This is a genomic window from Kribbella sp. NPDC051587 (genome assembly GCF_044453945.1).
Taxonomy (GTDB): Bacteria; Actinomycetota; Actinomycetes; order Propionibacteriales; family Kribbellaceae; genus Kribbella.
Map to the genome: position 1 here is coordinate 361,622 of NZ_JBITDE010000005.1, position 57,671 is coordinate 419,292.

Below are 57,671 nucleotides of genomic sequence, written 5' to 3' on the forward strand. Positions count from 1 at the left end.
CTGCTGGCGTTCTTGTGAGCCAGTAGCGCATAGGCATTCGGCAAGCGACCGGACCACGCAGCAGCCGTGGTCCCGTCGCTCGGCCGCCAGAACGGCTCGGCGTACTCCTCCAGTACGTCGAGCTGTAGTCCCGCGCGCGCGATCGCGGTGACGAGCTGACCGAGTGTCCACTGCCATTCCCGAGCGCCGTTGCCGGGGAACGTGTCGTTCACATGCGATTCGGCGAAGTAGCTGCGGTCCGGACGGATTCGCGGCTCGTCCTCGTCCCATGTCCATAACGGCACCGCGGGATGCGCGTCGTACACGAAGAGACTGCCGCCCGGCCGCAACACCCGCGCCACATCCCGCGCCCACGCGTCGATGTCGCGCATCCAGATCACCGCGCCCTTGCCGGTGTACACCAGATCCGCACACCCGTCCCGCACCGGTACGCCGGACACCTCCGCCGCAACGTATCGGCACGGTACGCCGACCTCCACAGCCCGCCGCTGGGAAGCCCCCGCCGCCACCACGCTGTAGCCAACCCCCACCACCAGCCGAGCCCCCGCCCGCACCAACGCCGGATCGTCCACCCCATGCCCGCTCTGAAAATGCACCACCGTCGGCCCACCCGCGAGCACCGTCCCCAACAACTCCAGCTCCCGCGGAAACAGCCCCACCCCACCCCGAGCCTGCTCCAGCAACTCGTCGTACTCCCGAACATGCTTCGTCGAAGCCTGCTCCCAAACCACCCGATTACCCCGCACCACCTCGTCCATCCCCCGACCTTGTCAGCGCATCTGACCGGTCGCTACCGAATTTTGACTACCCAGTGTCAGTGTAACCGTGCGTGACGTGACGATTTTTGGAAGATGGTGGGTATTGGGGGAAATCGTTCGGGGAAACGGCGAAAAAACCGTACGGGAGGTGTAACGGACGGCTGACCGTGACGATAAACGGGTGAGCGTGCCGGTTGGGGGGCCAGCGGGACGCTCCGGTGCTTCTTCGGGATCACCGAACGTTGGGGGGAAACGAACAGGTGCTCACCCGGGGCGGGGTGAGCACCTGTTTCTTTTGTCGGCGCCGGTCAGCCCTTGATGCCGACGTTGGCCATGCCTTCGACGAAGCGCTTCTGGGCGAAGACGAAGAGGATGATCATCGGCAGGGTGGCGAGCGCCGTACCGGCCATCAGGTAGGGCCATTGGATCTCGGCCGGGTTCTGGGAGAAGATCGCCAGCCCCAGTTGGAGTGGGCGCATCTCGTCCGAGGTGGTGATCATCAGTGGCCAGAGGAATCCGTTCCAGGCGGCTTCGATCTGGAAGACGGCGATGGTGATCAGGGCCGGCTTGATCAGCGGGGTCATGATCCGCCAGAAGATGCCGAACTCACCGAGGCCGTCGACGCGGGCCGCCTGGGCCAGTTCGTCCGGGAGCGAGACGAAGAACTGCCGGGCCAGGAAGGTGAAGAACGGCGCGGCGCCGAGCGGGATGATGAGGCCCCACCAGGAGTTCAGCCAACCGATCCCGCCCTGGCCGACGATGTTGTTGCCGCCGAACAGCGGGATCGACTTCACGATCATGAACAGCGGCACCAGGATGATCTGGAACGGCACCAGCAGCAGCACGATGAAGTAGCCGAGCAGCGCCTTGCCGCCCCGCAGCGGGCTCTTGGCCAGCGCGTACCCGGCCGTCGTACAGACCACCAGCGTGAACGCCGTCTCGCCGATCGCGATCAGTGCGCTGTTGCGGAAGTAGCGCAGGAACGGCGCGGTCTGCATCGCCTCGCTGAAGTTGCTCCAGCGCAGCTCACCAGGCAACCACGAGAACTTGAGGATCTCGGACTCGCTCTTGAACGCGGTCAGCACCATCCACAGGAACGGTGTGACCATCAACAGCGCGCCGATCACCAGGACGACGTACAGCAGGATCCGGCCGGGCCGGACCGCCGACGGCTTGGTCGAGGCCTGAGCGACCGCCGGCAACGTGGCGCTAGTCATTGGTATCCGCCCTCTGGAGCAGGCGCCCGACACCGATGAAGACGGCGATCACGATCATCATGATCACGGTCTCGGCGGACGCGTAGCCGAGTTTCAGGTCCTGGAACGCGTTCTGGTAGATGTCGAGCACCAGCACACGGGTCTCACTGCCGGGCCCGCCGCGCGTCATCACATAGACCAGGTCGAAGACCTGGAACGTGCCGACGATCGACGTGATCAGCACGAAGAACTGCACCGGGCCGAGCGCCGGCAGCGTGACGTTGCGGAACTTCTGCCACCGCGAGGCGCCGTCGATGTCGGCCGACTCGAGCAGGTCGCGGGACACGCCCTGCAACGCGGCCAGGTAGATGATGATCTTGGTGCCGAGGCCCTGCCAGATACCGACCACCATCAGCGAGCCCAGCGCCGTACCGGGGTCTGCCAGCCAGCGGTTCGGCGCGAAGCCGAACAGGCTGAGGAACCCGTTCGCCAGGCCGGAACCCGGGTTGTAGATCCACAGCCAGATCGTCGCGACCGCGACCGTCGCGGTGACGGTCGGGACGTAGAACGCCGTCCGGAAGAAGCCGATCCCGCGGATCTTCTGGTTCAGGCCGAGCGCGACGGCGAGCGAGATCGCCATCGAGATCGGGATCACGATCAGCGCGTACAGCACCGTGTGCCACAGCGCCGCGAGGAAGTCGACGTCCCGGAAAAGCTCGCTGTAGTTGCCGAAACCGACCCAGGACCAGGTGTCACCGAAGCTGTAGTCGGTCAGGCTCAGCACCAGGACCGAGATGACCGGGATGACGATGAAGATGCCCGAATGCAGCAGAGCGGGGGCCAGCAGCGCCCAGCCGGTCCGGACCTGACTGCGGGTCAGCGTGCCTTTGTCCTTGGCGGCCTCGGACTTGCGCGAGGCCGCGAGCGCCGGGCGCTCGAGTGTTGTGCTCATCGGCTTTGTCCTGCCAGGTTGTGCAGCACCTTCGCGGGATCCTTCTGTCCGAGGACCGCCTGGGTGAGCTGGATGTCGAAGTTGCCCCGCATCTCGAGCCAGTTCGGCGGGACCTCGTTCTCGTTCGCGGCCTTGTCCAGACCCTCGGCGACGAACTTGCTCAGCGGGTTCGATTTCGCCTGCGGCGAGTTGGCCGCGTCCTTGTACGCCGGGAGCTTCTTGTTCAGCTTGGCCATCGCGTCGAGCGTGCTCGGCTGCGTCATCGACTGGATGAACGACCAGGCCGCTTCCTTGTGCCGGCTGCGGGACCCGATCGAGGCGAGGTCGCCACCCATGTACTCGATCTCCTTGCCGCTGTTGAAGCGGAAGAACTTCAAGTCGTCACAGGTCTTCTGGCCGATCCCCTTGCCACCGGTCGAGCAGTCGACCGCGCCGCCGACGATCCCCATCGCGGCCTCGCCCGAGTAGACGAGCGGCTGCTGGGCGGCGTTCACCTGACCGTACGGCTGGACGTTGTTGATCATCGACTTGATCCACAGCAGGGTGTCGAGGCCCTCTTTGTTGTCGAAGTTCGGCTCGCCGCCGATGTAGAGCGGCTTGCCGGTCGAGGCGAGGAACGTCGTGAACGACTGCCGGAAACCGGTGGCCGACGCGAGGTCGAACCCGCTCCGGGTGATGTTGCCGCTCTTGTCCCGCTTGGTCAGCTTCTCGGCCGCGACCTTGATCTCGGCCAGCGACGTCGGCGGCTTCTCCGGATCCAGCCCGGCCTCGATGAACGCGCTCTTGCGCAGCGCCACCGCCCGGGTGTCCGCGAGCAGCGGATAGCCGTACATCTTGCCGTCGTAGGTGACCGCGGGGATCAGCGCCTCAAGGCTCTTCTCCTTGATCACGTCCGGCGTCAGCCCGAACTCGCCGAGGTCGGCGAAGATCCGCTTCGACGCGAACGGCTGGATCCAGCCGACGCCGGTCACCATCACGTCGTACGGGATGCCGGCCGCGATCGAGGTCGACATCTTCTCGTTCAGGTTGTTGTACGTCGCGAAGTCCGGCTCGACCTTCATCTTCGGATAGGCCTTGTGGAAGTCGTCGACGACCTTCTGGAACTGTTGCCGCCCCTCGTTGCTGGGCGGGAACGACGGGAGCAGCACCCGCAGCGTCCCGGTGGCCTCGGCCGGCGGCACGCCGTCCGTGCTCTTGTCGATCACCCCGCTACCACAACTGCTGACCACAACGGCAAGGGCCGCGGCCAGCAACGTCAGTCCCACGGAACGTCTCACAGGGGAACTCCTTCGCATCAAGTGCAGCGAAAGTATGGGAAAGGGCTTTCCTCGTCAAGACCTCAACGCTCGAATGATCACTTTCGATCAGTTCCGGAACTCGAGTGATCAGAGTTCCGCGCAGCGGTCAGCGCTGCAGCTCAGGCCCACGCTCAGGAGACGCCTGAGTCCCCGACCGCCGAGACCCCATCCGGTCCTCGCCCAACCGGCTGGCCGAGCTCAGCGGCTCCGACCCAGACCGACTCGCATGTACGGCGGTCGCCAGGTCGGCGGGCAGCTCCGGCGGCGTCGCGCCATCGGTCGCCTGCGGTCCGGCCTCCTGCGGAGCCTGCCCGTTCTCCCGCCCCTGCTCAGCCGCCACCGCCCGCTCTACCCGAGCCTCCGGCGCCGGCTGCCCCCACTCCTTGCTCAGCTTGTCGACCTCGGCCAGGCCTGCCTCGGCCGACGCCGCACCCGCCTTGGCCGAGGTCCGGCGCTTCTTGTCCGGATCAGGCTCTTCCTTCAGAGCCTTCAGGCCGGACATCGACGGCTTCATCGACTCTTCGATCCGCCGGATCGCCGCGTCGCGCTCCTGCTCGGGTACCTTGCCGGGCAGATCGCTGCTCTCGTAGAGCATCTCCGCCGCCACCCGGAACTTCTGCTCCGCGTTGACGACCGCGAGCCGCCGGACCACCTCGGACGGTTCGACGCCTGCCTCACGCCCGATGACTTCGCTGAAGCGGCGCGCGGCGGGGGTGTAGTGGTCGTAGGACGTGCGCGCCTCCACCGACTTGATCCCGGGCGCGATCTCCTCGAGCCCGAGCTCGTCGATGTACTGGTTCAGCGTGTCGTAACTGTGGACCTCGGTGATGCCCTCTTCGAGTGCCTGCTCCGGAAGGTTCTGGAACGCGGCCTTGCCGTCGCCGGGCTCGGTGCCGTCCTCGGCGAGCAGGTGGGTGTTCTCGTGGTGAACGGTCTTGATCGCCGAACGATAGGACCGCAGCGTCTCCGGAGTCTGGTGGTGGACCCTGGCGTTGGCGAACATCTCCTTGAGCGGAGCGGTCACCGTACGATCGGAGTAGTTGATCGTGTGGTCCCACTCGGCGACGCCGTGCACCTTGCGGTCCGGATTTGTGGCACCGACCTTGCCGTTCCACGAGGAGTGGTGGGCACCGGAGGTTTTGACGGCGGCCCGGGCCTGCTCCGCCATCAGTTGGTCGTAGGTTGTGACCTTCACCCGGCGTCAGGATCGAGCGCCGTCATGAGCATGTGGAGCGACTCGTTCATCTCGACGATCGCATACGCCTCGTCCGGCGGGGCGGTGTCGGCGATGCGGCCGATCGCCACCATGGCCGCGTCGAGGCGCGCGACGCGCTCGGCCACGGTTCCGCTCTCGTCCGTGGTCGCCTCGAGGTGTACGCGGATCGCCTCGTTCATCGCATCCGACCAGGGCTCCTGCTTCCCTTGCTCGCCCTCCCGCAGGATGCCCTCGATGCTCTCGATGCGACCTTCTGCGCGCCAGCGCTCCTTGGGATCTTCGATGGTGGCGGCGAGTTCTTTCAGGCGGGCGATGTCGTCCGGAAGGGTCGGCGGGAGGACCTTCTCGTCGAGGACGTCCCAGACCTTTTCGCTCTCAACCTTGAACTGCTCGTAGTCCATGCAGCGAATCTACCGTTCGGGCTCCGCAGGAGGAGCGGAGATTGAGCGTCGGGAGCAGTGACAAATGCTGCACTGGGCCGGGCTTGGATTGGAGGTTGCGGAGGAGGAGGTCGCAGGCGGTCTCGCCCAACGCGAACTTTGGTGGGCAGACGGCGGTGAGGGGCACGACGGCGAGGGCGGCGGTGACGTCGTTGTAGACGACCACGGCCAAGTCTTCGGGGACGCGGAGGCCGCGTTCCATCGCGCGTTCGACCAGGCGCGCCGCCTGCTCGTCGGAGTGGATCAATGCGGCGCGGGAACCGAAGGCTTCGCACTCGGTCAGGAAGGCGTCGAGCTGAGCCAGCGAGGCGGGATCGTCGCCGGTCTGCGGGAGCTCCAGTGGGGAGATGTAGGTCTCGACACCGAGCGTGCCGGCTGCCTCTTCGATGCCGCGGCGGAGCCAGTACGCCGTGACGGTGGGTTGCAGGCTGATGGCGATCCGGCGGTGACCGAGGTTCGTGAAGTGGCGCAGGGCGAGCATGGCGCCGTACGCGTGGTCGGTGCGGACGTGGTCGTACTCGCGACCGATGTCGGGGAAGCCGAAGGCGCGCTCCATCAGGACCAGCGGTACGTCGATGTCCTCGAGGCGGGTGCCGATCCGGTGCGCCTCGCCGTCGCCGTACGCGGTGCTGAGGAGGAGGCCGGCGACGCCGACGCCGAGGACCTTCTCGATCCGCTCCAGCTCGGTGGTCGCGTCGTACCCGGAGACGCCGAGGACGAGGCGGGCGCCGTACCGGGCGGCCGTTGCCTCGGCACCGCGGATGACGTCGGTGTAGTAGGTCGACGCGCTCGGGACCACGATGCCGATCGTCAGCCGGCTGCCCGGCGCGCTCTGGTCGGCCGGGCTGGTGCCGATCGCGCCGCCGTGCACGCGGCGGAGCAGCCCGGCACCGTCCAGCTCGGCCAGATCCCGGCGTACTGTGATCGCGGAAACGCCGAGCTCGGCGACCAGCTCGTTCACCCGGAGCCGGCCGTGGCGGCGCAGGCTCCGCAGGATCAGCTCGTGGCGCTCCGGTGCAAGCATTCGCGTTCCCCTGTGGTTTCTGATGATTGTTTGTGATCATACGATCAACCCAGGCCCATCCGGAATGCGCACGACCTCAGGAGGCGAACCAGTGGAACAGGCCGGCGGCCGGACCAACGCGGTGTTGGCGAAACTGACAGTGGTCGGCGATCTGCTCCTGCTGCAGTTGACCTTCCTCGTGCTGAGCGCCGGGATCATCACGCTGTTCCCGGCGGCGTTCGCGCTGCAGCGGGTACTGCCGGACGCGATCAGCCAGGAGCGGACCGGCCTGATGCGGATGTTCTTCCGCGAGTTCGGCTGGGCGTTCAAGCGGTTCTGGCTGTCCGGCTTCGGCCTCTATCTCGGCGGCGTCATGCTCGCGTTCGGGCTGACGTTCTGGGCGCACGCCAGCGGGCCGGCGCGGATCTTCGCCCTCGTGATCCTCGTTCCGCTGACCGGAATGATCATCGGGCTCTATCTGAGCGGCCTGGCGGTCATGCGCGATGCCGGCGACGACGCATCGATGAAATCGGTGTTCCGGCAGGCGAATCTGTTCCTGCTGCGGCGATCGCTGCCGGTGGCGGGCGGAGTGGTCATTCTGCTGACGTGGTTCGCGCTGGCGTCGCAGGTACCGACACTGCTCGTGATCGGGTCCGGTCTGGTTCCGGCGCTCATCGCCTACTGGCTGGGCGGCGGCCGACGCCGTACCGAGGCTGAAGAAAAAGATTCGGGGGACGTGTCAATCTGAGGCACTCCGGTTCGACGTAAGGGTAGAGACGCTGTTACGAAGGAGATCCAGATGTACGCGACGACGACCGACACCCTGGCGACCACGCCGGCCACGCAGGGCGGCCGCGCGCGTTGGCTGGCTCTGTACACACTGTGCGCAGGCATGTTGATGATCGTGCTCGACGTCACCGTCGTGAACGTGGCGCTGCCGGCGATTCAGGACGACCTCGGTTTCACCAGCTCTTCACTGGCGTGGGTGGTGAACGCCTATCTGATCGCCTTCGGTGGGCTGCTGCTCCTGGCCGGTCGACTCGGTGACCTCCTCGGTCGCCGCAACATCTTCATCGCCGGGCTGGTCGTCTTCACGATCGCCTCGGTGCTGTGTGGACTGGCGACCTCGCAGGAGGTGCTGGTGATCGCCCGGTTCATCCAGGGCGTCGGCGGTGCGCTCACGTCAGCAGTGATCCTGGGCATGATCGTCACGCTGTTCCCCGAGCCGCGTGAGCAGGCCAAGGCGATCGGGATGTACGCCTTCGTCGCCTCAGCCGGTGGATCGATCGGCCTGCTCGCGGGCGGCGTACTGACCCAGGCGATCAGCTGGCACTGGATTTTCTTCGTCAATCTGCCCATCGGCATTCTGACCGTCGCACTGGCCGTGAAGCTGATCGAGAAGGACAAGGGCCTCGGGATGGGCCGCGGCACCGACGTACCGGGTGCAGTGCTGATCACTGCGGCCCTCATGCTCGGTGTGTTCACCATCGTGAAGCCGGCTGCTGAGCTGGGCTGGACTGCGGGCCGGACCATCGCCCTGACGCTGCTGACGATCACACTGCTGCTCTGCTTCGTGGTCCGCGAGGCGACTGCCGCCAACCCGCTGGTACCGCTGCGCATCTTCCGCTCCCGCAACCTGTCCGGCGCGAACCTGGTGCAGGCGCTCTCCAGTTCGGGCATGTTCGGCATCTTCTTCCTCGGCTCGCTCTACCTGCAGCGAGTGCTCGGGTACGACGCTCTCGAGATCGGACTGGCCTTCCTGCCGACCACTGTGGTCATGGGGCTGCTGTCCGTGAAGTACTCCGAGAAGCTGGTCACCCGCTTCGGCCCCCGACGCCCCCTGATCGCCGGATTGCTCCTCGTGACCGCCGGACTCGCCCTGTTCACCCAGGCCCCGGTCGGCGGCAGCTACGTCGTACACGTCCTGCCCGTCCTGACCCTGCTCGGCCTGGGCGGCGGCATCGCCTTCCCCGCTCTGATGGGCCTGTCCATGGCCGACGTACAGCCCGAAGACGCCGGCCTGGCCTCTGGCCTCATCGGCACCATGGGCGAGGTGGGCGCCGCCCTCGGCCTGGCCATCCTCGCCACCCTCTCCGCCACCCACACCACCGGCCCCAACCAGCTACAGGCCCTCACCAACGGCTACCACTTCTCCTTCGCCGTAGCCGCCGGCATCGTCGCCGCCTCCGTAGCCATCGCCTACCACTTCATGCGCCCCACCAAAAACAGCTAGTACGCCGACTCCCCGCGACCCACGTGGTCACGGGGAGTTTCGCGTCCCCGCGGCGTACCACTTCCACCAGGGCAGTCCGCGCCGACGAGCCGACTGCGACAGCATCACCGGCGCCCACACGACCCCACCGGCGCCGACAACTAACAGCGCGAATCCGTACCGCGGTGTGTTCGCATCCGCAGCCCACTTCTCCGCGTCGACCGTGGCCAGCACCACCGACGGGTCGGACTGCCGGTAGACCACCCGGAGTGGCGCCGCATACCTGGTGCCGGCCGCCGGCGGATGCACACCCTCCGCCATATCCTGCGAGTCGCTGTCGTAGTCGGACACGTTGACCTGCAGCTGCCGCCCGTCGCCGGTGGTGTAGCCGACCTGCAGTCGCTCGATCAGCGCCCCGCGCCGGCCTACCACCTCCACCTGCACTGATGAGGCCACCGCCGCACCACCGCCCCTCAGCAACTCACGACTGAGCTGCTGACGGTCGTGTGAAGTCGTGAAGAGCGCGAGTCCGATGAGCACCGCGACAACCGCGGGGACGCCGAGCCAGGTGCCGCCGCGGCCGGGCCAGTCGACGTCTTCGCTCACGCTGTCCGACGGCGGCGGCCGAGGGCGGCGGCGATGACGGCGATCAGGGCCAGGGCGGCGGCGATGAGGGCGCTCGGGGTGCGGTCCAGGAAGGAGCGGAGTAGGAGGAAGGCTCCGCAGCCGACGATGAGGACGACCGCCAGATTGCCGACGAGCGGGTGGTTGTGCTCGACGGAACTGATCCAGGGGCGGTATCGCGTGGGGGCGATGACGTCGGGGAGCAGCAGCCCGGCGAACAGGACTGCGGTCAGGATGCTCTCCAGATCGGGGCGCACGACGGCGCGCACGACGAAGAGCGTGATAATGCACAGCGGGAAGCCGCGCATCACCACGGTCGGTGGTCGGAGGGTGCGCTGGAGCTGGCTGTCGAACTGGCCCACGAGCTGATGATGGCACGGGAGTTGTCCACAGGGTGAGGGATCGGGTTTCGGGGTGGGGGGTGGGATGGGGAAGGATGGGGGTGAGCTGTTGGGTGGCTCGGTGGACAGTTGTCGTTGAAGGGGAAGCAACGTGGTGGTGCAGTCGGTCGAGCAGCGGATCGCCTTGGAGCTGGAGGTCGGCGAGAACCAGGTGCGGGCAGCGGTGACGCTGCTGGACGAGGGGTCGACGGTTCCGTTCATCGCGCGGTACCGGAAAGAGGTGACCGGGGAGCTCGACGACGCGCAGCTGCGCACGCTCGAGGAGCGGTTGCGGTACCTGCGCGAGCTGGACGAGCGGCGGAACGCCGTACTGGAGTCGATCGAGAGCCAGGGCAAGCTGGACGACGCGCTGAAGGCGTCGATCCTGGCCGCGGACACGAAGGCACGGCTCGAGGACATCTACCTGCCGTTCAAGCCGAAGCGCCGGACCAAGGCGATGATCGCCCGCGAGAACGGTCTGGAGCCGCTCGCCGACGGGCTGATGGCCGACCCGACCGTGGAGCCGCTGGCGGCCGCGGCGGTGTTCGTGACGGCCGACGTACCGGATGCGCAGGCGGCGCTGGACGGCGCGCGGGCGATCCTGGTCGAGCGGTTCGCCGAGGACGCCGACCTGATCGGCGCGCTACGCGAGCGGCTGTGGACGCAGGGCCGGCTGGCCTCGGTCGTCCGCGAGGGCAAGGAGACCGACGGCGCGAAGTTCTCCGACTACTTCGAGTTCGACGAGCCGTTCACCAAGATGCCGTCGCACCGGATCCTCGCCATGTTCCGCGGCGAGAAGGAGGACGTGCTGACGCTGAACATCGAGCCGCTGCCGGCCGGTGTCGAGGCGGACGGCCCGACCGAGTACGAGACCACCATCGCCCGCAAGGTCGGCGTCGAGAACGCGGGCCGCGCGGCCGACAAGTGGCTGGTCGAGACGGTTCGCTGGGCCTGGCGGACGAAGATCCTGGTGCACCTCGGCATCGACCTGCGGATGCGGTTGCGTCAGGTCGCCGAGGAAGAAGCGATCCGCGTCTTCGCGTCCAACCTGCGCGACCTGCTGCTGGCCGCCCCGGCCGGTACCCGCGCGACGATGGGCCTCGACCCGGGCTTCCGGACCGGCGTGAAGGTCGCCGTCGTGGACGCGACCGGCAAGGTCGTCAACACCGGCGTCATCTACCCGCACGTCCCGCAGAACCAGTGGGACAAGTCGATCGCCACGCTGGCCCAGCTGGCCGCCGCGCACAACGTCGAGTTGATTGCCATCGGCAACGGTACGGCGTCGCGCGAGACCGACAAGCTGGCGGCCGAGCTGATCGCCAAGCACCCGGAGCTCAAGCTCACCAAGGCCGTCGTCTCCGAGGCCGGCGCGTCGGTCTACTCGGCGTCGGCGTTCGCCTCGGCGGAGCTGCCCGGGATGGACGTCTCGCTGCGGGGCGCGGTCTCGATCGCGCGCCGCCTGCAGGACCCGCTGGCCGAGCTGGTGAAGATCGACCCGAAGTCGATCGGCGTCGGTCAGTACCAGCACGACCTGGCCGAGAACGCGTTGTCCCGCTCACTGGACGCGGTCGTCGAAGACTGTGTGAACGCGGTCGGCGTCGACCTGAACACGGCCTCCGCCCCGCTGCTGACCCGGGTCTCCGGCATCACCCAGGGCCTGGCCGACAACATCGTTCAGCACCGCGACGTGAACGGGCCGTTCGCCTCCCGCTCGGCGCTGAAGGACGTGGCGCGGCTCGGCCCGAAGGCCTTCGAGCAGGCGGCCGGCTTCCTCCGGATCCCCGGTGGCGACGACCCGCTGGACTCCTCCAGCGTGCACCCCGAGGCCTACCCCGTCGTACGGCGAATCCTGGACGCGACCGGATCGGACGTGAAGTCGCTGATCGGCTCGGCCGAGCTGAAGCGGCTGAAGGCGGCCGACTTCGTCGACGACATGTTCGGTCTGCCGACGGTCACCGACATCCTCGCCGAGCTGGAGAAGCCGGGCCGCGACCCGCGCCCGGCCTTCAAGACCGCGGTCTTCGCCGAGGGCGTCGACAAGATCGCCGACCTGAAGCCCGGCATGAAGCTGGAAGGCCAGGTCACCAACGTCGCCGCCTTCGGCGCGTTCATCGACATCGGTGTCCACCAGGACGGCCTGGCCCACGTCTCGGCCCTGTCGAAGAACTTCGTCAAGGACCCGAGCGAGGTCGTGAAGGTCGGCGACATCGTCACCGTCAAGGTGCTCGAGGTCGACATCCCCCGCCAGCGCATCTCCCTCACCCTCCGCCTCGACGACGAGGTCGGCGGCGGCAAGCCCTCCGGCGGCGGCCAGCGCGAGAACCGCGGCGGCGGTCAGGGCGGCAACCGTGGCGGCCAAGGCGGTCGCGGCAACCAAGGCAGTCGCCCCGGCGGCGGCAACCGTGGCGGCCGCCCAGCCCAAGCCGCCCCGAAGGCCGACACCCCCATGGACGAAGGTTCCCTGGCCGACGCCTTCCGCAAAGCCGGCTTCACCGTCCGCTAGCCCCACCCGCAGGCCCCGGCTCACCAAGCCGGGGCCTTTGCCTTGCCCAACCCGCTTAACGTCCGAAGGACCCGCGCGCGCGGTCGGCGTGCTTTCGGACGTTAACGACGCCGGGCCGCGACCAGCCGCCCGTCAGGGGCTGCTCGGTCACTGGGCGGGGATGGTTTGGGTGGGTGGGTTCGAGGTGCGGCGGGCCCAGGGGAGGTAGATGGCGGTGGTCACCAGCAGGCCGACGATCCAGGAGATGTCGGCGCCGCCCAACGCGTCGGTGACTGGGCCGGTGTAGAGCTTCTGGGCGAGAAAGGGGATCTGGGCAACGATCCCCACGCCGTACGAGACCAGGGCCGTGAGGTTCCAACCGCCGTACCGGCCGGAAGCGTCATACAGGGCTGGGATGTCGACGCGTTCGCGCGAGACCAGGTAGTAGTCGGTCAGGTTGATCGCGCTCCATGGGGTGAAGACCATCAGCAGGACCAGGACGAAGTTCTTGAAGTTGTCCAGGAAGTCCTTCGAGGCGAAGAGGGCGATCAGGACCGACACCAACAGAAAACCGATCGTGTACGCCGATCGCGCGGCGGGGCCGATGCGGGTGGCTCGGTTGAAGGCGGTGACGGTGGTGAGGAGCGTCATCGAGCCGCCGTACGCGTTCAGGCAGTTGACCGCGAGCTTGCCGATCACGATCACCAGGTAGATCAGGATCGCGATCGGGCCGGCCAGCGTGCCGAGGTAGCCGACCTGGTTGGCCAGGAAGCCGGCACCGCCGGCCGCGACCAGGGCGCCGAGCGTCATCGACCACTGGGAGCCGATCACGCTGCCCAGGAAGGTCGCGAGGAAGGTGTGTCGTTCGGGGGTGTCCGCGGGCAGGTAGCGGGAGTAGTCCGCGACGTACGGGCCGAAGGTGAGCTGCCAGCCGGCGCCGAGCGAGATCGCCAACAGGAACGACACCCAGTCGAACGGCTTCGCACCGAACAACGCGCCGACGTCCGAGACGACCAACAGCCGGATTCCCAAGTAGGTAAAGCCAAGCACGCCACAGACGGTCGCCAGCCGACCGAGCAGATGAATCCAGCGATATCCGAGCGTCGCAACGACCGCAGTCAGGGCCCCGAAGAGCACGATCCCAACAGCGGCCGGGCCGACGTGCAGGATCTTGTTCACCGCCTGGCCGGCGAGCACGGTCCCGGTGGCGGCGAAGCCGAGGTACATGACGACGACCAGGACGAGCGGTACGACGGCGCCGTACACACCGAACTGGGCGCGGCTCGAGATCATCTGGGGCAATCCAAGCCGCGGACCCTGTGCGGAGTGCAGCGCCATCACGATGCCGCCGAGGACGTTGCCGAGCAGCAGACCGACGATGGCCCACAGTGCGTCGGCTCCGAACACCACCGCCAGCGCACCGTCGACAACCGCCGTGACCTGCATGTTCGCGCCGAACCACAACGTGAACTGGCTGACCGGAGTCCCGTGCCGCTCAGCAGCCGGGACGACGTCGATACTCCGCTGCTCGACCACTGAAGTCATGCCCGCGATGTTGCCACGAGCCCCGATCGGTGGCGAGCGGAATCAGTCAGCGCATGTCGGCCAGATGGCCGCCTGGATCACCGAGATGTACAGCGGTCGCCTGCGGCGTGTAACCGACCCGGCGGTAGACCCGGTCGGCCCCGTCGTCACCCGGGGTGAGCCAGGCGAGTGTGGCTCCGGCCTGCTCGAAGGCGGCCTGCGTCGCGTATGCCGTGGCGATCCCGGCCAGCCCCTGCCGACGATGACTGTGGACCGTGCCGACCCCGGCCACCTCGGTGACGCCGTCGGCGACCGCGGTCCAGGCTGCCGTCGCGGCCGGTACGCCGTCGACCCGCACGACGACCGCACCGCCATCCGCGAGGACGGGCTGATAGGGGAACCCCACGTCCTCGGTCTCGTACGCATCCGCGGAGATCGCGTTCCCGTCGGCCTGCTCCGCGTCCGACGTCACCACCCGAACCGTGACGCCGGCCGGCAGTACGGGCTGCACCAGCTCATCCGGCTCGACGACCAGCAGCGGCGGCCGGGAGACGATCGTCATCCCGTTGTCCTCGAGCTCCTCGGCGAGTCCTGGGTTCGCCTCCTCGATCAGCTCGGCACTCAGCCAGCGGCCCTCGGCCCCGAACGCCTTGCGGACGATCGCCAGGGACTCCCGCACCTCGTCGGGATCGAACGGCGTACCGGGCTCGGCGGCGACCATCGTCGACAGGAACCACGTGTCCTCGTCGTGCAGGAGGCCCACCAACGGCCCCACCACGATCTGCCGGCGCGATCTGCCCAACCCGCTCAACTGTGCTCGCGCGATCCGCGCCCCGATCTGCATGAACCGACCCTAGTCGGCCCCGGTCATCGGCTCGACGAGATTTCGGCCAGCAGGACGAGATCCAGCAGCCGGTCGAGGTCGGCGGATGCGGGCGGTTGCCCGAGTAGGTCGCCGAGCGCGTCCAGAGTGCGAACCAAATCGTCCCGAACGGCCACCCTGGTACGACGCCCGCCGGCCGCGAGCTGTGCGACGACACGATCGGCCCGCTCCGAGCCGGCGAGCAGCTCGGTACCGACCGACGCGGTTGGCGTGGGCTCATCCTCGCCGATCCGCACCTCGAGCTGAGCCCCGAGCGCCGTGGCCAGCCGGTCGAGCGCGGCGACCGTCGGGTTGCCACGACCGTTCTCAAGGTTCGCGATGTAGGGCACGGACAGGCCGGCGTCCATCGCGACCGACGCGATCGTGCGCCCGGCCGCCTTCCGGCGATCCCGGAGTACCTCACCTAGTTCCACGGAGAGAGTCTATTCCCAGAGAACAGTCTTGCCAATCTCTGTTTTGTCAGGATAGCTTCCCGGCTTGTGAACAGCGATTTTCGGAGACTATGGATCAGCAGCGGGATCTCCAGCATCGGCTCCTGGCTGCTCGTGGTCGCGCTGCCGGTCCAGGTGTTCGCGCTGACCGGATCCGCCTCGGCCACCGGGCTCACGGTCGCCCTCGAAGCCCTTCCGCCGCTCCTGCTCGGGCCCTGGGCGGGCGCCTGGCTGGATCGGTGGAATCTGGCCCGCGCGATCTGGATCGCAGATCTGGTCAGCGCGGCCGCCGTGGCCGCGCTCCTGTTCGCCACCGCGGAGCGGATCTGGCTGATCTACGTGGCCGTCCTGGTCGAGAACGCGGCAACCACCGTGATCCGGCCGGCCGCTCGCGCGCTGGTCCCCGCCGTCGTCGGCACCGGCGCCGAATTGACGAAAGCGAACGCTCTGAGCGCCATCACCGCCAGCACGATCCGCCTCGTCGCACCGCCGCTCGGCGCGCTCCTGCTGGCCGGGCGCGGGATGACCGCAGTCCTGGTGGTCGACATCGCCAGCTACCTGTTGTCCGCGGCAATCATCGCGACGATCCGGCTACGTCGCCCGCCCGCGACCATCGCCACCACCTCCGCGGTCGGCGTGCGACCAGGCATCCGGTACGTCGTTCGCCACCGCGCCCTTCGCGGAATCCTGCTCGGCCAAACGCTCTTCCTGACCGCGAACGCCGGCCTGACCGCACTGCTCGTCCCCTACACCGTCGAGCGCCTGCACGCACCGGGCGCAACCGTCGGCTATCTGATCTCGGGGCTCGGCGCCGGCTATCTGATCGGGTCCGCCCTGAGCTCGAAAGCCCAGACCTGGCTAGGGATTCGCGAACTCCTGGCCGTCACCCAGCTCGCCACCTCCGCCGCCTTCTTCCTGCTAGTCAACTCACCGAACGTCATCCTCGCGATCGGCGCGGCAGTCCTGATCGGGCTCCCCGGCAGCATCCTGCTGATCACCGCCGAGACCACCATCCAGCGCACGGCACCGCCCGAGATGCTCGCCCGGATCGGCGCCCTGTTCTTCGCCGCCGACTCGCTCGCCCTGATCATCGGCGCTCTCGCCGCACCGGCCATGACACTGCTGATCGGTCTGCCGGCAACGCTCAACACCGTCGCCGGGTTCGCGGTCATCGCCGGCGCGCTGACGCTGATCGCCGTACCGGGTCATCCGGCCGCGTTCACCCGGCCCGCCCAGCGTCCCCATGTGTAATCAAATGGGCGCACAGGGTTAGCAGGAAGGGCGACATTTCCATCTGGTTCGAAAAGCCGGGCAGCTGGCCGAATCGTTATTGGTAAATCCGTGCAAACATTCTTGACAGACGATTCCGGCAGGCGGATAAGCACTCGGCCAGACCGCTCTGACCTGCGCGTTCGTAGGGTTTCCCTACTCTGCGTCAAGGCTCTGTAAAGGTCCCTTCGGAAGTGTTCCGGCGGACGCCGCGGTGAGGTGTTCTTTTCTCAGCACCGGACAAAGCCGTCCGGGGAGCCGACCGAGACTGCCGAAGGACCGCTGATGACCGAGACGCTGGAAACCCCCATCACGCATCGTCGGGTGCGGGTTTGGTTCGGCGCTCACCCGATCGCGGACCACACCGCCACAGCGGAGCAGGCAGTGCAGTACGAGGAAGCCATGCAGCGGCGCTTCGCCTCCCTCCGGGTGACGAGCGAGCCGGTGCCGGCGGACGCTGTGGCAGGGCCGGGTCGATGACCACCCGGCCGACGCTGCTCGGATATGTGCGGGCCGACGCGCTGAGTTGCGCGGAGGAGCTGGCCGCGGCGACGGATTCCCTCGCCGCCTTCGCCAGCGCCGAGGGGTTCACCCTCGGCACGGTCTACACCGAGCGCGACACGGCCGAGTCCGCGGCATTCCACGCACTGCTCGAGGAGGTCAAGCGGTCCGACGTGCGGGCGGTCGTCGTACCGGCTATGCACCACCTCGGTTCGGTCGGCACCCCGGCTGAAATGCGGCAACACCTCGAGTTCCACCAGGCGCACGTCTGGGCGGCGAGCCCGGGATAACTCCACAGACAAGCGGAGCTGACGTCTTGACCCCTGCATCGGCGTCGGTTCCGCTCTCCACCTCCACAGCTGCACCGGGAATGCCCGGGCGGTAGTGGACCACCAAGGCCCCACCGGCTGCTACCGGTGGGGCCTTGTCGATTGCCCAGGGCAACTATCTCTCGTCGCTGGCCTGGACCGGAACGAAGGTTCGATGAACGTCAAGTTTTCGGATCGTTCCGCGTGCGTCGAGGTGTGCTCGGCGCCGGATTGGGGTACCACTAGGACGTCCCGCGGTTCAGTCAGTGTCATTCGGGCATGGGTGAGACTCACCGAGCCGCGAGTTCTCCCACTGAGGGGCGGGAGAACGACCGGCCCCGGCGGGCGCATCCCAGGTGCGCCCGCCGAGCTCGGAATCCCGATGCGCCGACCAAGCCCGGGCCCTAGGCTCGCCGCATGATCGAGGTTCCGCACGTCTTCCGGCAGATGCCGCGCTGGTGGCGCGACGGGACCACCTGGCTGGACGCGCTTCCAGGACTGGTGGATTCGCAGTGCACGACCTGGGGTCTCCAGGTTGACGGCCCACTCTTCTGGGGCTCGAACGCACTGGTCATCCCGGTAACGTGTGGCACCGACGAGTTCGTCCTCCGAATGAACCCGCCCGGCCCCGAGGTCGACAAGCACGTCGCCGCTCGACCCGTACGACGCTGCCGCGGTCGGCGAGGCCGACAGCCGACCCCAGCCGCCCAACCCAGCCACCGGAAGCAGGCTCTGACTCACTACCAAACGGCCGGAGCGGCGAGAGGTCGCGCCGACTGAGTCGGCCGCATACGTGCCGACCCGAGCCGACGGTGCGGCTCCAGCCATGCGGCCGAGGGCGTTGGCTGATGGTGCTCGTCGCTGCGGCCGATTGGTTGTGAACCAGAGCCCCGGAAGCTGTGGCTGAGGCTGAGTGGCTAAGGGCCTGCCCGGGTGCGCCGCCCCCGTGGCTAGGCGGCCTCCTGGCGGGCGCGCGGGAGTCGTGGCTGACGGTCGATCCGCTGCTCTACCGCGGTGACATCGAGTACGACCTCGGCCGGGTGCTGTGGATGCAGCTCGACGAGATGACCGAGATCCCGCCGTACTTCGAGATCGTGGTCCAGGAAGCGGGCCTGGTCCGGGACCGGGCCCGCGACTGGACGGTCTTTCGCGCTGTCGACTACTGGCTGTGGGGCCTGGCCAACGGCCTCACCGAGGACCCCGTCCGCTGCGAACGCCTGCTCAAGGTGCTGTCGTAGGCGGACCGCCAGCACCGACTAACCTGTCCAGCGGCCGGTCCGGCACGCTCAGGCGGAGGCCGAAAACTGCCATCAGAGGCACTTGGTGGGTGATGGCGGTCCGCCTGCGCATGGGCACGGGATGTGGCTAGTGGGCCGGGGCGAAGTCGTGGAAGCCGATGAGGTGGGTGATGCGGCCGGCGGCATCAACGCGCACCAGGTCGGTACCGCCGGCCACCGGCTCCTGGCCTTCGGCCTTGAGGTGCCAGACCCAGCGCAGGTATTCGTGGTGCTCGTCGATGTCGCCGATCCGGACGAACGTCAGGCCGGGGAACATGTGCTGGGCGGCGCCCATCAGTTTGTTGAGCTCGTCGTGGCCGTGGGTCTCGAAGCTCGGGTCGACGAAGGTCGAGTCCTCGGTCCAGGTCGCCGCGATCAGTTCGGCCCGGCGGTCGGCGGCGGGCTCGTTCCAGGTCGCGAAGTACTGGTCGGCGAGGGTCTGTGCGGTCATCGTTTCCTCCTGTGTGGTTCGGATGACCAGAACCTTGCCGCGGAGTCCGCCGTACGGCGATGACGTCGGAGGTAATGGCGTTGTCTACGCAGCCGACTACGGTCGGGGTATGACAGAGACGTTCCAGCGGCCGGTCGGCGAACTGCTGCGCGGCTGGCGCGAGCATCGGCGGCTGAGTCAGCTCGATCTCGCGAACCGGGTCGAGGTGTCGACGCGACACGTGAGCTTCGTCGAGACCGGGCGATCGCAACCGAGCCGGGAGATGGTGTTGCGGCTGGCCGAGCATCTCGACGTACCGCTGCGCGATCGCAACCAGCTCCTGCTGGCCGGTGGGTACGCGCCGATCTACAGCGAGTCCTCGCTGCATTCGCCTGCCATGCTGGCGATCCGGACCACGCTGCGCCGGCTGCTCGAGGCGCATCAGCCGTATCCCGCGCTCGTCGTCGACCGCTGGTGGAACATCGTCGAGTTCAACAGCGGGATCAGGATCTTCACCGAGGGCGTCGACGACAAGTTGCTCAAGGCCCCTATCAACGCACTCCGCCTGACCCTGCACCCGGACGGGCTGGCCGGCCGGATCACCAACCTGGCCGACGTTCGCGCCGCCGCACTGCTCAACCTGCAGCGCCAGATCACCGGCACCGCCGACCCCGAACTCCAGGACCTGTACGACGAATTCCGCGGCTACGCGACCGACGATCGGCCGGCACTCACCGGGCCGGCCGAGGTCGTCGTACCGATCGAGCTGGAGTACCAGGGCCAGAAGCTGTCGCTGCTGACAATGATCGCGACATTCGGCACCCCACTCGACGTCACCGTCTCCGAGCTGATGATCGAGTCCTTCTACCCCGCCGACGAGGCAACCGCCGAAGTACTCCGGGAGCTGGCATGACCGAGCCGCCACGCACCGAGGCCGACACGATCGAGCTCCAGCTCGGCTGGCTCGACCACTATCGAGGTGTCGTCGAAGCCAAGCTCACCGGACTGAGCGAAGCCGACCTTCGGTCGAGTCGACTGCCTTCCGGCTGGTCACCGCTGGAACTCCTCCGCCACTTGGTGTTCATGGAACGTCGTTGGCTGCGCTGGGGCTTTGCCGGCGAGCAGGTTGACGAACCGTGGGCGGACTCCGGCGGAGATCCTGAAGGGCAGTGGATGCTGACCCCCAGGGACACTCTGGACGGGTTGCTCGAGCGCCTCTATGAAGGCGGCGCGATCACCCGTCAACTGGTCAGCGGAGCTGATCCAGCCACCCTGGGCGCAGTCGGTGGACGTTTCGATGCCCACGATCGACCGACGCTGAACTGGATCCTCTTCCACGTGCTCCAGGAGTACGCACGGCACGCCGGCCACCTGGACGTCGTACGGGAGATCACCGACGGCGCGGTGGGCGAATAGGCAACGGCCCCGATCCGGCAGCAGGGGGGAGGGTGCCGGATCGGGGCCGCTCGGTGGCGTCAGGTCTGCGCGGACCTGACGGAAATGGTGGTCACCGGCGGGCAGGGGTTCCGCCCGCCGCCTGCTCGCCGGTGACCGGTGTCCCTACCGGCCTGAGGAGGGGTGGCCGGTCGGGAAGGTGGTCGGGAAGCTCGGCGTCGGGACGCTGGGCTTCGTGGTCGGGAAGGACGGCTTGGTCGTCGGGAGCGACGGCTTGCCGGCCGGGTACTTGCCCGGGTCGGCGGTGACCTTCACGCCGCCGGAGACCTTGACGGTCGGTACGGCGGGCTTCGGCGCGTTCGGCTTCGGAGCGGGCACCGACGGCTTGCCCGGCTTGCTGGGCAGCGACGGAACGTTGGTCGGTACGCCGTGCACGCAGTCCGGAACCGTGGTCGGCACAGTGCCCGGCAGCGACGGCTTCGCGGTCGAGAGGCTGGGCTTGGCAGGCAAGCTCGGTGCAGGCACCGAAGGCTTCGGCAGGGAGGGCTTCGTGGTCGGCAGGTTCGGCTTGCCCGGCAACGACGGCTGGGTCGTCGGCAGGCTCGGCTTCGTCGGCAGGCTCGGCTTCGTCGTCGGGAAGGACGGCGTGCCGTGCGGCAGCGACGGCTTGGTGGTCGGGAAGCCCGGCTTGCCCGGCAGGGAGGGCTTCGTGGTCGGGAAGCTCGGCTTGGCCGTCGGCAGCGACGGCTTCGGCAGCGAGGGCTTGCCCGGCAACGACGGCTTCGTCGTCGGGACGGCCGGCTTCTGGTTCGGGTCGATCGTCTTGTGCACCGAGACCGTCACCACGGGGAGCTTCGGCTTGGCCGGAAGGCAGCTCGGGTCGACCGTCGGGAGCTTCGGGGTCTCGGTCGGTACGGCGACCACCGGCGGCTTCGGTGCACCGGAGAACAGGTTCTTCACCGGGGCAGGTCCGCCGACCGCGGCCGACACCGTGGCCACGGTTCCGGCCAGCGCGGTGACTCCGGCCGCGGCCAGTCCACGCCGTACCCAGGCGAGCCGCTTACCGCGCCGCATCAGGTCACCCGCGTTCGGGGTGAACGGCTCCACGTCGTATGAAAGAGCGTTGCGCAAGCGCTGCTCGTCACTCATCAGTTTCCTCCAACTACGCTGTCGATCAGGTCGGGTGCCAGACGCAACTTGGCCAGCGCCCGGGAGGCCGTCGACTTGACGGTCCCGGGAGCCATCGCCAGCAGCTCGGCTGTCTCGGCCTCGGAGAGATCCTGCGAGTAGCGCAGCGCGACGACGGCTCTCTCCCGAACAGTCAGACCGGCCAAGGCCGAGAGCACGGCCTCTCTGGTCTGCACCTGCTGGGCGAAGTCCGCTACCGCTCGCTGGTCCCAATCGTTCTCAACCGGATCACTGGGTACTTCGTTGTTCCAGTGCCGGCGGGCCTGGGTGAGGAACCGGTTGACCAGCACCCGGCGGACATAGCGCAGTTGATCGCCGTCCAATCGGTGCCATTTCGGATACGACCTCATCAACGCCTGCTGCACCAGGTCCTCGGCGGTGTGCCGATCGCCGCAGAGCATCTCCGCGAAACGGAGCAGCGGGGTTGACTGGGTCTGCACGAAGCGCTCGAAATCGGCGTCCGCGGTCCGGGTCATCGAATCTCCTCAGCCTCTGTCACACCCGTCCAAACCCTCTGGGTGACCGGCTAGGTTCTGTTCCGTCACCAACTAGTTGGAAGAAATTTATTCACGAGCTGTACAGGAGAGCGGTTTCTTTGTCACATTGGATGCCTCATGCAGTGACTTCACCGCCCCGGAGGTCTCGCATCATGCGTATCACTCGTAGTACCAAGCTCGCAGCCTGTCTCATCACAGTGCTCACCCTCGCAACCGTCACGCTGCCCAGCGCGGCCGCTCCACCACCGGCCGCTGCCCCGTACGACGGCCTCACCGAACTGGCGCCGATCCACTTCACCGCACCAACCTCGGCGGTCGTTGCCGGCTACCACCTCAGTACGCCGGCCGATGTCGACGTACGAGCCTGGGTCGGCAACCGCTGGTCGGAGTGGACCCCGGCCACCGCCGGTCAACCGACCAAGTTGCCTGGAGCAAGTGACCAGGTGCAGCTGCGGGTCATCTTCAGCGGTGCCAGGCCATCGATCACCGACGTCAGCGTGCAGCCGACAGACCAGGTGGCCCCCGGCCGGATGACTGTGCAGGCAGCACCGCTCAAGTCCCACGTCTTCGCCACCCGCGAAGGCCTGGTCGGCGGTACGACGGCCAACGGGCACGTGATCGTCAGTCGCGACCACTTCGTCGCCCTGCCTTCTCGCCGCGGCCTGGCGAGCAACGGCTCCGGCACCTACTCAGTGAAGGTCTGTACGGCGTCGCGCTGCGCCTTCGAGCCGGTGTGGGACGTCGGCCCGTGGAACATCAAGGACGACTACTGGAACCCGAGCGCCACCCGCGAGACCTTCAAGGACCTGCCGCAAGGCAAGCCCGAGGCGCAGGCGGCGTACCAGGATGGCTACAACGGCGGGAAGGACGGCTCCGGCCGTACGGTCGCGAACCCGGCCGGCATCGACCTCGCCGACGGCGTCTTCTGGGACGCCCTCGGGATGTCCAACAACGGATTCGTCGACGTCACCTACCTGTGGACCGGTGACGGCGGCCGCGGCACGGTCTCGATCACGTCCGGCTACCTGAACCTCCGCAGTACGGCGAGCTCCACGGGAGCGGTCGTCGGCATGGCCGGCAAGTCGGCGCAGGTCACGGTCGAGTGCCAGACCACCGGCCAGAGCGTCTCCGGTTCGCAGGGCACCAGCAACGTCTGGCTCCGCGTCCACCCCGGCATGTACGTCGCCAAGGCGTGGGTCTCGGCCGGCACCTTCGGCGCCTGCTGAACGACCGACAGGGCTAGGGGCCGTACGTTGCGTACGGCCCCTCATCGATTCCTGCGCTACTTCCCCGGCCTCTTGCTCGGCGTCGCCGCCGGCGGCCTAGGGGCGTCACTCGGCTTCTGGCTCGGCGTCGCTACCGGCGGCCTCGGCGGATTGCTCGGAACCCTGCTCGGCGTCGCCGTCGGCTCATCGCTGGGCTTCTGGCTCGGTGTTGCCGTCGGCGGCCTCGGCGCATCACTGGGCTTCTGGCTCGGTGTTGCCGTCGGCGGCCTTGAGGCATCACTCGGCTTCTGGCTGGGCATCGCCGTCGGCGGCCTCGGCGCATCACTCGGCTTCTGGCTGGGCGTCACGGTCGGCACCGGCGTGGGGCCACCGTCCGCACCGCCGCTGCGCGCCATCGCTGTACCGCCTACGGCGACCAGCACAACCGCGGCGGCCCCGATGCCGCCGAGCACGATCCGGGTCGTCCGCCGCTTCCGGCCTACTTCATCCATTTGTTGCCCTCCGCCACCAATTCGTCGTTCGGTCGGACTGAAGGACGCGGCCTGGTGGCGAAAAGGTTCTGCTCAGCTAGGAGTCGGCACGTCGGGCGCCTTACTCGGCGTGTTGGCGGGCGGGGTCTGCGGACTCGACGGCGGCGTACCGGTGGAGTCGCTCGGTTTCCGGCTCGGCGTCGCCACCCCCGGCGGCGTCGGCCCCGTCTGCTTGACGGTTGGTGTCGCCCTGCTCGGCAGCTCACTCGGAGTCGGCGACGGCTTCGGGGTGGGCGTGACCACCGGCCCCGGTCCCGCGGGTTGCGGCGCCTCGCCAGTGCCCTGACCGAGCACGAACCCCGCCGCAGCCACGGCTACCACCGCCACGGAAGCGGCCCCAGCAGCCAGGCCGCGGACCTTGCGGCGCCGCCGTGCTCCGGCGATCACTCGCGTCGGGTCCAGCGGTTCGATGCTGCCGTCCGGGGCCAGCGCAGTGCGCAGCTCGTCCTCGGTGTTCATCGCGTCACCTCACTCAGTTCCGGCGCGGCGCGCAGCTTGTCCAGGGCCCGGGCGTTGGCGCTCTTCACGGTGCCGAGCGCGATCCCGAGCACGGCGGCGGTCTCCCGCTCAGTCAGGTCTTCGACATACCGCAGTACGACGATCGCCCGCTCCCGTCGGCTCAGGGTCGCCAGCGCGGCCCCGACCGTCACCCGGCGGTCGACCGCCCCGGCCTGGTCGGCGACGGGAGTGTCGAGGGTCAGCAGGTCCAGCTCGGCCGCGGCTCCGCTCGGACGCTCGCGCCACGGGCGACGCCGTACCCAGGAAAGATGCTGGTTGACCACCGACTGCCGCACATACGCGAACGGATCGGCCATCTCGATCCGGTCCCAGCGCAGGTAGGCCTTCTCCAGCGCACCCTGCACCAGATCCTCGGCCAGGCCGGCGTCGCCGCACAGCATCCGGGCGAAGTGCACCAACCGACCGGACCTGGCCAGCACAAACGCCGTGAAGTCGTCGTCACGACTCATTCGTTCTCCGTCCACAGTGGTCACTCCTGAGGACGCGGTGGCCCCGCGAAAGGTTCTGCGGAGGATCAAGAAAGATCGGTGGGAGCCGCGGCGCCGCTGGTGACCGGGCGGGCGGGCGGCGCGGTGAACGCCGACAGATCGCCGGCCACGCGGACCCGGTTGCGGCCGGCTGCCTTGGCCGCGTACATGGCGCGGTCGGCGCGAAGCAACAGGTCGTCGACCGTGATCCCGTCGGCCGGGTAGACCGAGACGCCGATCGACACAGTCAGGTGGAAGGTGTCCGGATCCAGGTCCGGGCAGTCGAGAACCCCGGCGCACATCGCGGCCAGCGGACTGCCGGCGACCGCGTTGCGCAGCCGGTCGGCCGTCACCGTGGCCTCGTCGATCCCGGTGTCGGGCAGCGCGATCACGAACTCCTCGCCGCCGAACCGGCCGATCACGTCCTTGGCCCGGATCGCACTGCGCAGGATCGTCGCGACCGCACGCAGCGCCTCGTCGCCGACCAGGTGCCCGTGCCGGTCGTTGACCTGCTTGAAGTGGTCGATGTCGATCAGCAGCACGGCCATCTGCTCGCGCTGGGTCCGCGTCCGGCGCAGCATCTCCTCGGTCTGCCGGCGCCAGAAGTCGACCCGGGTCAGACTGGTCTTCGGATCGGTCTGTGCCTCGGACTCCAGCTGGCCGAGCAGCAGCGCGCGCTGCGCGGTCAGCGTGATCGGGATCGCCACGAACGCGAACCACGGGCTGATCAGGCACGCCCCGGCGAGCAGACAGCCGAACATCGCGGCCGTCGCGTCGATACACAGGTCGTCGATCCCGCCGACCGCCTCCTGGCGGCTGCTGCCCGGGATGATCAGGGAGATGGCCAGGCCGCACAGCACCGCGTCGGTCGCGACGAAGGTGACCGCGGCGGCTGCCATCGAGGCCACCAGCGCGAGCTCGCTCCCGCCGAACAGGTCGCGCGCGAAGCCGAAGGCGGCGTGCGCGGCGCCGACGGCGAGCACGTGCACCGACGTCGAGAAGGCCCACCGGTACGGGATGCACTTGCCGGCCCGGATCCGCCACCAGATCCGCAGCAGCACGACGACCAGGATCGCCAGCGCCGGATGCAGGATGATCGCGGCCGCGATCATCCAGGCCGGGGCGAGGTCCTTGTGCAGCGCACCGCCACGGCGGCGCCGGTTCTCCACCCGGCGAGCGCCCTCGACCGCGATCAGGGCCGAGACGGTCAGCGCGGCCACCAGGTCGATCCCGTGCCAGCTCGGTAAGTCGGTGAACGACTGGACGCCGTACCCGAGGGCTGCGAAGTCGACGAGCACGACGATCAGGAACGCCGGGACCGTCAGGGTCCAGAGCGCCCATTTCCGTACCGATCGCCTACTCTGCGCAACCATTACCCCCACGGTACGACGAGTAGGCGTCTGGTCCCAATCCGCGACGGAGCGGCTCCGGTGACAATGTGGAAACGAAACTCAATCCCGTCGGATTCAGTCGTTTGATCAATCATCAAACGGCAAAAACCTTTATATCGTTCGGTTTTTGGCGGACCGCTTGGTCTCGAAAAGGTTTCCGGACCAGCGGGTCCAGGGCCGGAGGATCGGCGGCCGGGTCCGCTCAGCGGACCCGGCTCCTAGCCCTGGAGTGATTACTTGCGGCGACGAGCGGCACCGAACAGGCCGCGGACGATCTCCCGGCCCGCGGTCCGCGCGAACTGCTTGAACGCCGACGAACCGATGACCTGCTCGACCATCGACTTCTCCGGCTTCGGCGCCCGGCCGTGCGAGGTGGGCTGCTCCTGCTGTTGCTGCTGCTTGGCCTGCTCCTCGGCCTGGGCCTGCTCGGCCCCGGCCTGCACCTTCTTGGCGAGGATCTCGTACGCCGACTCCCGGTCGAGCACCTGCGAGTACTTGGCGTTGTTCGGCGAACCCTGCACCGCGGCGGTCATCTGGTCCGCGGCGGCCGGTGCCATCAGCGACAGCGGCGCCCGCAGCCGGGTCCAGGCGACCGGGGTCGGCGCGCCCTTCTCGTTCATCACGGTCACGATCGCCTCGCCGATCCCGAGCTGGGTCAGCACCTCACCGAGGTCGTACGACGAGTTCGGGAAGGTCGACACGGTCGCCTTCAGCGCCTTGGCGTCGTTCGGGGTGTGCGCCCGCAGCTGGTGCTGGACCCGCGAACCGAGCTGGGCGAGGACGTCGTCCGGCACGTCCTTCGGGGTCTGGGTCACGAAGAAGACGCCGACACCCTTCGACCGGATCAGCCGGACGGTCTGCGCGATCGAGTCCAGGAACGCCTTCGATGCGTCGTTGAACAGCAGGTGCGCCTCGTCGAAGAAGAAGACCAGCTTCGGCTTGTCCGCGTCGCCGACCTCGGGCAGGTCGTGGAACAGGTCGGCCAGCAACCACATCAGGAAGGTGGAGAACAGGGCCGGCCGGTCCTGCAGGTTCGGCAGCTCGAGGAGCGAGATCAGGCCCTTGCCGTCGCGCTGCGCCAGCAGGTCGGCGGTGTCGAACTCCGGCTCCCCGAAGAACGCCTCGGCGCCCTGGTCGGCGAACCCGATCAGCGCCCGCAGGATCACACCCGCGGTCGCCGCGGACAGCCCGCCGAGGTCCTTCAGGTCGGCCTTGCCCTCGTCGCTGGCCAGGTGCGTGATGACCGCGCGCAGGTCCTTCAGGTCGAGCAGCGTCAGCCCCTGCTTGTCGGCGTAGTGGAAGATCAGCCCGAGTGACGACTCCTGGACGTCGTTCAGCCCGAGCACCTTCGACAGCAGCACCGGCCCGAACGACGTCACCGTGGCCCGGATCGGGATCCCGGTGCCCTGGCCGCCGAGCGCGTAGAACTCGGTCGGGAAGCCGGTCGCGGTCCACTCCTGACCGATCGTCTTGGTCCGGGCCAGCAGCTTGTCGCTGCTCTCACCCGGCTGCGAGATCCCGGAAAGGTCGCCCTTGATGTCCGCGGCGAACACCGCGACCCCGGCCGCGGACAGCTGCTCGGCCATCAACTGCAGCGTCTTCGTCTTACCGGTACCGGTCGCCCCGGCCACCAGACCGTGCCGGTTCACCATCGACAACGGGATCCGGACCGCCGCCTCCGGTTTCGGCTCGCCGTCCACCAGCAGCGCGCCGAGCTCGATCGCCGCCCCCTCGAACGCGTACCCCTGCTTGACGGTCTCCACGACGTCGCCTGTCTCGGCCATGTCAGCGTGCCTTTCCCCGGTAGACGGAAGGCGCACCCGCGCCCGGTGGGCAGCCTATTACCTGAAGATCTACAACCTGGGTATGACGTGTTTCTCATCCAAAAGGTTGAGTCTTGGTTCCGGACTGTTCCGGTGAGGTTTATGACCTCTCACGAGACCTCTGACACCGCTAGACTCCGGGGGGTGATCTTCAAGCGTGTCGGGGAGGAAAGGCCGTACCCGGAGCACGGGCTCAAGCCGAAGGACTGGTCGTCGCTGCCACCACGGCAGGTGCGGCTGGATCAGTTGGTGACGACCAAGGGCACGCTCGACCTCAATGCACTGCTCGACGAGGACTCGACGTTCTACGGCGACCTGTTCGCCCACGTCGTCGAATGGAGGGGTGAGATGTTCCTCGAGGACGGTTTGCACCGCGCGCTGCGAGCGGCACTGCAGCAGCGGCTGGTTCTGCACGCCCGGGTCCTGGTCGTGGACTGATCACGATGACCGCCCTCTACCCACAGCCCCGTCCGCAGCTGCGGATCCACTGGCGCACCCCGATCACCATGGTCGTCCTGCTGATGATCCTGGTCGGCGGCGGCTGGTGGGGCTGGAACTCGCTGATCAACAGCAGCGCCGGCCCGACCTGTGTCGAGCAGCAGCTGCCGAACAACCGCCTGGTGCCCAAGCAGGTCTCGGTCAACGTCTACAACGGCGGCGCCAAGGCCGGCACGGCCGCAGCCGTCGCCGAGGTCCTGCGCAAGCGCGGCTTCAACGTGGCCAAGGTCGCCAACGAGCCCAACGGCAACAAGGTCGACGTCCTCGAGGTCCGCGGCTTCGCCGCCGACTCCCCCGAGCTCCAACTCGTCGCCGGCCAGACCGCCCAGAAGCCCGTCCCCGTCGCCGACGGCCGCGACAGCCACACCGTCGACCTCGTCGTCGGCACCAAATACACCAAGCTCAACGCCAAGGGCCTGGCCTCCGTAGCCGTCCCCGCCGGCAGCGAAGTCTGCCTCCCCACCATCTACACCCCCCAACCCATCCCCAAGGGCCAGAACCCCAACTGATCGCGACCCGCCTCACCCCGGGTCCATCACGCTCGCCGACCGAAGCCACCCTGGGTGGCGAGCGAAGCCAGTGCCGGGCTCAGTGGTTTTCGCGGCCTCGTTCGCCGAACCAGCCGGCCAGGCGGCCGGCTCGGGAGATGGCGCGGAGGCGGCGGGCGGTCTGGTCGCGGAGGGGGCTGGGGGTGACGACGAGGAGGGAGTCGCGGGCGCGGAGGACGGTACGGCGTTCGGGGACGAAGGTTTTGTCGTCGCGGATGATCAGGGAGACGGAGACGCCGGCGGGGAGGCGGAGTTCGCCGACCTCGACGCCGGCGAGGCGGGATTCGCTGGGGACGTGGACCTGCAGCATGTCGGCACCGAGGGATTCCAGTGGGGCGACGTCGATCTCGACCTCGATGGCCGCGTTCTCGTCGAGGACGCCGAGTTTGCGGGCGAGCCAGGGCAGGGACGGGCCTTGGAGCAGCGTGAAGAGCAGGACCAGGACGAAGACGATGTCGAAGATCCTGGTGGCCTGAGGGACCTGTTCGGCGAGCGGGATGGTGGCCAGGACGATCGGTACGGCGCCCCGCAGCCCCGCCCAGGAGATGAACGCCTGTTCCTGCCAGGGCAGCTTGAACGGCGTCGCCGACACGACGACCGCGAGCAGCCGCCCGACGATCGTCACGGCGATCCCGATCACGAGCGCGATCAGTACGTCGTTCAGGCTGATCCGGCCGGGTGAGGCGAGCAGACCGAGCATCACGAACAGGCCGATCTGCGCCAGCCACGCCAGCCCGTCGACGAACGAGCGGGTCGCCATCCGGTGTGGGAGCTCGGCCCTCCCGAGGACGAGTGAGGTCACGTAGACGGCGGCGAACCCCGAGACGTGGAGCAGGACGGTGCCTCCGGCGTACGAGATGATCGCGAGCGAAACCACCGCGAGCGGGTACAGACCGGCCGAGCCAAGAGCGACCCGGCGGATCAGACCGACGCTGATCCAGCCGATCACGAACCCGAACAGCGCGCCGACCACCAACTCGTAGAGCACCAGCCCGGCGAAGTACGGCCAGCCGTGCTCACTCGTGGCACCCGTGCTGACCAGAGTCACGAGCAGGACGGTCGGAGCGTCGTTCAGACCGGACTCCGCCTCCAGTGCACCCCGCAACCGCGGTCTGATCGGCACACGACGCAGTACCGAGAAGACAGCGGCCGCATCGGTCGGCGACGTCACCGCCCCGATCAGTACGGCGATCTGCCAGTCCAGCCCGAGGATGAAGTGCGCGATGCAGGCCACGACCCCGACGCTGATCGCCACGCCGACCGTGGCCAGCACGAGCCCGAGCGGCATCACCGGCCGGACTTCGTTCCAGCGGGTGGTCAGACCGCCCTCGGTGAGGATGATCACCAGCGCCGCGAACCCGAGCGCATGCGCGATCTGCGCGTCCTCGAAATGAATGTGCCCCGGCCCGGACTCGCCGAGCAGCAGGCCCATCCCGAGGTAGATGAGCAGCGACGGCAGACCCAGCCGGCCGGAGAGCCGGACAGCCACCACCGCGACCAGTAGCACCACGGCTCCGGCCAACAGGATCTGGTCGAGCTCTGCCACGTTCACGATGTTGGGGCCTCTCGCTCAATCAGGTCCCGAGATACGAAGGCCCTGACGCATCACACGGCGCCAGGGTCTTCGGTCCTTCGTCCACTCCGGAGAGTGGTTGGCGGTGGCGGAGGGATTTGAACCCTCGGACGGGGGGTACCCGTCACGCGCTTTCGAGGCGCGCTCCTTCGGCCGCTCGGACACGCCACCGCCGCAGAGGCTATCAAGACCTGTGCCCGGAAAAGAAATCGCGCAGCCGCGCACCGGCCTCATCGGCCATCACGCCCCCGAACACCTCGGGCCGATGGTTCAGCCGACGATCCCGTACGACGTCCCACAACGAGCCGACGGCACCCGCCTTCTCGTCGTACGCGGCGAAGATGAGCCGCTCGATCCGGGACAGCACGATCGCCCCCGCGCACATCGTGCACGGCTCGAGCGTGACCACCAGCGTGCAGCCGGTCAACCGCCATTCGCCCACATGCCGGGCGGCCGCGCGCAGCGCCAGGACCTCGGCGTGTGCGGTCGGGTCGCCGGTCGTCTCGCGCTCGTTGTGCCCGCGGCCGATCACGACGCCGTCCGGGTCGACCACGATCGCACCGATCGGTACGTCGGGCAGCGCGAGCTCGGCCTCGTCCAGGGCGACCGCCATCAGCCGGGACCACTCGCGCTGCAGTGCCGGGCTAACCAAGAGCTTCGATCGCCTCGTGGAACTCGTTGCCGAACCCGAGCACGTCGGCGACTTCCTCGAGCATCTCCTCGGGCAGCAGGTCGACGTCGTCGCACAGCGCCCCGAGATCCATCGCGCTCATCCCGAGGTCCGCGACGATCGTCAGGTCGCCGGCCGGGACCTGCTCGTCGTCGTCATCGGCCAGCGGGATGTCCAGCTCGTCGACGACCTGCTTGGCCAGCGGCCACTCGGTCGCCGCGGTCACGTCGGAGATCAGGAACCGCGCCCGGCCTCCGTCCAGCCGGATCAGGATGAAGAAGTCCTCGTCGACCGAGATCATCCCCAGTACGCCGGCCTCACCGGGGTACCGGCGCAGCCCGGACACCACCGCGGCCAGGTCGGGTTCCCCGCGCAGTACCAACGGGGTGACGGTCCAGACCTCGTCCTCGGTGTAAGCCGCGACGGCGAAGTCGAGGTCGGTCACGAGCGGTCCCACTGTGGCATCGGACACAGGGTCATGGTGACAGAGTCCCGGAACACCCGGACGACCAGGCCATCACGATTACGTTTCGGCGGCGATACTCAGTGGTGGTACGTCGCTCTCCGCATCGCCTCGCGGAGCCGGCGAACCCGGGCGCGGCGCGGGGCGATCCGGTCCCGCAGCGCCTTCGCCTCCTCGAGTTCACGCAGGAACTCGGCCCGCCGGTGCAGCCGGTCCAGATCGCGGCGCGGCACCACCAACCGGGGCCGGGGCTGGTCGGGCACGTTCTCAGCAGTCATCGGCACTCCCCTGGGGCGAAGGCAGGGCACAAACCAATGCACTTCCGATGCTACGGGGCCGAGAAGTTTCGCGGGAGGAATCGCCGACGGTAGCGTTCCGGGTTATGCAGATCCTCGTCGTGGACCACCCGCTCGTCGCCCACAAGCTCACCACGCTGCGGGACGAGGCCACGGACTCGCCCACGTTCCGGCGGCTGACCGAGGAGCTCGTGACGCTGCTCGCCTACGAGGCGACCCGCGACGTGCGCACCGGCCCGACCACCGTGCAGACCCCGGTCGCCGAGGCCGACGGCGTGAAGCTGACCTCGCCGAAGCCGCTCGTCGTACCGATCCTGCGGGCCGGCCTGGGCATGCTCGAGGGGATGACGCGGCTGCTGCCGACCGCCGAGGTCGGTTTCCTCGGCATGATCCGCAACGAGGAGACCCTGGACGCCTCGACGTACGCCGAGCGCCTCCCGGAAGACCTGTCCGGTCGCCAGTGCTACGTCCTGGACCCGATGCTCGCCACCGGCGGCACGCTGGCCGCGGCGATCCAGTTCCTGGTCGACCGCGGCGCCGACCACATCACCGCCATCTGCCTGCTCGCGGCCCCCGAGGGCGTCGAGCGCATCGAGCGCGAGCTCACCCACCTCAACATCCCCTGCAACCTGGTCGTCGCCGCGATGGACTCCCACCTCAACGAGAAGGGCTACATCGTCCCCGGCCTGGGCGACGCCGGTGACCGCCTGTACGGCGTCGCCCAATAACGTCCGAAAGACGCGCTGACGTGGTCGGCGATCTTTCGGACGCTATCCACGTCCCCCAGCTAGCGTCCGAAGGAACCGCATACGTGGTCGGCGTGTTTTCGGACGCTGGCGATCAGACGAGAGTGTTGCGGTAGAAGAGGTTGGCCCGGCGGTCGCCGGCTACGCCGGAGGCGAAGCCGAAGTAGAGGCGTGCGGTGCCGTCGGTGGAGCCGTAGACGGCCATACCTTCGGCCTCGCGGTAGGTGAGGCTCTTCCCGGCCAGGGTCAGGAACGAGTCGACCAGCTGACCGGCGTTGATGTCGTAGCACCAGAGCTTCGAGTTCGCCTTGGTCTCGTCCGGCTCTCCCGGGTACGCCTCCCCCTCCCAGAAGTACGCATAGGCGCCGTACAGGGCCCAGCCCTGGAAGTCGACGCCAGGGGTCAGCGCCGGCTGCTTGAAGGTCGCCAGCACCTTGGAGAAGTCGCCAGTACGTGCGGCGGCCAACGAGTACACGTTGATGTGCATGCCGTCCGACAGTGAGTGGCGCACCCCCAACTGATTGAACCGCTGGTCGACTGCGGGCGTGTAGACGGTCCCGCCCGACACCGGCTTCCACTTGGTCACCGAGGCCGGCGTCAGCGTCTGCCCGTCCTTCCACGGGAACCGCGTGATCTGCCGGCCGCGCCCGTTCGCGGTGTCCACGTCGGTCTCGGTCCAGATGTACGACGTCGTACCGGACGCCTCGGCGCCGATCGATACCGCGTGGCCGAAGCCGCTCAGGTACATGTGGCCGAGCACGGTGCCGGAGAAGTTCAGCTGGCTGAGCGTCAGATCACCGCTGTTCGCGGGCGTACCGGATCGCAGCTGGCCGGTGAACAGCCGGTTGTTCGGGGTGTCGAAGGCGAACGACTGCATCACCGTCGGTCCCCACAACGGCTTGCTGCGGAAGAACTCGTTGGTCGTCGCGCTCATCTTGAAGCGCTTGGAGGCGGGCAGGTCAAGGCTCCGGGCGGAGGCGGTGGAAACGCCCAGGGAGCCGGCGGCCAGCAGACCGGCGGCACCCGTGAGCAGTCCACGGCGGGAAATATTGTCCATACCGAACGATAACTTCCGTGAACTACTCACGAACAGATGTTAGAAAGTCTCCGGGAGATCAGGAACCTCCAGCGAGACCAGCTGCGCCGAGGTCGGCGTCTTGAGCTCCGACATCCGGTGCGCCTGCCGCTCGGTCATCGCCTGGAAGATCTGCCGCGCCGACCGCCCGTTACCGAAGCCCTCGCCGCGCGGCAGCTGCTCGAACAGGGTGCTCAACGCCGTCCGGGCGTCGACCGTCAGCTCGTACTGGTGACCGCGCGCCTGATGCTCGACGATCCCGACCAGCTCGGCCGCGGTGTAGTCCTCGAACTGCAGCGTCCGCGTGAATCGCGAGGAGAGCCCCGGGTTCGAGCCGATGAAGCGGGACATGTCGTTGACGTACCCGGCCACGATCACGACCAGGTCGTTGCGGTGGTCCTCCATCAGCTTCACCAGTGTGGCGATCGCCTCGGCACCGAAGTCGTTGCCGATCCCGACCGGCGCCAGCGAGTAGGCCTCGTCGATGAACAGCACGCCACCCAGAGCCTGCGTGACCGCGGCCTGTGTCTTCGGACCGGTATGACCGACGTACTCGCCGACGAGCGCGGTCCGGTCGACCTCGACCAGGTGACCCTTGCGGAGCAGACCGAGCGCCTTCAGGATCCGCCCGTACAGCCGTGCGACCGTCGTCTTACCGGTACCCGGGTTGCCGGCGAAGACGAGGTGCCGACTGAGCGGCGGCGCCGGCAGACCGGCCTCCTCGCGCATCCGGACCGTCTGCATCAGCTTCACCATCGACTGGACGTCACGCTTCACCCGGTCCAGCCCGACCTGCTCCTCGAGCTCGGCCAGCACGTCCTCGAGCGTCTCGTCGTCCGGCGGCATGCTCTCGTCGAGCGCCCCCGGCACGTGCACCTCAGGAGTCGACGCTGCCCCCGCCGCGGCCGCGACAGGCTTCTCGCGCACCATCGCGACGCCGTCGATGGTGCAGTCCTCAAACACCGGTACGGCGCCGTCCTCCTGACCGATCGCCTCCGAACAGTCCCGGATGCGCAGGTGCTTGAACGTCGGAGTCGCCGTCTTCGCCAGATGCAGAGCCGGGTACTTCGTCCCGGTCACATCGCAGTCCGTGTAGGTCCCACCGGCCTTCTCGGCCACGTAGATCCCGTTCTTGGCCACCGTGCTCACTCGCAGCCCGGTCACCGTCGGAGTCGCCTCCGACCAGATCACCAGACCCGATCCGGCACAGTTCTCGATCGTGCTCGCGTCGATCGTCGCCGCCGCACCCGTGCCGACCACGATGCCCGCCGCCTTGGTCCCGGTGACGCGCACCGCATCCAGCGACGCCAGCCCCGCCCCGGCCAACTCAACGCCGGTGCCCACGGTCCCGGTCACCGAGGAGGTCCGCACGCTCATGGCTGTGGTCGACTCGAGCCGAATGCCCGTCCCGCCACCGACAATCCGGCAGTCCTCAGCATCGGCGTACCCGGCGTCCACGGCCGACAGTCCGGTCAGCCCGACATCCTGGATCCCGCACCGGATGAGTTCGACCCGCGCCGACGCGGTCACGTGGATGCCGTGCTCAACGCCTTCGCGGACCTGACAGTCGGTCAGCTTCACGTTCGCCGTACCGGTCAAGTGCACTGCGCTGTACGCCGGTCGGTCGAACCTGGTCGCGGTCACCGTCGCCGTCGCGGAATCCGAGACCAGCAAGCCGTTTGCGCCCGCATCGGTGATCGCACAGTCCGACGCGATCAGCTCGGCACTGTCCTGAGCGACCAGCCCGCTGGCCCGCGCATCGCGAACCCGGCAGTCGGTCAGCTCGCTGCGCGCCGACCCGGTCGCATGCACACCAGGCCCACCAGCCTTGTCGATGCGGATGTCGTTCAGCGTCGCCGTCGACCCGTCCTCCAGCAGTACGCCGGCCATCCCGGTCTGCTTGATCGTCCCGTCGGTCGACACCAGCCGGCTCGTCCCACGCAACCGGAACCCGTATCCCGAGGTCTGGTTCAGCCGCAGCCGCGACGCATCCAGAAACGCCGGACCGGACAGTACGACGCCGATCCCGTCGACCGTGTCGATCACGGAGTCCTCGATCTTGGCCTGAACCCGTCCGGACAAGTGGATCGCGGCCAGCCGTCCCTGCTCCAGCCGGGAACCACGCACCATCAACGTGGTCACGCCGTACCCGGCGAGGTCGGAACCCTGCCCGGTGTTTTCGTTGCCTCGGGCATGCACCCGGCCACCGCTGATCGTGCAGTCCTCGATCATCAGCCCGGCACCACCGGCCACCCCGATCGCCGGAGCGCCATCGTCGGCCGGTGCCTTGATCGTCAACCCGCGCACGGTGCATTCGAGGCCCTCGGCAACGACCGTCGGCTCACCACCCGGTACGCCGGTCACTGTCACCTGGCCGCCTCCCGGCTCGGCCACGATCGCGACCGAGCGGTCCAGCCGGAGCTGTTCGGCGTACTCGCCACCGGCCACGACGATCACGTCACCAGGCCCGGCGGCCCGCAGGGCGTCGCCGATCCGACGGAAGCTGCCACGCCCCTTCGGGCCCACATAGCGAGTCGTCACGGTGTTCCTTGAGGGCCGGGGACGGTAGGTACGGGGGTGACGCCAGGCGGCAGAATGACACCGCCCGGAGTCATCGTAGGCTGCGGGGCCGGCGGCGGAGGCGGCGGCTGCGTCGGGATGTGCGACCACGGCGGATCGATCCGGCCGCGGATCTCGGGCGTCAGCAGCGAGCCCATGCCCTTCTCCCACAGCCGCAGCGGCATGTTCAGGACCATCTCGCCGATGCCACCCTTCTGGATGTAGCGGCCGATCGAGTACTGACCGATGCCGGTCCGGAGCAGCCCGATGCTGTTCGCCGACACCAGGCTGGCCACCGCCGTGATGCCACCCTCGGCCACGGCCTGCCAGCCGTACACCTTGTGGCTCTTGCCGTCCGAGCCCGGTACGCCGAAGATCGCGGCGTTCATCGCGCCGTTCACGAACGCGGTGAACGGCAGCAGCATCATGCCGAAGCTGTAGTCGAAGACACCCGCGCGCCACTTCACCGCGCCGGTGTTCGCGGCCCACTCCGCACCCCAGGTGGAGGTGTGGTTCATCGGCCGGTTCGTGATCAGCTTGCCGCCGTCGAGGTTGGTCATGTTCTGCTTCATGTTCCGGAAGAAGCTGCCGAACATCTTGGTGTCGGTCAGCGCCGCTCCGGCGACACCCTTGATCGCCGTACCGACCGCCGCGTTCATCAGGGCCTTCAGCGCGTCGTTGCCGGTGAACGGCTTGTTCTGCGCCTCGGCGACGATGCCCGCGATCATCAGGGAGGCCGCGTAGTCGAGCAGGAAGTCGAACGTCATCGTGATCGCGAGCTTCTGGGTGAGCAGCCGCGAGAACGGCGCGTAGTTGGCCTCCCGCAGTACGGCGCTCCCATCCGGCAGCAGCGTCTTGTTGGCCAGCGTCCAGTCGGACTGCATCAGCCACGGCTGCCGCTGGACATCGCCGACCCGGGTGTTCCAGCCACGGAACTCAGTCAGCTGGCCGCGGAAGTCGAACTCGTTACCGGTGAGCCGCAGCTGGCCGTCACGGAACTCGAAGACCAGACCGTTGTCGGACCGCTCGCCGATCACCCGGCCGGTGTTGTCGTACAGCTTCCACTGACCATGGACCTTGTCGGTCTCCAGGAAGTTGTTCCCCGACGCCGCCCGCTCGCGGACGACCTTGTCGAAGTCGAACTCCTTCCACTGGCCGCGATCCGTGTGCCCGTTGGCATCCAGTGTGTACTCGCGGACGCGGGTCGGACGGCCGTCGCCGATGTGCGTCGGCGTCTCCCGCAGCAGCTGCGCCGGAGTGGTCGGCGTCGCCGGAATGCTGTCGCGGAAGTGGGTCGTGCCGGCGGTCCAGTTGTTGCCCCAGGTCCCATCGGCCTGCCGCCACTGGCGGTTCAGCTGCGTCGACCCGACGACCTCGACACCGGTCTTGTCAAACTCGCGCGCCACCCACTGGCCGCCGTCCTCCCACGACTCGATGAACCGGCGCTCGTCAAGCATCCGGCGGTCGCGGACAAGGTTGCCAGCGGCATCGAAATCACGGAACGAGTTGTCGTAGCTGATGCTCTCGTCGCGCGAACCCTTGAAGTGGAAGCGATCGCCACCCCGACCGGCGACCTGGACGCCGTTCTGGTTCAGCTCGTGCCAGCGCCAGCTCGACGAGTCCGCGTTGCCGGTGGCAACGACGTACTTGTGCTGGCCGACGTTGGCCGGGTCGGGGACCCGGTGCGACATCCCGACGACGTTGCCGTGCGCGTCCCGGTTGACCCAGATGTGAGTGTCCATCGGGTCCGGGTACTCGCGGACGACACCACCCGGCTGGCTCTCGCGGAACATCCGCCAGCCCTGACCGTCGACCTCGGCGAAGTCCTGCCAGTCGTTGCCGTTGTGGACCCGCCACCCGTTGACGTCACCGGCGGTCCACGGCGTGTCGGCGTGTGCGCCCGGCCGCGGGTTCGGATGCGGGTACGGCGTGGTCGGAGCAGTCGCGTGGTCGCCGACCTTGAGCTCGGTGCCGTCATGCAGCTTGCCCTTCGAGCGGACGAAGGCACCGGCCATGTCGACGTCCACGAAGGCCTCGTCGACACCAACGTACCGGATGCCGTGCTCGGCCGCGCCCGGGCCGCCGCTGGTGTTCCAGCGGAAGATCTGGAAGCGGTTGTCGTTGGCGATGTGCGCGACGCTGCCGACCGTCGGCGGGTTATCCAGGAGCGTCCTCCGGACCCAGACCGGCGGCCGCTGGTCGCCCTGCCGAACTGCGGCCAGCAAGGTGCCGTCAGGCAGCAGCTCACCCTTGCCGATCGCCTTGACCTGCGGCGACAGCAGCTCGAACGAACCGTCCCGGGTCGGATGCGTGGCACCCGGCTCGAGCTTGAACTCCTTGTACTGGCGGGCTGAGTCCGGACCGTGCCAGGTGCCGAACTTCTGCTGCGCGATCCGGCTGACCTCGGCGTTGCCCTCCATCACCCGGACGGTGTCGGTCCAGCCCTCGCCGATCGTCTCGAAGGTTCGGTTGCCCTGAGCAACGTGCAGGAACTGCGCGTCGTACCGGTGCCAGGTCCAGGCGCCACCGTTGCGAAGGGCAATGACGTGCCCGGTGATCTCCTTCTCGGCCTTGCCCAGCGGGCCGAGCTGATCGGCGATCGGGTTGTCGTACTTCTGCAGGCCCTGCTGGTAGCTGCGGACCGTATGCCAGTTGTGGTCGATGTCCTGCCAGGCGTTGCCGGCCGTGGCGTGATGCCGCTTGCCCCAGTTGGTCAGGTTGCCGGCTCCGTCGTACGTCGTCCACGTCGTCCGGCGGTTGGTCGAGCCGAACCCGAGCGTGTCGGTCTTGCGGAAGCTGTCCAGGATCTCGTCGCCCGGCAGCCAGCGGCGTTCGAAGACCTCGACCTCCTTGGCGGTCGAGCTCTGCAGGCGGATCCGGCCGTTGTCCAGGCCGACGATGTCCACCTTGCCCTGGTGGAAGCCGAGGTTGCCGGGCGTGCCGTCGTCGGCGACCCGCTGCCAGGTGTTGTCGGTCCGGTTCACGACGTACTTGAACTGGGTGGCCTGGTTGTCGCGGACGACCCGGAAGCCCTGCTCGGTGATCTCACCGGACCGGTTGAACTGGTGGAACTCTCCGTTGCGCGGCCGGCCCGGCATGGTGATCTCGATCCGGATGCTGCCGGTGTTGTCGATGGTCGCCCGGTGCGGGATCGGCATCTGTACGCCGGCGTTGTCGGCCCACGTGACCACGCCATTGTTGTCGCGGGTGATGCGGCCGCCGCCCAGCGCCGCGTTGTGCCCCGGCAGGTCGGTCACCTCCCGGACGAGAGCGCCCTGCATGTCGAAGACGTCATGCCCGTTCGTCCGCGCGACGTGGATCTCGGTGCCGTGGATCGTGACGTTGCGACCGACCACCGGCTGGAACCCGTTGTCGAGCCACTGCGAATTCCCGCCGTTGACATGCAGCCAACCGTTCTCGCCGGGAAGCTGGATCTGGCGGCCGAAGCTGTTGAAGGCGCCATTGGCGTCGAACTGATCGAACCGTCCGTTGTCGACGACTCGGTAGCCGCCTTGGATGCCATGAACGGTCGCAGAGTCGCCGTTCGGGCCATGCAGGGTGAGCGTGTTGTTGACGTCGTGGACGACGGTCCGCTGGACGCCGGTCGTCTGATCCAGGACCGGCACGTGCCGCTCGAGATATCCCCCGGCGCCGTCGAAGTGTCGGCTGACACCGTTCGCGTCGACGATGTGGAAGGTGTTGGTGCCGTCCTGCGCCAGGTGCACCGTGCCCGGCCGCGCGGCCGCCGCATCGTCGACGAAGCGAGCCCCGCCATCGGGCGTCCGGTACAGGAACGTGTTGCCCGCATGTGCCGGGTCCTGGACCCGGATCCCGTGCGCGCGACCGACACCGTCGTTGCCGAACCACCGGGTGGTCGCGGTCGAGTCGTCGAAGACCTGGAAGTGCCCGTTGGGCAGGCCCACCACGCGGTGCTGCCCGACCGGTACGCCGTGCATGTCGACCACGCGGAGTCCACCGGCCCCGTCGGAGGCCGTGAACAGCTGGCCGCGCGGGTAGACGGTGTCGGCCAGCGACCGACCACCACCGAGGTGGGCGCCGGCCGCGTCGTACAGGTGGGTCTCGGCCTGCGGTCCGATGATGCGGAAGCCGCCGCCATTGGTGTCCAAGACGTTGAAGAGTGCGGTGTCCGCGCCGGCGACGTGCGGGCGCCCTGCCGTCGGCCGGACGACCCAGCTGTCACCGAACTGGCCCTGGAGCTGGATCCGGTTCTCGACGTGGAAGCCGTTCGCGTCGAAGCCGCGCGCGGTCCGGCTCTCGATCACCAGGACGCCGTTGTTGTTCAACTGCTGGATCGCGGCGTTCGGGACCGGCACGCCCTGCTGGTCGACGAGCCGGGCGCCGCCGGTGAGATTCTCCGTGAAGCGCAAGCCGTTCGGGTCCTGCAACCGCAGGCCGTCGCCGAGATGGGTGCCGTCGGCACCGAAGCGCTGTGCGTTGTTGCCCTCGACAACACGGAACTCGCCACCGGCCAGGTTGTCCAGGTGCGTGTTCGGGATCGGTACGCCGTGCATGTCGACGACCTGTGCACCCTCGGTGAAGCGCACACCCCGTGCATCCTGCAGTACGACGCCATCCGCGACGTGGACGCCGTTCGCGCCGTACCGTCCGGTCTGGCCGTTCGGACCGACCACGCGGAAGCCGTTGGCACCGAAGTCGTGGACGACGAACTGGTTCGCGTTCGGACCGGTGACGTGGGCCTGGCCGCCGTGCGGGCGGATGACCTGGCGGCCGCCGAAGACACCACCGAGCTGGTGCTGCTGGATCTGCGGCATCTGCAGCATGTTGACGGTGACCGGGTCCTGCGCCCAGGCGCCCGGCTGCGGCAACCGCATGAACAGATCGCTGTCGTGCAAGACGTTTCCACGCAGCTGCGCGGCCAGGTCGATCAGGTCGGTGCCCTTCCAGGGGCCCTTGCTGAACGCGGTCTCGCCACCGTCGATCTTGACCGACACCGTGCCGGCATCGACGTCCTTGCTGATCTGTACGTCGAGCTTGTCGCCGTACCCGGGCTTGTTCAGGGTGTGCGTGGTGATGTTGCCGTCGGCACTCTTCGTGGTCGTCACCGTGACGTCCTCGAAGCCCTCCCAGCGGTTGACCGACCCCTGGTCGAACGAGCGGACGAAGTCGTCGTACGCCGTGTCCAGCTTCATGCCGGGCCACTTCTCGGTCAGCAGGTCCGCGATCTTGCCCGGCGGGATCTGCTCGGCCTTCACCGGGATGATCCGCATCCCGTCCTGGATCCGGTCCGGCCCGGTCCGGGTCAGCGTGGTCGGCGCGAGCGTGACCTCCCACTGGCTGGGGTTCCACGCCTTGGCCGCGCCCTCGCCGGGCTCGTAACCCTTCGGGTAGGCCAGCGACAGCTTGCCGTGACCCGCCGGTACGTCGATCTCGAAGACGAACCGGTTGCTCGCGGCACCGTTCTTGGCCCACTCCTCCTGGAACCCGAGGTGGTTCGAGGTGGAGCTCGGCAGCCGGTCGACGAACTGGCCGGCCTGCGCGGCCTCCGGGTCCATCGACACCCCGCGGTACAAGGTCATCTGTCCGTCCGGACCCTTGAACAGCAGGTCCCGGGTGACGTTGTTGAAGTCGTTGACCTTGGCGGCCAGCGTGCCCTCGTTCAGCGCGGAGGGCTTCACGAAGCCTTCGTAGCCACGCTTGGACGTGAAGGCGCCGCCCATCACGTCCTTCATCATGTTCTCGACGGCCTTGTCGTCGATCGCCGCCGTGAGGTGGGTCCGCGACGAGTCGACCTGCGCGGTCCAGCGCGCCAGTCCGTCCGGATCGTTGACCAGGTGCGGTGGCGGGGTCGCCGGGCCGAGGTTGCGGGTGGCCGTCTGCACCGGACCGATGAAGTCGCCGTCCCGCGTGTAGTGCAAGGGACCGCCGGGCGTTGCGACGAACAGGTCGTCACCGGACAGCTTCCGCGGCCAGATCCCAGCGCCGTCGAGCGAACCGTCCAACTGACCCGCCATACCGCGCAGGTTGATGACCTCGCCGGCCAGCGGACCGTCGGTCAGCGTCATGGTGCGGCCGATCAGGTTCGGTCGTCCGCCGAAGCCCAGCCGGAACGTCCAGGTGTCCCCGGCGAGCTGAGCGCCGCCCTCGCCGACCCGGGTGACCACGACCTCGCGGCCGTTCACCGCCCCGTGGAAGGCGCCGGCCTGGGTACCCGAGAAGCTGACCACACCGTTCTCGACCTGGAACGAGACGTTCCCGCCCGGTACGTCGAAGAACTTGCCGGCGCCCTCACCCCGCGGCCGCTTGACGGCGCCCTGCAGGTCGGTCTGGAGGTCGTCGAAGTCCATGTCGTGCTTGCGTTTGAACGCCGCCCGGCCGCTGTCGAAGTCGGCCCGGGCGGAGTCCAGATCCATCCGGACCTGCTGGCCGACGGAGACGTCGGCCGAATGCCCGTCGCCGCGCGCACCGTGCAGGTTGACGTTGAGATCGGCCTCGTTCAGGTTGTATTGCGACTGCCGGATCCGGGAGAAGTCCTCCATCCGCACGTCGACCATCGCATCGGTGTCGCCGGCCCGCTTGAAGACGTTCGTCTTCGCGGCCAGGTCGGCGTCCCACTGCGGATGGAAGGTCTCCGCACCCTTGCCCTTGCCGCTCCACGCGCCCGGCTTCGAGATCGAGACGAACAGGTCGTTGTCGTGCAGCGTCCCGGCCTTGAGGTCGGTCGCGATGTTCGCGAACTCCTCGCGGCTCCAGCTGTGGTTGAACGACGACTTGCCGTCGGCGGTCGCGGTTACCCGGACCGAGTCGGCGTCGATATCGCGGGTGACGACGATCTTCAGGTCGTTGCCCTCGAACCCGGCCTTGCTGATGGTGATCTCGTGGACCAGGTTGTCGGTGGTCTTCGTGGTCGCCGTGACGCCGTCCATCCCGGGGAACTTCTGCACCGACGCCTGGTCGAACGCCTTCGCGAAGTCGTCGAACGCCTCACCCGAGTCCAGCCCACTCCACCGCTCTGTGAGGTAGTGGCTGATCTGCTCCTCGTTCATCTGCTTCGCGCGCACCGGGATGACGGTCAGCCCGTCGCGCTCGAAGATCGGCTCGCTGGTCCGCTCCAGGATCGTCGGCGACAGCGTCACCTCGAACTGGCCCTGGTTCTTCGGCGCGGCCTCGCCGACCCCGCGGGCGTAGTCGTCCGGATACGCCATCGCGAGCTTGCCGTGCGTCTCCGGTACGTCGATCTTGAACACGGCCCGCTTGGTCAGGTCGGTGTCCTTGGCCCACTGCGGCTGGAACTTCCACTCGCTCGACGTCGAGACCGGCAGCCGCTCGATGAACGTGTCCGCCTGCATCGCGGCCTTGTCCATCGCGACACCGCGGTACACCGTCGTCCTGCCGATCTTGCCGTCGACCAGCAGTGAGTGGGCAACGGTGTTGAACTGCAGCACCTCTTCCTCGAGGGTCCCGTTGTGGAACGCCGAGTCGACGTACCCGCCGTACCCGCGCTTGGAGGTGAAGGCGCCTTCGCTGATCGACTGCATCATGTTGCCGACGTCGTCGAGGTCGCGGGCCGCGGTCAGGTGCGTGCGGGAGATCTCGGCCTGGGCCGTCCAGCGGGCCAGGTCGTCGCCGATCAGACCCTCCGGCGGGTTGACCGGCGGCAGGTGGTCGGTCCGGGTCGCGCCGATCTCCACGAACTGGCCGTCGCGGGTGTACTTCGCCGGTCCGGCCGACGACGGGACATGGAACTCACCCGACAGGTACTGGACCGGGACGTTGCCCCCGGCATCGTCGTACAGGTGTGACTGGCCGGGCAGGCCGACCTCGATCTCGGCGCCGAGGCGCTTGCCCGCGAACGGTCCGCCGGTGAGTGTGAGCTCGTCCCGGTTCAGGATCGGCATCTGTGTGCGCTGGTTGATCGAGAACTCGAGCTGGCGGGTCACGGTGCCGTCGAAGGAGGTCTCGGTGACCTTCAGGATCCGGCCCTCGAACGAACCGGTGAACGCGTTGGCGTTCAGGCCGGTGAAGTTGACGACGCCGTCGTCGACCTTGAAGAACGTGCCACTGCCCGCGATCTCGACCGGCCGCGGCTGCGAACCGCCGGCGACCAGACGCGGGCGGTCCCGCAGCGAGTCGGCCAGCAGGTTGTCGAGGTGCTGCTGGATCCCCTCGACGTTCATGCCGGGGTACTTCGCCTCGAAGAGCTGCTTGGCCGTGGTGAACTCGCCCATCGCGTTCCGCAGGTCGACGCGGGCCAGGTCGCCGAGCGAGGCACCCGACGACGGGCCCTCGATGCGGTTGCCGTTGATGGTGAAGTTGTCCAGGGCCTTGCCGAGGTTGTTCTGCGCCTTCTGGACGGCCGTGAAGTCGTTGGCCTTCTGAAGGACGAGAGCGTCCGCATCGCCCGGCTGGCGGAACACATTCGTCCGGGCCAGGCTGTCGGCGTCCCAGGCGTCGGAGATCTGCGAGCCGCTGGCGCGCGTGACGTTCCACTCGGCGGGCTTGGCCAGGTTGGCGAACTGCTCGTTGTTGTAGAGCACGTTGCCGCGCAGGTCCGTGGCCAGGTTGCGGAAGTCGGTCTTGGACCAGGTCTGGTTGAAGACCGTCTTGCCGTCGGTGACCATCGTGACGCGGACCGAGTCGGCCTGCTCGTTGCGCATCACCGTGATGGTGAGCTCGTCTTTGAAGCCCGGCCGCTGCACGTGGATCGTGTGCATCATGTTGTCGGTGCTCGTCGTCGTCCGCGTGATCGCGTCGTCGAGCCCCTCGAAGTTCCGCAGGTTCGGCTGGCTGAAGGACTTCGCGAAGTCGTCGAACGCCGTCGCCGAGTCCAGGCCCTTCCACTGCTCGGTGATCAGCGACTCGAGCTTCGACGTCGGGATCTGCTCGGCCTTGACCGAGATGATCCGCATCTCGCCCACGAAGCGGTCCGGCGCACCGGTCCGCACCAGTGTCGTCGGCGCCAGCGTGAACTCGGACTGGTCCTGGTTCCACGCCCGGGCCTCGCCGCCGCCCGGCGTGTAATGGTCCGGGTACGACATCGCGAGCTTGCCGTGGTTCGCCGGTACGTCGATCTCGAACACGACGCGGTTCGACGGCACGCCGTTCTTGGCCCACTCGTCCTGGAACTTCATCGAGGTCGAGGTGGAGATCGGCAGTCGCTCGTCGAAACTGTGCGCGAGCGCCGCCTCCGGGTCCATCGAGACCCCGCGGTAGACGGTGATGTTGTCGGCCGGACCCTTGTGCAGCAGGTCCTGGGTGATCGTGTCGAAGGTCCTGACCTTCGTGACCAGGGTGCCGTCGCCGAGCGCGGTCGGGTTGACGTAACCGCCGTACCCGCGCTTGGAGGTGAACGATCCGCCGGTGACGTCCTTCATCAGGCCCGAGAGCTTCGAGTCCGAGGCAGCCAGCGTCAGGTGCGTGCGGGACAGGTCCACCTGCGCGTTCCAGCGGGCCAGTGCGGCTGGGTCGTCGAGCAGGTGCGGCGGCGGGGCCGGCTTGGGCAGGTGCCCGGCAGCGTTCTCGCCCGGGCCGGTGAAGGCGCCGCTGCGGTCGTAGTTCATCGGGCCCTGCGGCGACCCGACCGTGATCGTGTCGTCGGTGACCTTGACCGGGAACGACTTGCTGTCGAAGGTCATCGCACCGCGGTCGAACTGACCGAGCTTGCCCTCGAGCGCGACCGGCTTGCCGTCGAACAGGCCGCCGTGCAGCGGGAAGGACTCGCCGACCTGGTTGGCGCGGTTGCCGAAGCCGAGGTTGTAGGTCCAGCTCTGGCCGGTCGACTCCTTGCTGATCTTCAGCGTCGTGCCGTTGACCGCCGAGGTGAAGTCGTCGGCGCGGTCACCGTGCAAGGTGATTCGCTTGCCGTCGGCAACATCGAACTTGATGCCTGCGTTACCCGGTACGTCGAAGGTCTGGGTGCGGCCGCCACCGAGCAGCCGGGGGCGCTCGTTCAGCGACTGGGTGGTGATGTCATCGAGCTGCTGCTTGAGCCCGTCGACGCTGAGGTTGTGCTTGTTCTCGAACGCCGCCTTGGCGTTGTCGAAGTCGCGCTGCGCGCCGTGCAGGTCGATGTGCACCTGCTCGCCGACCGATGGCCCGGTGGACGGTCCGTCGCCGCGGGTGCCGTGGACCTCGACGTTCTCGTGCGCGATGTCGAGGTTCTTCTGGGCGTTCTGCACCGACCCGAAGTCCTGCATCTTGCCCTTGACCGCGAGGTCGGTGTCACCGGCCTTGTGGAAGACGCCCGCCTTGGCGGCCAGGTCGTTCTGCCAGTGCGCGGTGATGTTCTGGCCCTCGAGCTTGCCGGTGGCGCTGTAGTTCCAGGACGCGCCGTCCTTGCCGAGGATCTGTACGCCGCCGGTGTCGAGCCCGCGCACCTTCAACCCGTCCGGAACGAGCTTGCCGTCCAGACCGGTGACGTGGAAGGTGCCGTCGGAGCCCTTGACCACGATCTGGTCGGTCGGCCGCAGTACGCCGTCGGTCTTGGTCAGCCGGATGCCCTGGTCGATGACGATGCCGTCGCTGCCGAAGCGAGTCGTGGCGCCGGTGGAGGTGTCGGTGAACCGCACGTGACCGCCGCTGAGGACGTCGAGCCGACCGTTCGGCCCACCACCGTGCAGGTTGAACTGCGTCATCCCGCCTTCGAACCGCTCCACCTTGATCACCGCGCCCGGGTGATCAGGCAGACCGCTCAGCGGGATTTCCGACTTGCCCGGCGAGAACGAGTGCCCGCCACTGCCCGGCGTACCGACGTTGCCCGGCGTGCTGCCCACACCCGGTGCACCAATGTGACCGGGTCCTCCCGGAGTCACGAGCTGGCCCGGCCCGCCCAGTGCCGGGGTGGTGATGTGCCCCGGCCCGCCGACTCCCGGCGTACCGACGTGAGGGCTGCCGACGCTCGGCGTACCGACGTGAGCGGTCGCGCCAAGCTCCGGCGTACCGACATGAGCCGTGCCGCCCACTCCCGGAGTGCCAACGGCACCCGGTGTGTTGCCCACTCCCGGGGTGCCGACGTGGGCTGTGCCGCCGACTCCAGGAGTGCCGACCACACCCGGGGTGTTGCCGACTCCAGGGGTGCTGACGTGAGGCGTGTTGCCTACTCCCGGCGTACCGATGTGGGCGTTCGGTATCAGAGAGGTCTGGATGGGGACCTCGGTGCGGGGCAGATTGACGGGCTGGACGTGGGCGGTGGCGGGTGGGGAGGCGAGGTTCTGGGTGCCTGCGAGGCCGGGGTTCTCGACCTTGACCGGGCCGGTGGGGGCACCGACCTTGAGGTCGGACGGGCCGCCGTGCAGGAGGTTGAGGGCGCTGTTGATGCGGTCGACGGCGGGCGGGGTGACCGAGGCCAGGTGGCCGTTCGTCGCGCCCGCCGAGTGCAGGATCTCGTCGATCGAACTGGTGAAGTGCTGGGCCTGGAAGCCGTGTCCCGCCCCGTCGCCGATCGCCGTGGCGAAGTTCGGCGAGACGGTCGGCGCGTTGTTCCGGATCCCGGAGTTGACCAGGTCGCCGATGGCGCTCGACTGCGGGTTGGAGACGTGCAGCGAGCTGACATTCACGTTCGGCTGGACGACGTTCGTGTTCCCGGTGAGGTGCGCGAAGTTCCCGGTGCCGGCGCCCTGGGTGCCGTGCACCAGTCCGTTCGACGGGAGCGCCGGGAGCGCGACGTGGTTCGCGTTCGGCATGCCCTGGACGAGCCCCTCGATCCCGTTCACACCGTTCACCGTGGGCGAGGTGGTGTGCAGGCTCGAGATATTGGTCGAGACGTTCGCCACGTTCACCGACGGCGTACCGGCATGCATCGCCGGGATGTTCGTCGACACGTTGCCGACATTGCCGAAGGACGGCGTACCGGCGTGCATGGCGGGGATGTTCGTGGAGACGTTGCCGACGTTGCCCATCGCCGGCGTACCGACGTGCATGGACGGGACGCTGGTGGACACGTTGCCGACGTTCGCGGTGACCGGGATGTGCAGACCGCTCGACGTCGTCACCGTCGGCGGGTTCACCGCGCTGACCCCGACGTTGGTCGGCGGCAGCGGCGCCATCGGCGCGAGGTGGATCTCGTCGATCGCGGTGAACGCCTTGCCGGCGCCGAAGCCGGAGTCGGTGGCCAGACCGAAGTTGTTGATGTGGACGGCGGGAACCAGCTTCGGCGGTTCCATCGCCTGGTGGAAGAAGTTCTTCAGGTTGTCGACGAACGACAGATTGCCGGTGTGGATCGGGGCCGCGCTGATGCCGCGCCCGATCGCCGCCATCGTGGGCATCCCGAAGACGTTCTGGCCGAACACGCCACGGCCGATCACGCCGACCTTGAGCGCCGACGTGAAGGACTTGAAGTTGCTCAGCCCGAGGGCCTGGAAGGCGCGGATGTCGTCGGCCGCGACCGGCAGGAAGATCCGGGTCCACTGCAGGTTGCCGAAGTGCGCCGAGATGAACTTCCCGGTCCCGGTGAAGACCGTGCCGATGCCCTTGCCGATGGCACCGATCCCCTTGCCGACCGCGGACAGGCCGGCCGAGAACGTCAGCTGGAGCTTGCTGAAGGCACCGAGTGAGATGGTGCCGAAGTTGTTCACGAAGTTCGCGGCGTTGACCGGGAAGTTGCGCAGGTTCTTGACCACGAACAGGCCGGTCTCGCGGATCGAGAGGTTGACCAGGCTGCCCAGCCCGCGCAGGCCGGTCAGGCCCGACATCAGGAAGTCCTTGCTGAAGATGTTCCGGAAGGTGTTCGCGATCCCCTTCACACCGGCGCTGATCCCGCTGGCGACCCCCTTGATGATGCTGAAGATCGGCAGCGCCTTGGTGGTCGGCGCGATCAGGCCCAGCCCGGCCAGGAACAGGTCGAGGAAGCTGGCGTCACCCTTGGCGACGTCGACGATCGTCTTGATGAACAGCGCCAGGTTCACGCCGAGCGCGATCAGCGCGATCGGGCCGCCGAAGATCAGCGCCGGGATGATCAGGATGATCGCGAGCCACTTGAAGGCTTCCCAGAACGCCTCGCACTCCGAGATCGGCAACTGGATGTCGGAGACGCCGTTGATCCGGCCCGCGTATCCGCCGGCGGCGCTGGACTGGTCCCGTCCGGCCTGCTCGGCGACACCCTTCTGCCGGTCCCGCTCCGGGTCGTCCTCGGCCAGGCCGCGACCGGCGGCCAGCGCGGCGTCCGCCGTACGCTGATAGCCCTCGACCGCCGTCCGCCACTCGCGCAGAGCGGTCGCCGCGGTCTCGAAGGCGTTCGCCACGTCCTCGACATGGCCGCGCAGCCGGCCGTCGACCTTGCCGCGCAGGGCGTCCGCGGTGGCACCGACGAAGACGCTGTCGTCGTTCTTGTTCATCACCGTGTCGACCGCGGTCATGATCTCGCGGGCCTTGCCGCCGACCTTCTGCAGCACCTCGGCCAGCTGACCGATGGTCTCCGGCTCCCCGGGAGTGGGGTCCCCGCCCAGCCCGATCGCATCCCAGTCGCCCGGCCGTGGCATTCATCCCCTCCTCACGAGTCGGTCTTCCCGCCGTACTGACCACGGACGAGCCGGGCCGGAAGTTCATTCTGAATCGAAATGAACCTGGACGCCCGTTCCGGCGTGGTCACTACGAACGTGTGCGGCGGAGCGAGAGGTCAGGAGGGGTTGTGCCGGACAAACTCAAGATGAACTACAACCTGCTCAACGACGCCAAGAAGGATCTCGAGGATCTGGCGGGCAACATCAAGCCGACGTTGAACGACAGCCTGTTCAGCACGCTGGCCGGGCAGGACAGTTCGAGCATCCTCGGCAGCAGCGAGATCGACTCGGCGATCACCGAGCTGCACACCAACGCCCAGGGCACGATGACCAAGGCCGAGGACGGCCTGAAGAAGCTGGCCGGTTCGTTCGGCTCGGTCGGCGAGGCGTTCCTCCAGTTCGACGCCGAGATCGCCCAGGGCATGAACGTCACCAACAGCAACCTGGCGCTGTCGAACTACTACCGCGACAAGTCGCAGTGGGACTACTACCAGGCCCACAAGAGCGAGTGCGAGAACCTCCCGGCCGGGACCAAGGCGCCGGACTTCTGCAGCGCCACCAACCCGGGCGACCACCCGCCGCTGGACCAGACGATCACCACGGACCGCGGCAACATCCAGACCCACCTGACCGTCGACGACCAAGGCAACGTGACCAAGGAAGAGACCACGGTCACGTACGACGGGAAGACGTACCACTCGGTGACGACGTACAGCGACGACAAGCACACGATGATCACCGACAGCGACTACCCCGACGGCAGCAAGGTCCACGACGAGACCAAGATCAACGACGACCACAGCAGCACCTCGACGTCCACCAGCACGGACGCCGACGGCAAGAAGGACGTCACCGTGACCGATCTCAAGGGTGACGGCAGCGGCACCAAGAAGGTCACCGACTCCGACGGCACCGTCACCGACTACACCCGCGGCGCCGACAACGAGGACGGTACGTCGGCCGACTGGGTCGAGGTCCCGAAGCCCGAGGACGACACCGACTACTACCCGTATCCCATCGGCGTTTAAGAGTTTCGCCCACCCCCGAAAGGACCACCAGCAATGGCGTACGACGGCATCAACCTCGACTACGGCAAGATCGTCGATGTCACCAACCTGATGAAGAACGCCCACGACCAGATCGTCCCGCTGGTGGAGAACCTGCGGACCCGGGTCAACACGCTCGTCGACGACGGCATGGTGTTCAAGCAGTCCAGCGAGGTCATCCGCAACACCTACAACAACTTCGACACCAGCCTGAAGGCCGCGGTCAAGGGCATCGAGGACTTCCGCGAGATGTTCAACAGCATCAAGAAGAACGCCGAAGACTTCGACCAGGGCATCAGCAACTCCCTCAACCAGGCCAAGTAACCCCAGCTCGACGAAAGGGGCTCCAGGCAACTGTCTGGAGCCCCTTCGCTGTTGCTCGGCTTACTGCCTCCTCGGTACTGCCTCTTCGGTACTGCGTCGCTCCGATGCGGCCGGGATCCGTCCGCCGTGGTCGAGCGCCGCTGCGGCCGATTGACAGTGGGAGGGTGGCTGGGGCGGTCTTGGGCTGAGGGGGATGGCGAGGCCCGGCGATCGACGTACCGGTTGTTTGAGGTTCTGGGCTGTGGTTGCCGCAGTGGCGCCGAGGTCGGGTCAGGTGGCCCGCCGCCGTGGTCGCTGCCGCAGTTCGAGTGGAGTGGGGAGCACATCAGCCCACACCGGCACAAAACCCTCCCCAACCCAACAAGCAACCCCCGCATAAACCCCAGCCACAACCCAGAACCTCAAACAACCGGTACGCCGGCCGCCGGGCCTCGCCACCCACCCCAGCCACCGCAGTGCGCCACCCGAAGGCCCAGTGCCCGCCGAAGGCGGGCGATCCCCCCACCCCCGCCCCACCTTTGCGCGGATCTACTGCCCTATAGCGGCAGCAACTCCCCGCAAACCCCGCGCACCCCTCCCCACCACACCGTAACGTCCGAAAAACCGGAGGCGGGCCCTCCGATCCTTCGGACGTAACGGCGGTCAAGCGTTACGTCCGAAGACACGCTGACGACGTACTGCACCTCTTCGGACGTTAACGGGATGCCCGGCCTAACGTCCGAAAAACCGGAGACGGGCCCTCCGATCCTTCGGACGTAACGGCGGTCAAGCGTTACGTCCGAAGACACGCTGACGACGTACTGCACCTCTTCGGACGTTAACGGGATGCCCGGCCTAACGTCCGAAAAACCGGAGACGGGCCCTCCGATCCTTCGGACGTAACGGGGAGTCAAGCGTTACGTCCGAAGACACGCTGACGACGTACTGCACCTCTTCGCACGTTAACGGGATGCCCGGCCTAACGTCCGAAAAACCGGAGACGGGCCCTCCGATCCTTCGGACGTAACGGGGAGTCAAGCGTTACGTCCGAAGACACGCTGACGACGTACTGCACCTCTTCGCACGTTAACGGGATGCCCGGCCTAACGTCCGAAAGAGCGGAGGCGGGCCCTCCGATCGTTCGGACGTTGCGGGTTATTGGGGGCGGAGGACGGTTAGGGGGACTTGGATGGTTAGGGGTAGGGAGCCGGGGCCGGTGGTCCAGCCTCGGCCTAGGCGGGGGGTGGCTCGGGTGATGTTGGAGCCTACGCGGACGCCGATGAGTTCGCCGTCGGACATGGAGCGGGCCTCCAGCAGCAGGCCGCGGCGGGCTCGGCGGGCGGCGGAGGACCAGCCGCTGAGGCCGGACTGGAAGCCGTCGGTGGTGGCGGCGAATATCAGGCCGATGCCTTGGTCGCGGCCGGAGACGACGATGTCCTTGAGGATCTTGTCCGCGGCCGAGGTCATCACCAGGTCGGCGTCGTCGATGACGACCACCTTCGGGCCGTGGATGGCGTCGAGGGTGGCGCGCAGGATGTCCTCGGGCGGGTCGGCGTGTTCCATCAGCACCACCTGCGGGTGCCGCTGCAGCATGCGCAGCGGCGACTCGCGGGGTGTGATGACGATCAGCGAAGTTCCGCTGGCCAGCAGCGAGACCGCGAGACAGGACAGCGCGTTGCTTCGGCCCGAACCCGGCGAACCAAGGACCGCGTACGACGAGCTGACGCCAGCCAGGTCGACTCCGATCGCCCCACCCTCGTCACCGCCGAGGCCGATCAGACCCCACTGTGAACGCCGGTCGCTCGCAGCGACCTTCTCGTACGCCTCGGCGAACTCGACCGAGGTCGGCAGCTCCGCGATCGTGAACGGCCGCCGGTCGGGCGCGACCTTGAAGTCCCGCTTCTTCGCCTCGGCCGCGATTGCGCGGATCGCCTCGACCTGAGCCGACCCACCACCTTCAGCCAGTACGGCGACCTGCGTCTCGGTCCCGGTCAGCACATGCCAGCCGCGCCCGGCGGCGACCATGGCCGGTACCTTCGCCAGCCGCAGACCGGCCGCCTGGTAGTCGGTCCGGTCGGCCTGCCGGAGCAAGAGCTTGTGGTCGTTGTGCGAGGAGAGTCGACCACCGAGCAGCGACCGCTCCGACGTGGCGATCAGGTGGATCCCCAGACCACCGCCTTCACGCAGCAGCCGCAGTACCTCACCGAAGAGGTTGCCGCCATCGTGGTCATCGAGCATCGTCGACAACGCATCCCAGCCGTCGATCAGCACGATGATGTGCGCCGGCCGCTTCGCCTTCGGCAGCGCCTTGCGCAGCTCGTTCAGCCCGGTCGCGTTGTGCTGCCCGGCCAGCTCCTGCCGCTCGGTCAGCTCCTGGTTCAACCGGCGCAGCAGTCGGGTCAGCCGCTCCATGTCGTGCCGAGAAACCACCGCACCACAATGCGGCAGCGTCTCCAGCGGAGCCAGCGCACCACCAGCCGCATCGATGCCGTAGATGTGCACATCCGCCACGCTCAAGGACTTGGCCGCCGACGCCGCCATCGTCCGCAGCACCTGCGTCCGCCCGGACCGCGGCGCACCGATCACATACAGATGTCCGAAGGTGTCGAAGTCGATGCCCGCAACCCGCTGCTGCTGCAGCGCCGGGATGTCCTCCAGCGCATACGGCACGAACATCTCGGTCTCGCTGGTATCCGGCAGATCTTCCAGCAGGATCTGCGCGCCCAGCGCAGGCTGCCAAGGCTTCGGCTGTACGGCGAAGTCCGGCAACTCGCCGGCCGCCTCACGCAACGCCTCGACCAGCACATGCAGGTCCGTCAACGGAACCGTTGGAGCCGGCCCCTCGACCTCTTCCTCGACCTCGTGCTCAACCGGCCGCCCCAGCGACTCCCACGGCAGCTCAGTCACCGTGACACCCGACGGATCGACCGGCCCGGACGGCTCGACGCCTTCCTTGCGCTCGGCACCGACCCACGCGGTCTGGAACAGATCCGCGAGTCGCGGCCCGCGCCGAATCAGCGCCCGTCCCGGAATCCCCGTGCTGATCGACGCAGCCTCGTTCACGTCGACGACGTCCTGGCTCTCGGACTGGTCGGTGACCCGGAGCGCGATCCGCAGGTTGGTGTTCGCACGAATGTCACCGGTGACCACACCCGCCGGCCGCTGCGTGGCGAGGATCAAATGGATACCGAGCGACCGGCCTCGCTGAGCAAGGCTGATCAGACCCGGGACGAAGTCGGGGATCTCGGCAACCATCGCGGCGAACTCGTCGATCACCAGCAGCAGCCGCGGCAACCGCGCGATCGACGGATCGGCCGCACGCTTCATCTGGTAGTCGACCAGATCCTTGGCGTCAGCCGCAGCCAGGATCCGCTCCCGGCGACGCAGCTCGGCATCCAGTGACACCAGCACCCGCTCGACCAGGTGCGAGTCAAGGTCGGTGACCATACCCAGCGTGTGCGGCAGTCCCGCGCACTCCTTGAAGGCGCTACCGCCCTTGTAGTCGATCAGCACGAAGGTGAGCTCGTCCGGCCGGTTCGAGACCGCCAGCGACGCGACCATCGTCTGCAACAACTCCGACTTGCCGGAACCCGTCGTACCGGCGATCAGGCCGTGCGGTCCGTCCGCGACCAGGTCGACCGCGAACCGGCCGTCGAAGTCGGTACCCAGCACGAACGACGTACTGGCTGGGCGTCGGCGCCAGCGCTCGACGATCGGAGCGGCCGACGGTGGTTCCAGCTCGAGTTCGTCGAGCAGCTTGACCAGCTTCGGCAGGCCCGCGTCGTGGTCCGGGCTGATGTCGCGCACCGGCGCGAGCGCCCGGGCGATCTGCTCGCACCACTCGGGCGTAACCAGGTCGGCGCGCACGTTCTCCTGGTCGGGTATCCCCGGCCGACGGATGATCAGCGTCTCTTCCTCGGCCGCGATCACCGCGCCGCACTCCTCGGGCAGCAGGCGCTCATCGCGATCCAGACAGACCGAGTAGACCCCAACGGCCGGCCCCTCGGTCAGAACCTGGATGAAGCCCGGTACGTCGCGCAGCCGCCGCGAACCGTCCGCGATCACCACGACCTCGGTCTCGGGCAACCGGTTCTGCGCCGACTGTCCCTCGGCCGCGATCCGGCGGTGCCGGCCCTGGACCTGCGCGACCAGCTCACTGATCCGCGCGTACGTCGTGGACTCGTCGTTCGCGATCAACACAGCCGCCGAATCGACCTTGTCCGGGCGCAACTGCGGCAACCAACGAACCCACTGCCACTCGTCGACGGTCTCTTCATCAGCCAGTACGACGATGCGCAGCGCCTGCGGCGAATGCAGTACGGCGGCCTGGATCGCCAGCCACCGCGCAACCCCACGGATCGTCGGGGCCGGCCCAGCAATACCCAGTACGCCGTGCTGGCGCATCGGCAGCGCGATCGGTGCATCCGGGATCGTCCAGCGGATCGTCCGGTGGTTCTCCTCGCGCCCCTGGTCGTCGACCTCTTTCAGCGACTGCTGGTCCGCCGTACCGAGGCGGAGCAACAGATAGTCAGGATCGGTACGACGCCGCTCCCACAACCGGCTGCCCGGCCGGGTCGCGAGCTGGGCGATCCGGACCGGGTCGGGCGCGGTCAGGTTGCGGATGAACCGCTCCCGGGTGACCGCGGCCTCGATCTCCTCCTCGAGCGCTTCCATCCGGGCGAAGTACCGGCGGCGCGCCTCGATGTGATCAGCACGACCGGTCTTCCGGGCGCTGAAGAAGTTCATCCCCATCATCATCGGGCTGAGCATCGTGAAGACGAGGAAGTAGTACGAGTTGAACAACCCGACCATGACGAGGCCCAGGACGACGGGCGCCATCACGACCGGCCACGGGAACGGGCGCTTCTGCGGCGGTGCCGGCGGCGTCGGCAGCCGGATCTTCTCGTCGTCCAGGTGCGGTGCCAGTCGCGGCGGCCGGTTGTAGTCGAGCGTGAAGCCGTCATCGGCCAGCCGGACGGCGGCCTGCGGCTCCATCGAACCGCTGCAACGCAGCAGCACGGTTCCGGCGGCGAGGTCCTCGTCCGGCAACCACGCGCGCACCTCGCCGACCGCGGCGTGTCCGGGATCGACGACCCGCTGCGACTTGGCCGGGTTGTGGGCGTGCTCGTCGTCCTCGACCCGGATCGCCGTGGTCGCGGCGTCGTCGTCCGGCGGACCGATCTGCCGGCTCGCCACCGCGCCGGTCAGGTCGTCGGTCCGATGCCAGAACGCTTCACCAGCCGGTCCGACGGTCACCCACAGACCACCGATCGGTACGTCGTCCCCGGTCAGCTGGATCGTGCACAACGGGTCCGAGCCGATCTCGTGGCTCCCCGGCCCGACCCGCCACACCCGCCCGGACTCCGGACCGGAGACCGCGTGCAGCTCGACCACGACGGGAGCCGCACCCGACGGCTGCCGCTGCAGAAGATCCGGTACGTCGATCGGTCCGCCGAGGCCGAGGACGCCACCGGTCCGGACTCCTGAGCCGGCCAGCGGGGTCGTCGGGTCAAGCAGTCGCCGACCGAGGAAGAGCGGCGTACCGGGCTTGCCAAGACCTTCGGCCAGTCCCGCCACGGACAGACCGCGCGGGACACGGACGATCCGGTCGGCGCGCTCACCCGAGCGGGCTTCGACGGTGGTGAGGTTCAGCTCCACGAGGCAGCCTTCCGGGTCGGCTCACCGGCGCCGCCCGCGGCGGAGACGCCGATCGGGCCGTCCGGCAGGCTGAGGTCGTCGAGATCGTCGAGCGGCTCGGCCGCCAGCGCGGCGGTCTCGGTCCCGAAGTCGTGCGGTGGCAGGCGGCGGATCGACCGCGCCACAGCCCTTGCCAACGGCAACGGATCGATCCGGAGCCACTCGGCCGCGCCGTGCAGCCGCAGGCTCTGGTCCGGCAGAGCCTCGATCAGGCGGCAGCTGCCGCGCGACGGACCGAGGGTCAGCAACCGGCGACCGGCCGGCAGTGGCCCCTGCAAGGGCTCGGCGCCGACCACGAACCACGCACCGAGCCGGGTCAGCGCCTCGGCGAGCGGCAACCCGTCGTGCCGCGAATGGATGCCGTCGGCAACTTCGATCGCCCCGACCGGCAGCCGGACGTCGAGCTGGGCCGCGATCGCCTGAACCACCGGCCGAGCGATCCGATCCACGCCGTACACGGAGAGCGTGCGCGGTCCGGACAACACATCGATCATCAGTACGG

Annotated in this window: 45 protein-coding genes and 1 tRNA gene (3 of these 46 only partly in view); 18 read left to right on the forward strand and 28 right to left on the reverse strand. The window is 68.0% G+C overall.

All coding sequences use genetic code 11. The annotated features are described in order from the left end of the window. Positions 1-18, forward strand: the 3' end of a protein-coding gene (locus ACIA49_RS20985; protein ID WP_396378866.1) for a nitroreductase/quinone reductase family protein. The gene continues 798 nt to the left of window position 1, outside the view; the window shows 18 of its 816 coding nt (coding positions 799-816); its start codon lies off the left edge, out of view; its stop codon occupies positions 16-18. On the opposite strand, the gene ACIA49_RS20990 is transcribed toward ACIA49_RS20985, so the two are convergent. From ACIA49_RS20990 to ACIA49_RS21020, 7 genes are all read right to left on the reverse strand, one after another. Further along, positions 1-758: the 5' portion of a class I SAM-dependent methyltransferase gene (locus ACIA49_RS20990; RefSeq protein WP_396378867.1), read on the reverse strand. Its footprint begins 16 nt before the window's first position; only the first 758 of its 774 coding nucleotides appear in the window; the start codon lies at positions 756-758; the stop codon falls past the left edge of the window. The two genes, ACIA49_RS20985 and ACIA49_RS20990, sit on opposite strands and share 34 nt — an antisense overlap. A gap of 308 nt (positions 759-1,066) precedes the next feature. Next, positions 1,067-1,975, reverse strand: a complete 909-nt coding sequence (locus ACIA49_RS20995) for a carbohydrate ABC transporter permease (protein ID WP_396378868.1) — start codon at positions 1,973-1,975, stop codon at positions 1,067-1,069. Then, the gene (locus ACIA49_RS21000) at positions 1,968-2,906 is read right to left on the reverse strand and encodes a carbohydrate ABC transporter permease (protein ID WP_396378869.1); all 939 of its coding nucleotides are present in this window, start codon (positions 2,904-2,906) and stop codon (positions 1,968-1,970) included. Before ACIA49_RS21000 ends, ACIA49_RS20995 begins: the two co-directional genes overlap by 8 nt. Then, a complete protein-coding gene (locus ACIA49_RS21005) occupies positions 2,903-4,183 on the reverse strand; it encodes an extracellular solute-binding protein (protein WP_396378870.1) in 1,281 nt (426 codons plus the stop codon). Before ACIA49_RS21005 ends, ACIA49_RS21000 begins: the two co-directional genes overlap by 4 nt. A 127-nt stretch (positions 4,184-4,310) precedes the next feature. Next, positions 4,311-5,399 carry a hypothetical protein gene (locus ACIA49_RS21010; protein ID WP_396378871.1) on the reverse strand — a complete coding sequence of 363 codons (1,089 nt, stop codon included), beginning with the start codon at positions 5,397-5,399 and terminating at the stop codon, positions 4,311-4,313. After that, positions 5,396-5,821 carry a hypothetical protein gene (locus ACIA49_RS21015; RefSeq protein ID WP_396378872.1) on the reverse strand — a complete coding sequence of 142 codons (426 nt, stop codon included), beginning with the start codon at positions 5,819-5,821 and terminating at the stop codon, positions 5,396-5,398. The genes ACIA49_RS21010 and ACIA49_RS21015 overlap by 4 nt, the downstream gene beginning before the upstream one ends. After that, positions 5,796-6,884 (reverse strand): substrate-binding domain-containing protein, encoded by a 1,089-nt coding sequence (locus ACIA49_RS21020; protein ID WP_396378873.1) that lies wholly within the window; start codon positions 6,882-6,884, stop codon positions 5,796-5,798. Before ACIA49_RS21020 ends, ACIA49_RS21015 begins: the two co-directional genes overlap by 26 nt. Before the next feature lie 91 nt (positions 6,885-6,975). On the opposite strand from ACIA49_RS21020, the gene ACIA49_RS21025 reads away from it, so the two are divergent. Together ACIA49_RS21025 and ACIA49_RS21030 are read left to right on the forward strand one after the other, a co-directional pair. Beyond that, a complete protein-coding gene (locus ACIA49_RS21025; protein WP_396378874.1) occupies positions 6,976-7,611 on the forward strand; it encodes a DUF624 domain-containing protein in 636 nt (211 codons plus the stop codon). A gap of 51 nt (positions 7,612-7,662) precedes the next feature. After that, on the forward strand, positions 7,663-9,096 hold the full coding sequence (locus ACIA49_RS21030; protein WP_396378875.1) for an MFS transporter: 1,434 nt from the start codon (positions 7,663-7,665) through the stop codon (positions 9,094-9,096). A 27-nt stretch (positions 9,097-9,123) separates the two neighbouring features. On the opposite strand, the gene ACIA49_RS21035 is transcribed toward ACIA49_RS21030, so the two are convergent. Beyond that, the gene (locus tag ACIA49_RS21035) at positions 9,124-9,681 is read right to left on the reverse strand and encodes a hypothetical protein (protein ID WP_396378876.1); all 558 of its coding nucleotides are present in this window, start codon (positions 9,679-9,681) and stop codon (positions 9,124-9,126) included. Then, the gene (locus ACIA49_RS21040; RefSeq protein ID WP_396378877.1) at positions 9,678-10,061 is read right to left on the reverse strand and encodes a hypothetical protein; all 384 of its coding nucleotides are present in this window, start codon (positions 10,059-10,061) and stop codon (positions 9,678-9,680) included. Before ACIA49_RS21040 ends, ACIA49_RS21035 begins: the two co-directional genes overlap by 4 nt. A gap of 130 nt (positions 10,062-10,191) precedes the next feature. Between ACIA49_RS21040 and ACIA49_RS21045 the strand changes: the two genes are divergently transcribed. Beyond that, positions 10,192-12,582, forward strand: coding sequence for a Tex family protein (locus ACIA49_RS21045; protein WP_396378878.1), 2,391 nt, complete (start codon positions 10,192-10,194; stop codon positions 12,580-12,582). A 147-nt stretch (positions 12,583-12,729) separates the two neighbouring features. On the opposite strand, the gene ACIA49_RS21050 is transcribed toward ACIA49_RS21045, so the two are convergent. From ACIA49_RS21050 to ACIA49_RS21060, 3 genes are read right to left on the reverse strand one after another with little or no spacing between them, the layout of a single operon-like run. After that, complete coding sequence (locus ACIA49_RS21050; RefSeq protein WP_396378879.1) at positions 12,730-14,106, reverse strand: purine-cytosine permease family protein; 1,377 nt, start codon at positions 14,104-14,106, stop codon at positions 12,730-12,732. A gap of 46 nt (positions 14,107-14,152) precedes the next feature. Beyond that, complete coding sequence (locus ACIA49_RS21055) at positions 14,153-14,929, reverse strand: GNAT family N-acetyltransferase (protein WP_396378880.1); 777 nt, start codon at positions 14,927-14,929, stop codon at positions 14,153-14,155. 23 nt (positions 14,930-14,952) lie between these two features. Next, complete coding sequence (locus ACIA49_RS21060; RefSeq protein WP_396378881.1) at positions 14,953-15,381, reverse strand: helix-turn-helix domain-containing protein; 429 nt, start codon at positions 15,379-15,381, stop codon at positions 14,953-14,955. A gap of 66 nt (positions 15,382-15,447) precedes the next feature. On the opposite strand from ACIA49_RS21060, the gene ACIA49_RS21065 reads away from it, so the two are divergent. From ACIA49_RS21065 to ACIA49_RS21085, 5 genes are all read left to right on the forward strand, one after another. After that, a complete protein-coding gene (locus ACIA49_RS21065; RefSeq protein WP_396378882.1) occupies positions 15,448-16,650 on the forward strand; it encodes an MFS transporter in 1,203 nt (400 codons plus the stop codon). A 303-nt stretch (positions 16,651-16,953) separates the two neighbouring features. Next, on the forward strand, positions 16,954-17,148 hold the full coding sequence (locus ACIA49_RS21070; protein WP_391547433.1) for a hypothetical protein: 195 nt from the start codon (positions 16,954-16,956) through the stop codon (positions 17,146-17,148). Beyond that, the gene (locus ACIA49_RS21075; RefSeq protein WP_396378883.1) at positions 17,145-17,459 is read left to right on the forward strand and encodes a hypothetical protein; all 315 of its coding nucleotides are present in this window, start codon (positions 17,145-17,147) and stop codon (positions 17,457-17,459) included. The genes ACIA49_RS21070 and ACIA49_RS21075 overlap by 4 nt, the downstream gene beginning before the upstream one ends. A 435-nt stretch (positions 17,460-17,894) precedes the next feature. Then, positions 17,895-18,257, forward strand: a complete 363-nt coding sequence (locus ACIA49_RS21080; RefSeq protein ID WP_396378884.1) for a hypothetical protein — start codon at positions 17,895-17,897, stop codon at positions 18,255-18,257. 119 nt (positions 18,258-18,376) lie between these two features. Beyond that, a complete protein-coding gene (locus ACIA49_RS21085; protein WP_396378885.1) occupies positions 18,377-18,715 on the forward strand; it encodes a hypothetical protein in 339 nt (112 codons plus the stop codon). A gap of 127 nt (positions 18,716-18,842) precedes the next feature. Here the strand turns inward: ACIA49_RS21085 and ACIA49_RS21090 are convergent, their stop codons facing one another. Then, entirely contained in the window at positions 18,843-19,205 is a 363-nt protein-coding gene (locus ACIA49_RS21090) for a nuclear transport factor 2 family protein (protein ID WP_396378886.1), read from the reverse strand. Positions 19,206-19,314: 109 nt separating this feature from the next. Here ACIA49_RS21090 and ACIA49_RS21095 point away from each other — a divergent pair, with 109 nt between their 5' ends. Then, positions 19,315-20,097 carry a helix-turn-helix domain-containing protein gene (locus ACIA49_RS21095; protein ID WP_396378887.1) on the forward strand — a complete coding sequence of 261 codons (783 nt, stop codon included), beginning with the start codon at positions 19,315-19,317 and terminating at the stop codon, positions 20,095-20,097. Continuing rightward, a complete protein-coding gene (locus ACIA49_RS21100) occupies positions 20,094-20,600 on the forward strand; it encodes a DinB family protein (RefSeq protein ID WP_396378888.1) in 507 nt (168 codons plus the stop codon). Before ACIA49_RS21095 ends, ACIA49_RS21100 begins: the two co-directional genes overlap by 4 nt. 144 nt (positions 20,601-20,744) lie before the next feature. Here ACIA49_RS21100 and ACIA49_RS21105 read toward each other — a convergent pair whose 3' ends face one another. Together ACIA49_RS21105 and ACIA49_RS21110 are read right to left on the reverse strand one after the other, a co-directional pair. Beyond that, the gene (locus ACIA49_RS21105; RefSeq protein ID WP_396378889.1) at positions 20,745-21,728 is read right to left on the reverse strand and encodes a hypothetical protein; all 984 of its coding nucleotides are present in this window, start codon (positions 21,726-21,728) and stop codon (positions 20,745-20,747) included. Further along, entirely contained in the window at positions 21,728-22,243 is a 516-nt protein-coding gene (locus ACIA49_RS21110; RefSeq protein ID WP_396378890.1) for a SigE family RNA polymerase sigma factor, read from the reverse strand. The genes ACIA49_RS21105 and ACIA49_RS21110 overlap by 1 nt, the downstream gene beginning before the upstream one ends. 173 nt (positions 22,244-22,416) lie before the next feature. On the opposite strand from ACIA49_RS21110, the gene ACIA49_RS21115 reads away from it, so the two are divergent. Together ACIA49_RS21115 and ACIA49_RS21120 are read left to right on the forward strand one after the other, a co-directional pair. Then, a complete protein-coding gene (locus ACIA49_RS21115) occupies positions 22,417-23,490 on the forward strand; it encodes a hypothetical protein (protein ID WP_396378891.1) in 1,074 nt (357 codons plus the stop codon). A 27-nt stretch (positions 23,491-23,517) separates the two neighbouring features. Then, on the forward strand, positions 23,518-24,306 hold the full coding sequence (locus ACIA49_RS21120; RefSeq protein WP_396378892.1) for a hypothetical protein: 789 nt from the start codon (positions 23,518-23,520) through the stop codon (positions 24,304-24,306). A 169-nt stretch (positions 24,307-24,475) separates the two neighbouring features. Here ACIA49_RS21120 and ACIA49_RS21125 read toward each other — a convergent pair whose 3' ends face one another. The 3 genes from ACIA49_RS21125 to ACIA49_RS21135 all read right to left on the reverse strand — a co-directional run bounded on the left by ACIA49_RS21125 (position 24,476) and on the right by ACIA49_RS21135 (position 28,181). Beyond that, positions 24,476-24,988: a SigE family RNA polymerase sigma factor gene (locus ACIA49_RS21125; RefSeq protein WP_396378893.1), complete on the reverse strand. Its 513-nt coding sequence runs from the start codon at positions 24,986-24,988 to the stop codon at positions 24,476-24,478. 65 nt (positions 24,989-25,053) lie between these two features. Further along, complete coding sequence (locus ACIA49_RS21130) at positions 25,054-26,379, reverse strand: diguanylate cyclase (RefSeq protein WP_396378894.1); 1,326 nt, start codon at positions 26,377-26,379, stop codon at positions 25,054-25,056. A gap of 251 nt (positions 26,380-26,630) precedes the next feature. Next, the gene (locus tag ACIA49_RS21135) at positions 26,631-28,181 is read right to left on the reverse strand and encodes a helicase HerA-like domain-containing protein (protein ID WP_396378895.1); all 1,551 of its coding nucleotides are present in this window, start codon (positions 28,179-28,181) and stop codon (positions 26,631-26,633) included. A 183-nt stretch (positions 28,182-28,364) separates the two neighbouring features. Here ACIA49_RS21135 and ACIA49_RS21140 point away from each other — a divergent pair, with 183 nt between their 5' ends. Beyond that, on the forward strand, positions 28,365-28,658 hold the full coding sequence (locus tag ACIA49_RS21140) for a type II toxin-antitoxin system VapB family antitoxin (RefSeq protein ID WP_132409342.1): 294 nt from the start codon (positions 28,365-28,367) through the stop codon (positions 28,656-28,658). A gap of 5 nt (positions 28,659-28,663) precedes the next feature. Beyond that, positions 28,664-29,227, forward strand: coding sequence for a LytR C-terminal domain-containing protein (locus ACIA49_RS21145; RefSeq protein ID WP_396378896.1), 564 nt, complete (start codon positions 28,664-28,666; stop codon positions 29,225-29,227). A gap of 79 nt (positions 29,228-29,306) precedes the next feature. Here the strand turns inward: ACIA49_RS21145 and ACIA49_RS21150 are convergent, their stop codons facing one another. The 5 genes from ACIA49_RS21150 to ACIA49_RS21170 all read right to left on the reverse strand — a co-directional run bounded on the left by ACIA49_RS21150 (position 29,307) and on the right by ACIA49_RS21170 (position 32,250). Continuing rightward, the gene (locus ACIA49_RS21150; protein ID WP_396378897.1) at positions 29,307-30,818 is read right to left on the reverse strand and encodes a potassium/proton antiporter; all 1,512 of its coding nucleotides are present in this window, start codon (positions 30,816-30,818) and stop codon (positions 29,307-29,309) included. A gap of 101 nt (positions 30,819-30,919) precedes the next feature. Then, positions 30,920-31,010 (reverse strand) — tRNA-Ser (locus tag ACIA49_RS21155). 13 nt (positions 31,011-31,023) lie between these two features. Further along, a complete protein-coding gene (locus tag ACIA49_RS21160) occupies positions 31,024-31,452 on the reverse strand; it encodes a nucleoside deaminase (protein ID WP_391547416.1) in 429 nt (142 codons plus the stop codon). A gap of 31 nt (positions 31,453-31,483) precedes the next feature. After that, the gene (locus ACIA49_RS21165) at positions 31,484-31,981 is read right to left on the reverse strand and encodes a tRNA adenosine deaminase-associated protein (protein WP_396378898.1); all 498 of its coding nucleotides are present in this window, start codon (positions 31,979-31,981) and stop codon (positions 31,484-31,486) included. A 71-nt stretch (positions 31,982-32,052) separates the two neighbouring features. Further along, positions 32,053-32,250, reverse strand: a complete 198-nt coding sequence (locus tag ACIA49_RS21170) for a hypothetical protein (protein WP_396378899.1) — start codon at positions 32,248-32,250, stop codon at positions 32,053-32,055. A gap of 104 nt (positions 32,251-32,354) precedes the next feature. Here ACIA49_RS21170 and upp point away from each other — a divergent pair, with 104 nt between their 5' ends. Further along, positions 32,355-32,996 (forward strand): uracil phosphoribosyltransferase, encoded by a 642-nt coding sequence (upp, locus tag ACIA49_RS21175; RefSeq protein ID WP_396378900.1) that lies wholly within the window; start codon positions 32,355-32,357, stop codon positions 32,994-32,996. Between the two features lie 112 nt (positions 32,997-33,108). Here upp and ACIA49_RS21180 read toward each other — a convergent pair whose 3' ends face one another. The 3 genes from ACIA49_RS21180 to ACIA49_RS21190 are packed head-to-tail and all read right to left on the reverse strand — an operon-like array spanning position 33,109 to position 50,102. Further along, positions 33,109-34,071 (reverse strand): hypothetical protein, encoded by a 963-nt coding sequence (locus ACIA49_RS21180; protein WP_396378901.1) that lies wholly within the window; start codon positions 34,069-34,071, stop codon positions 33,109-33,111. Between the two features lie 39 nt (positions 34,072-34,110). Continuing rightward, a complete protein-coding gene (locus ACIA49_RS21185; RefSeq protein WP_396378902.1) occupies positions 34,111-36,630 on the reverse strand; it encodes a right-handed parallel beta-helix repeat-containing protein in 2,520 nt (839 codons plus the stop codon). Beyond that, complete coding sequence (locus ACIA49_RS21190; protein ID WP_396378903.1) at positions 36,627-50,102, reverse strand: hypothetical protein; 13,476 nt, start codon at positions 50,100-50,102, stop codon at positions 36,627-36,629. Before ACIA49_RS21190 ends, ACIA49_RS21185 begins: the two co-directional genes overlap by 4 nt. Before the next feature lie 149 nt (positions 50,103-50,251). Here ACIA49_RS21190 and ACIA49_RS21195 point away from each other — a divergent pair, with 149 nt between their 5' ends. Together ACIA49_RS21195 and ACIA49_RS21200 are read left to right on the forward strand one after the other, a co-directional pair. Next, positions 50,252-51,151, forward strand: coding sequence for a hypothetical protein (locus ACIA49_RS21195; protein ID WP_396378904.1), 900 nt, complete (start codon positions 50,252-50,254; stop codon positions 51,149-51,151). 33 nt (positions 51,152-51,184) lie between these two features. After that, complete coding sequence (locus tag ACIA49_RS21200) at positions 51,185-51,493, forward strand: hypothetical protein (RefSeq protein WP_132409322.1); 309 nt, start codon at positions 51,185-51,187, stop codon at positions 51,491-51,493. A gap of 1,134 nt (positions 51,494-52,627) precedes the next feature. Here ACIA49_RS21200 and ACIA49_RS21205 read toward each other — a convergent pair. Continuing rightward, on the reverse strand, positions 52,628-57,130 hold the full coding sequence (locus ACIA49_RS21205) for an FtsK/SpoIIIE domain-containing protein (protein ID WP_396378905.1): 4,503 nt from the start codon (positions 57,128-57,130) through the stop codon (positions 52,628-52,630). Next, positions 57,121-57,671, reverse strand: partial view of a hypothetical protein gene (locus ACIA49_RS21210; protein ID WP_396378906.1) — the 3' portion only. 502 nt of this gene lie beyond the right edge of the window; the window shows 551 of its 1,053 coding nt (coding positions 503-1,053); its start codon lies off the right edge, out of view — the gene reads right to left on this strand; it ends in the stop codon at positions 57,121-57,123. Before ACIA49_RS21210 ends, ACIA49_RS21205 begins: the two co-directional genes overlap by 10 nt.

Excerpts from the sequence above, each read along its gene's own strand:
- ACIA49_RS21100 (WP_396378888.1), top strand. The coding sequence starts at position 20,094 with ATGACCGAGCCGCCACGCACCGAGGCCGACACGATCGAGCTCCAGCTC.
- ACIA49_RS20995 (WP_396378868.1), bottom strand. The coding sequence starts at position 1,975 with ATGACTAGCGCCACGTTGCCGGCGGTCGCTCAGGCCTCGACCAAGCCG.
- ACIA49_RS21050 (WP_396378879.1), bottom strand. The coding sequence starts at position 14,106 with ATGACTTCAGTGGTCGAGCAGCGGAGTATCGACGTCGTCCCGGCTGCT.
- ACIA49_RS21015 (WP_396378872.1), bottom strand. The coding sequence starts at position 5,821 with ATGGACTACGAGCAGTTCAAGGTTGAGAGCGAAAAGGTCTGGGACGTC.
- ACIA49_RS21180 (WP_396378901.1), bottom strand. The coding sequence starts at position 34,071 with ATGGACAATATTTCCCGCCGTGGACTGCTCACGGGTGCCGCCGGTCTG.
- ACIA49_RS21130 (WP_396378894.1), bottom strand. The coding sequence starts at position 26,379 with ATGGTTGCGCAGAGTAGGCGATCGGTACGGAAATGGGCGCTCTGGACC.
- ACIA49_RS21170 (WP_396378899.1), bottom strand. The coding sequence starts at position 32,250 with ATGACTGCTGAGAACGTGCCCGACCAGCCCCGGCCCCGGTTGGTGGTG.
- ACIA49_RS21145 (WP_396378896.1), top strand. The coding sequence starts at position 28,664 with ATGACCGCCCTCTACCCACAGCCCCGTCCGCAGCTGCGGATCCACTGG.
- upp (WP_396378900.1), top strand. The coding sequence starts at position 32,355 with ATGCAGATCCTCGTCGTGGACCACCCGCTCGTCGCCCACAAGCTCACC.
- ACIA49_RS21105 (WP_396378889.1), bottom strand. The coding sequence starts at position 21,728 with ATGAGTGACGAGCAGCGCTTGCGCAACGCTCTTTCATACGACGTGGAG.
- ACIA49_RS21080 (WP_396378884.1), top strand. The coding sequence starts at position 17,895 with ATGATCGAGGTTCCGCACGTCTTCCGGCAGATGCCGCGCTGGTGGCGC.
- ACIA49_RS21135 (WP_396378895.1), bottom strand. The coding sequence starts at position 28,181 with ATGGCCGAGACAGGCGACGTCGTGGAGACCGTCAAGCAGGGGTACGCG.
- ACIA49_RS21160 (WP_391547416.1), bottom strand. The coding sequence starts at position 31,452 with ATGGCGGTCGCCCTGGACGAGGCCGAGCTCGCGCTGCCCGACGTACCG.
- ACIA49_RS21095 (WP_396378887.1), top strand. The coding sequence starts at position 19,315 with ATGACAGAGACGTTCCAGCGGCCGGTCGGCGAACTGCTGCGCGGCTGG.
- ACIA49_RS21125 (WP_396378893.1), bottom strand. The coding sequence starts at position 24,988 with ATGAGTCGTGACGACGACTTCACGGCGTTTGTGCTGGCCAGGTCCGGT.
- ACIA49_RS21055 (WP_396378880.1), bottom strand. The coding sequence starts at position 14,929 with ATGCAGATCGGGGCGCGGATCGCGCGAGCACAGTTGAGCGGGTTGGGC.
- ACIA49_RS21000 (WP_396378869.1), bottom strand. The coding sequence starts at position 2,906 with ATGAGCACAACACTCGAGCGCCCGGCGCTCGCGGCCTCGCGCAAGTCC.
- ACIA49_RS21115 (WP_396378891.1), top strand. The coding sequence starts at position 22,417 with ATGCGTATCACTCGTAGTACCAAGCTCGCAGCCTGTCTCATCACAGTG.
- ACIA49_RS21020 (WP_396378873.1), bottom strand. The coding sequence starts at position 6,884 with ATGCTTGCACCGGAGCGCCACGAGCTGATCCTGCGGAGCCTGCGCCGC.
- ACIA49_RS21030 (WP_396378875.1), top strand. The coding sequence starts at position 7,663 with ATGTACGCGACGACGACCGACACCCTGGCGACCACGCCGGCCACGCAG.
- ACIA49_RS21090 (WP_396378886.1), bottom strand. The coding sequence starts at position 19,205 with ATGACCGCACAGACCCTCGCCGACCAGTACTTCGCGACCTGGAACGAG.
- ACIA49_RS21190 (WP_396378903.1), bottom strand. The coding sequence starts at position 50,102 with ATGCCACGGCCGGGCGACTGGGATGCGATCGGGCTGGGCGGGGACCCC.
- ACIA49_RS21070 (WP_391547433.1), top strand. The coding sequence starts at position 16,954 with ATGACCGAGACGCTGGAAACCCCCATCACGCATCGTCGGGTGCGGGTT.
- ACIA49_RS21110 (WP_396378890.1), bottom strand. The coding sequence starts at position 22,243 with ATGACCCGGACCGCGGACGCCGATTTCGAGCGCTTCGTGCAGACCCAG.
- ACIA49_RS21200 (WP_132409322.1), top strand. The coding sequence starts at position 51,185 with ATGGCGTACGACGGCATCAACCTCGACTACGGCAAGATCGTCGATGTC.
- ACIA49_RS21075 (WP_396378883.1), top strand. The coding sequence starts at position 17,145 with ATGACCACCCGGCCGACGCTGCTCGGATATGTGCGGGCCGACGCGCTG.